The 57,671-nt window shown below is 62.9% G+C and carries 49 protein-coding genes and 1 pseudogene (2 of these 50 running past the window's edge); 12 read left to right on the top strand and 38 right to left on the bottom strand.

Translation table 11 applies throughout. The annotated features are described in order from the left end of the window. Window positions 1-90, top strand: partial view of an ATP-binding protein gene (locus D7S89_RS19640; protein ID WP_245983091.1) — the end only. Its footprint begins 1,191 nt before the window's first position; the window shows 90 of its 1,281 coding nt (coding positions 1,192-1,281); the start codon falls outside the window, past its left edge; its stop codon occupies window positions 88-90. A gap of 120 nt (window positions 91-210) precedes the next feature. Here the strand turns inward: D7S89_RS19640 and D7S89_RS19635 are convergent, their stop codons facing one another. The 7 genes from D7S89_RS19635 to D7S89_RS19605 all read right to left on the bottom strand — a co-directional run bounded on the left by D7S89_RS19635 (window position 211) and on the right by D7S89_RS19605 (window position 7,473). Further along, window positions 211-2,550 carry a putative bifunctional diguanylate cyclase/phosphodiesterase gene (locus D7S89_RS19635; protein WP_121280135.1) on the bottom strand — a complete coding sequence of 780 codons (2,340 nt, stop codon included), beginning with the start codon at window positions 2,548-2,550 and terminating at the stop codon, window positions 211-213. 9 nt (window positions 2,551-2,559) lie between these two features. Continuing rightward, the gene (locus tag D7S89_RS19630; RefSeq protein ID WP_183085275.1) at window positions 2,560-3,186 is read right to left on the bottom strand and encodes a methylamine utilization protein; all 627 of its coding nucleotides are present in this window, start codon (window positions 3,184-3,186) and stop codon (window positions 2,560-2,562) included. Between the two features lie 46 nt (window positions 3,187-3,232). Then, window positions 3,233-3,757 carry a group I truncated hemoglobin gene (locus tag D7S89_RS19625; RefSeq protein WP_245983089.1) on the bottom strand — a complete coding sequence of 175 codons (525 nt, stop codon included), beginning with the start codon at window positions 3,755-3,757 and terminating at the stop codon, window positions 3,233-3,235. Between the two features lie 262 nt (window positions 3,758-4,019). Next, a complete protein-coding gene (locus D7S89_RS19620; protein ID WP_121280131.1) occupies window positions 4,020-5,885 on the bottom strand; it encodes a hypothetical protein in 1,866 nt (621 codons plus the stop codon). A 188-nt stretch (window positions 5,886-6,073) separates the two neighbouring features. Continuing rightward, window positions 6,074-6,934: a class I SAM-dependent methyltransferase gene (locus D7S89_RS19615; RefSeq protein ID WP_121280128.1), complete on the bottom strand. Its 861-nt coding sequence runs from the start codon at window positions 6,932-6,934 to the stop codon at window positions 6,074-6,076. A gap of 13 nt (window positions 6,935-6,947) precedes the next feature. Then, entirely contained in the window at window positions 6,948-7,295 is a 348-nt protein-coding gene (locus tag D7S89_RS19610) for a VOC family protein (protein WP_121280126.1), read from the bottom strand. Window positions 7,296-7,299: 4 nt separating this feature from the next. Continuing rightward, window positions 7,300-7,473 (bottom strand): ribbon-helix-helix protein, CopG family, encoded by a 174-nt coding sequence (locus tag D7S89_RS19605; RefSeq protein WP_121280123.1) that lies wholly within the window; start codon window positions 7,471-7,473, stop codon window positions 7,300-7,302. Window positions 7,474-7,700: 227 nt separating this feature from the next. Between D7S89_RS19605 and D7S89_RS19600 the strand changes: the two are divergent. Then, window positions 7,701-8,846: pseudogene (locus tag D7S89_RS19600) on the top strand (cysteine desulfurase family protein); the annotation flags it as partial. 150 nt (window positions 8,847-8,996) lie between these two features. Here D7S89_RS19600 and gyrB read toward each other — a convergent pair. The 3 genes from gyrB to dnaA all read right to left on the bottom strand — a co-directional run bounded on the left by gyrB (window position 8,997) and on the right by dnaA (window position 14,585). Further along, the gene (gene gyrB / locus D7S89_RS19595) at window positions 8,997-11,468 is read right to left on the bottom strand and encodes a DNA topoisomerase (ATP-hydrolyzing) subunit B (protein WP_121280121.1); all 2,472 of its coding nucleotides are present in this window, start codon (window positions 11,466-11,468) and stop codon (window positions 8,997-8,999) included. A gap of 218 nt (window positions 11,469-11,686) precedes the next feature. Beyond that, window positions 11,687-12,790 carry a DNA polymerase III subunit beta gene (gene dnaN, locus D7S89_RS19590; protein WP_121280118.1) on the bottom strand — a complete coding sequence of 368 codons (1,104 nt, stop codon included), beginning with the start codon at window positions 12,788-12,790 and terminating at the stop codon, window positions 11,687-11,689. Between the two features lie 223 nt (window positions 12,791-13,013). Further along, the gene (dnaA, locus tag D7S89_RS19585; RefSeq protein WP_220702185.1) at window positions 13,014-14,585 is read right to left on the bottom strand and encodes a chromosomal replication initiator protein DnaA; all 1,572 of its coding nucleotides are present in this window, start codon (window positions 14,583-14,585) and stop codon (window positions 13,014-13,016) included. A gap of 408 nt (window positions 14,586-14,993) precedes the next feature. On the opposite strand from dnaA, the gene rpmH reads away from it, so the two are divergent. From rpmH to yidC, 4 genes are read left to right on the top strand one after another with little or no spacing between them, the layout of a single operon-like run. After that, complete coding sequence (rpmH, locus tag D7S89_RS19580; protein WP_004198824.1) at window positions 14,994-15,128, top strand: 50S ribosomal protein L34; 135 nt, start codon at window positions 14,994-14,996, stop codon at window positions 15,126-15,128. A 16-nt stretch (window positions 15,129-15,144) separates the two neighbouring features. Beyond that, complete coding sequence (gene rnpA / locus D7S89_RS19575) at window positions 15,145-15,627, top strand: ribonuclease P protein component (protein ID WP_121280116.1); 483 nt, start codon at window positions 15,145-15,147, stop codon at window positions 15,625-15,627. Between the two features lie 37 nt (window positions 15,628-15,664). Then, entirely contained in the window at window positions 15,665-15,895 is a 231-nt protein-coding gene (gene yidD, locus D7S89_RS19570; RefSeq protein ID WP_121280113.1) for a membrane protein insertion efficiency factor YidD, read from the top strand. 30 nt (window positions 15,896-15,925) lie between these two features. Beyond that, window positions 15,926-17,587: a membrane protein insertase YidC gene (gene yidC, locus D7S89_RS19565; protein ID WP_121280110.1), complete on the top strand. Its 1,662-nt coding sequence runs from the start codon at window positions 15,926-15,928 to the stop codon at window positions 17,585-17,587. A 119-nt stretch (window positions 17,588-17,706) separates the two neighbouring features. Here the strand turns inward: yidC and D7S89_RS19560 are convergent, their stop codons facing one another. Continuing rightward, entirely contained in the window at window positions 17,707-18,129 is a 423-nt protein-coding gene (locus D7S89_RS19560; RefSeq protein WP_121280371.1) for a transcriptional regulator, read from the bottom strand. 369 nt (window positions 18,130-18,498) lie between these two features. On the opposite strand from D7S89_RS19560, the gene mnmE reads away from it, so the two are divergent. The 3 genes from mnmE to D7S89_RS19545 all read left to right on the top strand — a co-directional run bounded on the left by mnmE (window position 18,499) and on the right by D7S89_RS19545 (window position 21,045). After that, entirely contained in the window at window positions 18,499-19,899 is a 1,401-nt protein-coding gene (gene mnmE, locus D7S89_RS19555; protein WP_121280107.1) for a tRNA uridine-5-carboxymethylaminomethyl(34) synthesis GTPase MnmE, read from the top strand. A 73-nt stretch (window positions 19,900-19,972) separates the two neighbouring features. Then, the gene (locus D7S89_RS19550; protein ID WP_121280104.1) at window positions 19,973-20,638 is read left to right on the top strand and encodes a DUF433 domain-containing protein; all 666 of its coding nucleotides are present in this window, start codon (window positions 19,973-19,975) and stop codon (window positions 20,636-20,638) included. After that, window positions 20,635-21,045: a PIN-like domain-containing protein gene (locus D7S89_RS19545; protein WP_121280101.1), complete on the top strand. Its 411-nt coding sequence runs from the start codon at window positions 20,635-20,637 to the stop codon at window positions 21,043-21,045. Before D7S89_RS19550 ends, D7S89_RS19545 begins: the two co-directional genes overlap by 4 nt. Before the next feature lie 189 nt (window positions 21,046-21,234). Here the strand turns inward: D7S89_RS19545 and D7S89_RS19540 are convergent, their stop codons facing one another. The 3 genes from D7S89_RS19540 to D7S89_RS19530 form a co-directional block, all read right to left on the bottom strand. Beyond that, the gene (locus D7S89_RS19540; protein ID WP_220702184.1) at window positions 21,235-22,395 is read right to left on the bottom strand and encodes a hypothetical protein; all 1,161 of its coding nucleotides are present in this window, start codon (window positions 22,393-22,395) and stop codon (window positions 21,235-21,237) included. A 222-nt stretch (window positions 22,396-22,617) separates the two neighbouring features. Continuing rightward, complete coding sequence (locus D7S89_RS19535) at window positions 22,618-22,980, bottom strand: VOC family protein (RefSeq protein ID WP_121280098.1); 363 nt, start codon at window positions 22,978-22,980, stop codon at window positions 22,618-22,620. A gap of 81 nt (window positions 22,981-23,061) precedes the next feature. After that, the gene (locus tag D7S89_RS19530; protein ID WP_121280096.1) at window positions 23,062-25,572 is read right to left on the bottom strand and encodes a heavy metal translocating P-type ATPase; all 2,511 of its coding nucleotides are present in this window, start codon (window positions 25,570-25,572) and stop codon (window positions 23,062-23,064) included. Between the two features lie 85 nt (window positions 25,573-25,657). Between D7S89_RS19530 and cadR the strand changes: the two genes are divergently transcribed. Continuing rightward, complete coding sequence (gene cadR, locus D7S89_RS19525) at window positions 25,658-26,089, top strand: Cd(II)/Pb(II)-responsive transcriptional regulator (protein WP_121280093.1); 432 nt, start codon at window positions 25,658-25,660, stop codon at window positions 26,087-26,089. A 134-nt stretch (window positions 26,090-26,223) separates the two neighbouring features. Here cadR and D7S89_RS19520 read toward each other — a convergent pair whose 3' ends face one another. Further along, entirely contained in the window at window positions 26,224-27,372 is a 1,149-nt protein-coding gene (locus D7S89_RS19520; RefSeq protein ID WP_121280090.1) for a branched-chain amino acid ABC transporter substrate-binding protein, read from the bottom strand. Window positions 27,373-27,457: 85 nt separating this feature from the next. Continuing rightward, complete coding sequence (putA, locus tag D7S89_RS19515) at window positions 27,458-31,393, bottom strand: trifunctional transcriptional regulator/proline dehydrogenase/L-glutamate gamma-semialdehyde dehydrogenase (protein WP_121280367.1); 3,936 nt, start codon at window positions 31,391-31,393, stop codon at window positions 27,458-27,460. Between the two features lie 285 nt (window positions 31,394-31,678). Here putA and D7S89_RS19510 point away from each other — a divergent pair, with 285 nt between their 5' ends. Beyond that, the gene (locus tag D7S89_RS19510) at window positions 31,679-31,861 is read left to right on the top strand and encodes a hypothetical protein (protein ID WP_121280088.1); all 183 of its coding nucleotides are present in this window, start codon (window positions 31,679-31,681) and stop codon (window positions 31,859-31,861) included. Between the two features lie 461 nt (window positions 31,862-32,322). On the opposite strand, the gene D7S89_RS19500 is transcribed toward D7S89_RS19510, so the two are convergent. Beyond that, a complete protein-coding gene (locus tag D7S89_RS19500; protein WP_121280082.1) occupies window positions 32,323-34,644 on the bottom strand; it encodes a primosomal protein N' in 2,322 nt (773 codons plus the stop codon). A 430-nt stretch (window positions 34,645-35,074) separates the two neighbouring features. Further along, window positions 35,075-36,175, bottom strand: a complete 1,101-nt coding sequence (hemE, locus tag D7S89_RS19495; protein ID WP_121280365.1) for a uroporphyrinogen decarboxylase — start codon at window positions 36,173-36,175, stop codon at window positions 35,075-35,077. Between the two features lie 138 nt (window positions 36,176-36,313). Here hemE and D7S89_RS19490 point away from each other — a divergent pair, with 138 nt between their 5' ends. After that, the gene (locus D7S89_RS19490; protein WP_121280363.1) at window positions 36,314-37,108 is read left to right on the top strand and encodes a transporter substrate-binding domain-containing protein; all 795 of its coding nucleotides are present in this window, start codon (window positions 36,314-36,316) and stop codon (window positions 37,106-37,108) included. A gap of 15 nt (window positions 37,109-37,123) precedes the next feature. Here the strand turns inward: D7S89_RS19490 and D7S89_RS19485 are convergent, their stop codons facing one another. From D7S89_RS19485 to D7S89_RS19390, 20 genes are all read right to left on the bottom strand, one after another. Beyond that, a complete protein-coding gene (locus tag D7S89_RS19485; protein WP_121280361.1) occupies window positions 37,124-37,603 on the bottom strand; it encodes a CoA-binding protein in 480 nt (159 codons plus the stop codon). Between the two features lie 537 nt (window positions 37,604-38,140). After that, entirely contained in the window at window positions 38,141-39,871 is a 1,731-nt protein-coding gene (locus D7S89_RS19480; protein WP_121280079.1) for an AMP-binding protein, read from the bottom strand. 205 nt (window positions 39,872-40,076) lie between these two features. Next, window positions 40,077-40,502 (bottom strand): F0F1 ATP synthase subunit epsilon, encoded by a 426-nt coding sequence (locus D7S89_RS19475; RefSeq protein ID WP_121280075.1) that lies wholly within the window; start codon window positions 40,500-40,502, stop codon window positions 40,077-40,079. Between the two features lie 121 nt (window positions 40,503-40,623). Then, complete coding sequence (gene atpD, locus D7S89_RS19470; RefSeq protein WP_121280072.1) at window positions 40,624-42,018, bottom strand: F0F1 ATP synthase subunit beta; 1,395 nt, start codon at window positions 42,016-42,018, stop codon at window positions 40,624-40,626. 73 nt (window positions 42,019-42,091) lie between these two features. Continuing rightward, complete coding sequence (atpG, locus tag D7S89_RS19465) at window positions 42,092-42,967, bottom strand: F0F1 ATP synthase subunit gamma (RefSeq protein WP_121280069.1); 876 nt, start codon at window positions 42,965-42,967, stop codon at window positions 42,092-42,094. A 157-nt stretch (window positions 42,968-43,124) separates the two neighbouring features. Further along, a complete protein-coding gene (gene atpA, locus D7S89_RS19460; RefSeq protein WP_121280066.1) occupies window positions 43,125-44,666 on the bottom strand; it encodes a F0F1 ATP synthase subunit alpha in 1,542 nt (513 codons plus the stop codon). A 51-nt stretch (window positions 44,667-44,717) separates the two neighbouring features. After that, complete coding sequence (locus tag D7S89_RS19455; RefSeq protein ID WP_121280063.1) at window positions 44,718-45,257, bottom strand: F0F1 ATP synthase subunit delta; 540 nt, start codon at window positions 45,255-45,257, stop codon at window positions 44,718-44,720. A 2-nt stretch (window positions 45,258-45,259) separates the two neighbouring features. After that, entirely contained in the window at window positions 45,260-45,730 is a 471-nt protein-coding gene (locus D7S89_RS19450; protein ID WP_121280060.1) for a F0F1 ATP synthase subunit B, read from the bottom strand. A gap of 136 nt (window positions 45,731-45,866) precedes the next feature. Next, on the bottom strand, window positions 45,867-46,136 hold the full coding sequence (gene atpE / locus D7S89_RS19445) for a F0F1 ATP synthase subunit C (RefSeq protein ID WP_007180033.1): 270 nt from the start codon (window positions 46,134-46,136) through the stop codon (window positions 45,867-45,869). Between the two features lie 75 nt (window positions 46,137-46,211). Continuing rightward, window positions 46,212-47,060, bottom strand: a complete 849-nt coding sequence (atpB, locus tag D7S89_RS19440) for a F0F1 ATP synthase subunit A (RefSeq protein WP_121280057.1) — start codon at window positions 47,058-47,060, stop codon at window positions 46,212-46,214. 125 nt (window positions 47,061-47,185) lie between these two features. Further along, complete coding sequence (locus tag D7S89_RS19435) at window positions 47,186-47,716, bottom strand: ATP synthase subunit I (RefSeq protein WP_121280054.1); 531 nt, start codon at window positions 47,714-47,716, stop codon at window positions 47,186-47,188. 256 nt (window positions 47,717-47,972) lie between these two features. Then, window positions 47,973-49,121: an SLC13 family permease gene (locus tag D7S89_RS19430; protein WP_121280359.1), complete on the bottom strand. Its 1,149-nt coding sequence runs from the start codon at window positions 49,119-49,121 to the stop codon at window positions 47,973-47,975. A 40-nt stretch (window positions 49,122-49,161) separates the two neighbouring features. Continuing rightward, a complete protein-coding gene (locus D7S89_RS19425; RefSeq protein WP_121280357.1) occupies window positions 49,162-50,052 on the bottom strand; it encodes a ParB/RepB/Spo0J family partition protein in 891 nt (296 codons plus the stop codon). A 38-nt stretch (window positions 50,053-50,090) separates the two neighbouring features. Then, window positions 50,091-50,861 carry a ParA family protein gene (locus tag D7S89_RS19420; protein ID WP_121280355.1) on the bottom strand — a complete coding sequence of 257 codons (771 nt, stop codon included), beginning with the start codon at window positions 50,859-50,861 and terminating at the stop codon, window positions 50,091-50,093. A gap of 16 nt (window positions 50,862-50,877) precedes the next feature. Next, window positions 50,878-51,591 carry a 16S rRNA (guanine(527)-N(7))-methyltransferase RsmG gene (gene rsmG, locus D7S89_RS19415; protein ID WP_121280051.1) on the bottom strand — a complete coding sequence of 238 codons (714 nt, stop codon included), beginning with the start codon at window positions 51,589-51,591 and terminating at the stop codon, window positions 50,878-50,880. Continuing rightward, window positions 51,588-53,549, bottom strand: coding sequence for a tRNA uridine-5-carboxymethylaminomethyl(34) synthesis enzyme MnmG (mnmG, locus tag D7S89_RS19410; RefSeq protein ID WP_121280048.1), 1,962 nt, complete (start codon window positions 53,547-53,549; stop codon window positions 51,588-51,590). The genes rsmG and mnmG overlap by 4 nt, the downstream gene beginning before the upstream one ends. Before the next feature lie 202 nt (window positions 53,550-53,751). Beyond that, the gene (locus D7S89_RS19405) at window positions 53,752-54,522 is read right to left on the bottom strand and encodes an ABC transporter ATP-binding protein (protein ID WP_121280046.1); all 771 of its coding nucleotides are present in this window, start codon (window positions 54,520-54,522) and stop codon (window positions 53,752-53,754) included. A 2-nt stretch (window positions 54,523-54,524) separates the two neighbouring features. After that, window positions 54,525-56,309, bottom strand: coding sequence for a branched-chain amino acid ABC transporter ATP-binding protein/permease (locus D7S89_RS19400; protein ID WP_121280353.1), 1,785 nt, complete (start codon window positions 56,307-56,309; stop codon window positions 54,525-54,527). A 7-nt stretch (window positions 56,310-56,316) separates the two neighbouring features. Next, entirely contained in the window at window positions 56,317-57,372 is a 1,056-nt protein-coding gene (locus D7S89_RS19395) for a branched-chain amino acid ABC transporter permease (protein WP_121280043.1), read from the bottom strand. A 142-nt stretch (window positions 57,373-57,514) separates the two neighbouring features. Continuing rightward, window positions 57,515-57,671, bottom strand: partial view of an ABC transporter substrate-binding protein gene (locus tag D7S89_RS19390; protein WP_121280040.1) — the 3' end only. It continues 1,004 nt past the right edge of the window; 157 of the gene's 1,161 nt are visible here — the last part of the coding sequence; its start codon lies off the right edge, out of view; the stop codon is at window positions 57,515-57,517.

Raw genomic sequence — 57,671 nt, 5'->3', positions numbered from 1 at the left:
CGCATTGCGCGTCAGCATGGCGGAAGGCTCGATCTGGCGCTGCGCAGTGGCGGGGGGCTGTCTGCTACGGTGCGGTTGCCGGTTTCCTGATTGCGGATATTGCAGTGCGAGGATGGTGCGAGGACGTCACAATCAATCCGTGATGCTTGGGTGACGGCCATGGCGAAGCGGTGGAGTAGAACACCAGCTACCCTCCACCTCCATGAGCGGCTATGAGCTCCGATCGACGCCAAAGCAAGAAACCCCATTCACGCAGCGCCATTCCCGCAGCCAATCCTCGAGCTTGGACGGCGGCAGTGGCCGGCTCAAATGAAACCCTTGCGCGAGGTCGCAGCGAAGCTCCGCCAGCCGCCGCATGACAAACTCCGACTCCACGCCTTCCGCCACGACCTTCAACCCCATGTTGTGCGCAAGATCGATCGTGGAGCGCACGATCGTCTCATCGTCCCTGTGCAGCACCATGCCCATCACGAACGACTTGTCGATCTTCAGTTCGTCGACCGGCATCCGCTTCAGGTACGACAACGACGAATAACCGGTTCCGAAGTCGTCGATGGCGAGACGAATGCCGAGCGCATGCAGCCGATCGAGCGTCTGGATCGCGTGATTCGGATCGTCCATGATCGCGCTCTCCGTGATCTCGATCCACAGCATCTCGGCGGGCACGCCGTATTTCTTCAGCAATGCCGAAAACGTATCGGGCAGCGACGACTGAATGAGCTCCCGCGCAGACACGTTGACGGACACCGCCAGCTCGATACCTTCGGCCCGCCAAGCCGCGCATTGCCGGATCGCCTGCTCGGCGACCCAATGCGAGATCGCCTTGATATACCCCGTTTGCTCGGCAAACGGAATGAACTGATCGGGCGACACGTAGCCCCGCGTGGGATGGTCCCACCGGACCAGCGCTTCGACGAATTTGACGGTGTGCGTCGCGAGGTCGACCTTCGGCTGGTAGTAGAGCATCAGTTGATCGTGCTCGACCGCCTGACGCAGCTCGCTCATCAAAGACAGACGCTCTGCGCCGTTGTCGTCATGCCGCTCGTCGTATAGCGCCAAGCCCGAATTGGCCCGCTTCGCCACATACATCGCGATGTCCGCGCGACGCAGCAGAACGTTCATGTCGGTCCCGTTGTGCGGAAACATGACGATGCCGATGCTCGCACCCACATCGACGGGCTGCTCCTCGATCATGATCGGCAGTTCCAATGCCTTCAGGATCCGAGCGGCGATACGCTCCGCGCCGGCCGCATCGTGGCTCGGCAGCAGCACGGCGAACTCGTCGCCGCCGAGACGGGCCACCAGATCCGAGTCGCCGGGTAACGTCGTACGCAGCCGCTCCGCGACTTGCCGCAACAGCAAGTCGCCAATAGGGTGACCGAGTGTGTCGTTGACGTACTTGAATCGATCGAGGTCCATCATCATGACGCTGAACGGACGCTGGTCCGGCAACGCCTCGACGATCGTCTGCTGCAGCCTGTCACTGAACAGTGCGCGGTTCGGCAGCCCCGTCAGCCGGTCCGTGTACGCCAGCTCCGTGATCCGATGCTCGCGCCGGGAGATGCCCTCCTGCATATGATTGAACGCCTGGGCGAGTTCGCCGATTTCGTCGTGATGCTCGACCTTGATCGGTTCGGCGTAATCGCCCGATCCGACTCGCCGCGCGAAACGTATCAGCGCCGCAATCGGCTGCGTCACGCTTCGCGCTGTGAAGATACTGCCCGCAATCGACAGCAACACGCCCGACAAGGTGATGACGAGCAGCGCCGATTGCAGTCGATGAAACGGCGCCATCGCCGCCTTCAACGACCGCTGGAGCACGACATCCACAGGCTCGCCCGTGGACGGCAACGACATCACTCGCATCGCATAGCTGTCGTCGGCCACTTCCGTCGGGCTGGCATACAGGGCTCGTTTTTGTGCGAGGGTGCTGGCCAGCGAAACCCAGCGCCCGTCCGGCCGCCGGTCGAGAAACGACACGTCGAGCGACATGAGGCTCGCCATTTCGCGGGCCATCCTGTCGTCGATCAGAAAGCCCATCGCTACCCACGCGACAGGCAGCGGCGCTTTGACGGGCACCGCGACGAGTTGGTAAAGCCGCCCATCGATCACGCCGATCGCCGATGGGTTGCCTCTGTTCGCCGCGGTTCGCATGAGCCCTGGAAACGGAAACGGCTCGCCGTCGTGCAGGTATCCGCGACTATCGGCAATCAGCTTGCCGTCGAGATCGGCCAGCATCACGAGGTCCGCGCGGATGCGGCTGCCGTGGTTCCTCAGTGCGGACACGACGGTGCGCTCATCGTGTGTCGCCACCGCCTCGCGAAAGCCAAAGTCCGCCGCGACGACGGTCGCCGCCTGCGTCAGCTTTTCGCTGTTGGAGCGCACGACCTGCCTGAAGACGCGCTCGGCCACGCCAAGCTGCTCCTGGGCGTTGCTGACGGCATTGCTCTGAATCACCGAGCTGATCACGACGTAAGCCGCCGCTTGCGCCACCAGCATCAGCAACACGACGACGAACGCGATTCTCGCGCGCAAGCTATGAAATCGCATGGCGCTCACTCATTCGCTCTTCAATTGAAGCGTGAACCGTGCAGGCCCCCCGGAGCCGGCCGCGACATTGCGTGACGGCAGGCGATCGGGATCGAGCATCCGGTAATGCCAGACAGTCAGCTTGTACGTGTGTGGGGGCACGTCGTCGATCGAGGCCTCGCCATGCGCGTCGGTCTTCGCGAACCACGGCGTATCGACGACGAGCAGATACGCGATCATCTGGTCATGGATGTTGCAGCCCATCACCACCAATCCCGGCTTGTCGAACATCACGGGCTTGGCGGGCACACCGTGATACAGGTGCAATTCGAATCGCTTGGCCGGCGAAAACGAATAAACGTCGTGCTCGATGTTGTCCTTATTGGGGAAGGTGACGGCAGTACCCGTTCGCACCACGGACACGAGCGGCACGAATCGACGCTTGATCTGATCGATGACGGCTTGCGGGCGTTTGGGAGGCGGGAGCTTGCCATCGACAGGCTCGGCATAGACGACGGCATCGGGTATCGGCGTGCCACGCTGATCGACGACCAACGCGCGCAGCGGAGCAGCACGCGCGGCTACGAATGGCAGACACAGCGGCAGACACAGCGCGCCGACAAGACACCTGAGCCAGGTCCGGGTGACTGTTCGCATGGCGACCCACTCCTGCACGCGATGCCGCGCGCTTCACGGCGCCCCGTCAGGGGCGTTCCTGAATATCGCGCGCCATCGGCGTGAGCTTTGCCAACAGCTTCTTCTGGGCGTCGACCGGCACGTGGTTCTTGTCCATCGCCTTGCGCAGATCGTCGATCGCCGCGCTGAACGCGGCATGATCGATGTCCAGGCCCTCATGGGCACGCTTCATCGATCTGCCCGTATAGACGCAGGGGCCGCCCAGCAGCACGCAGAACTGCTCGTTGAGCTTCTTTTCGATGCGCGCAATCGGGGCGCCGTCGAAATACGACTTCGTGCGCGGATCGTCGAGCATGCTGTCGTAGAAATCATCGATGACGTGCTCGATACCGGCTTTGCCACCGAATTGGCGGTAGAGCGAGTCGTCGGCAAACGCGGGAGACGAGGCAGCCCCAGTCAGTGCAAGAAGTGCAATGACACCCCGGAGCGGGGATTGAGAGAAATTGAGCATCGGATCCTCTCGCTGCGAATGTAAGCCGCCATGCGGATTACAGCGCGTTGAAATGTCGTCCGGCCAAATTCCTGATTGCATCGGCACAGGCCTGCCGGCGGCCTGGTACTACGAATTATCGGCGGCAAACACGTGTGTTTGAGAGGAGAGAACCCTTAGCCGATATTGCTCGATATCCGGGCGTTTGATCGGATTATTGCTGCGAAGGGGCAAGCGCTTTGGCCCTCGCAGGCTGTGCACCGGGGCTGTGGCGGGGCGGCCTGGGCACCATGAGAAACACCCCAAAGGTTGGATCGGTGTCCAACTTTTGGGGTGCAGTTCAGATGACTGGCTTTTCACCACTTCATGGGCAATTCTGTGTCCCGCTCACGCAGCTGAGGTAGTTGCTCGCGAAGCCGACATCGTCTCGATCACGCCCATAGAGGGACAATTGCTTGTAGCCGTTGGCGGCGACCGAGATGCCGGACAGATTCATCGTCGTACTGGTTTGAAGGCTCGTGCCGGGAAGATTGGTGTGCACCTTCGCGTTGCACGCGCTATCGCCACAGAACGTCACGTCGTGCGGCACGACAACGGGATTGCTGGCCCAGCTCAGCGCGAGCGTACTCGCGATGCTGCTGTCATAAGCGGCCAACGCCGATTGGCTCGCGGCATCGAGATTCAGCCACGCCACGTTCGGCAAGTCGATCGATTTGGGCGGCACGCCATTGATGCGAACGTAGACCGTGGCGATGAAAGCCGTTCCGGCCGTGTCGGAGTACAGGTCGATACGAAGATCCCGGCCGCGGCGATACAAGGCGTCGATGAGCGCGTCGCCGTTGCTCAGGTTCGAGCTGTTGAAGCTGTCGAGCGACAGCCATTCCGCGCCGCATTGCGAACCGGCAATCGTGAGATTAGGCTGCCCCGGACAGCCACTATCGCTAAGGGTGGCGATGGGCGTCGAGAGATCCCACGCCCCCGTGCCGGACGTGTCATGTGCGTAGACCTTGGCAGCGTGGGGCGCCGTGGCACCTGCCAGAACCGAGGTGGGGATGTCGATCGAGATCGCGCGGGTGTAGCTCGGCTGCGCGTTGGTCACGCCTACGCGCAGCGTGCGCTGCACGGCGGCGCCGACAGTGATCCCGTAGGGGTTCTCCGCCCCGAGCAACGTCCACGTCGACGAGCCCTGACGCAGCACGATGGCCAATTCGGCGCCTTCCATGGTGAGCGTGCCGTTCGTCAGGTCGAAGCCGACCGTGCAAATTTTGTCCGGGCCGCTGAAATCGCAGCTCCGCAGGGCCGGGTTTTCGACCTTGCCGCCCAGCAGGCCGCCGGAGGATGCGAACGAGCAGAGCGTCGCGGCCACATTCGACGCCGTGACGCTCTGGCCGTTCATGTTCATCGCGAAGGCCGGATCGAGCGGCACTTGCGTGCTGAGTGCCGATGTACAGGCACCCACGCTGCCGCTGCCGATAGCGCTGTTCAGGCCTTGGAAGATCGTTGAAATTCCGCTGAGATTGACACTCATGCCGCTCACGAGCGAGCTGCCGTTCAGACTGCCGGTTTGATTGCCCTGGCTGTCGATATAGGCGTTGCCATAGCCCACGACGCCTTCCAGTTGAACGAACGTCGCGCCGTTATTGTGACCGCTCGTGATCTTCACTGCGTCGAGCACCTTGTCCATGCCCGAGTGGTTGGCCGTGAAGGATGTCGTGCCGAAGTCGCTGCTCGAACCAAGGCCGGCAGCCGCCATCAGCGCGCCGAGGTAGTGTTGCAGAGTGCTCTGGCTGCTGCTCAGCGCTGCGGCCGAAGGCGCGGCGCCCGTGAACATCGTCGAGGAATCTGCGCCCAACGCGAGCGCGATGGTGGCGTCGGTCAGCGGTGTGACGTTCGCGACGCCACCGGCCTGGACGACCGAGTAAAAGCACTGGTACTGGCCGTCGGCGAGACCACACGCCTGAATGCGGTACGGCGCGGTGAGCTGGGAGATGTTCAGGTTCGAATAGCTGCCGCTATCGTCGACCGGCGTGCTCACGGTCTGGCCATTAGCCCCCATTACCGTCAGCGTCGCGTTCAACATCGGCGCGCCGACGGCCACCGTGCCCGAGAGCGAGCCGCTGGCGTTGGTGCTGGTGGTGGACGACGTGCTGCTGCTGCCGCCTCCACAGCCGTTCAGCGTGATGAAGGCGCAGGTCGCCAGGACCTTCCAGATGAGCGTGTGTTTGTTCATACCGTTCGAGCGTGAGAGCAGGCGGCGTCACGCTGACGCCACCAGACACCCGCGATTACGGCAGACAGTCCGCACTCTTAAGGGTCGGCAAATTACCTACGCGTACAGGAACGTTCTATGCCGTCGGTAAGCTGAATCGCACGGTAAAGTCGCCATCGCCCACAGCCCAATCGCTGCCTGGGAGGGGACTACGTGGTCGCGATCAGCAGCTCTTCAGCGTTGCTCGGTGGTCGAAGGCCGTCCGTTCGGCCCGCGAAGTAGCGCTCCGTCAGGTCCGCGGCAGACACGTGCCGGGCGTTTCGAAAGCCCGTTTCATTCGCGAATGTCAGCATCTCCGGTGGCGTGAAGAAGGTGATGAACGGCGTACCGCTGGCACGCGCGCCCTTGGCAGCCATCTCGAGCCCCGGCCGCACGGCGGGGTCCGCCAATTCCAACGGCAGCAGGAACGTCATCGCCAGCGTCGACCCCGGCGCGAGCGCTGCTGCCTCGCACATCGTGGCCGCATTCGCTTCCTTCGTCAGATACATGCTGACACCCGTCGACACGACGACGGCCGGCTTGCCGGCATCGAAGCCCGCTGCCGCGAGCCCATCCCGCCATGAGCCGCCCGCCTCGAAATCGACCGGCACGAAACGCAGCCAGTCCGGCGTGCCGAAGCCGAGCTCGGTCAAGCGCTGACGCTTCCACGCCTGCGGCCCCGGTTGGTCGACCTCGAACACCGTCAAGCGCGATGCGATTTCCGGCCGGCGCTGCGCAAAGCTATCGAGGCCGGCGCCGAGAATCACGTACTGGGTCAGTCCGCGCGCAGCCTGCTCGACGACCAGATCCTCGATGAAGCGGGCGCGCGCGACGATCGAAGCACGGAACGGACGCGTGAATTCAGGATCCATGTCGCCGCGTTGCTGCCAACTTGGGTCCAGCGCGAGCAATTGGAGGCCGATCCCATCGTCGAGCACGTGCGGCGGCGCGTCGATCGCAACGTGTAGCGCGCGCCACAGCGCGACCCGCGCGGCGGTGCTGTCCGGGCCGATGCTTCGTTCGTCGCTCATGGCCGCCTCCTTATCAAGCGGCCTTGCCCGGCGCCTGAAGCCGCCAGATGCGCCCGTCCGGATCACGCACGGTCATCTCGCGCGTCCCCCAGTGGGTGTCCTCGAACGGCGTAACCACGTCGACGATCGCCTCGGGCGTGAGCGCCTGCTCGTTGGGTACCTTGAGGACGATTTGCGCGTCGGGCGGCTCGCTCGCTGGCACTTCCGCGATGAACAGGTATGGGCCGTCGCCGTTGCGCAGCTGGCCCGAATGATGGTCGGTTTCGAACTCGAGCGTGAACCCCAGTGCCTGGAAGAACTTCGCCGTCTTGCCCCAGTTGTGAGTTGTCAGGAACACTGCCTCGATTCCGTCGGTTTTCATGTCGCTACGCCTGTGTGGGCGGTCGCCGTTTGGGGTCGCGCGCGTCGAGATACGCACGCAGCGCTTCGGCGACCAGGGCTGAGAGAGACTGCTCTGATTCGATCGCGTGATGCTTGACCGCCCGGATCAAACTGATCGGGAGGTACACGTTGAATTGCTTGACTTCTTCGTCGTTCATGGACGCTAGTATGCTAGCAATCTAGCAAATGTCAATAAGAGGGATGCACAGAAGGGGACTGATCCAGTTGGCCGCCTGTCGTCGGCAACATAGAATTTTATTCCCCACATCAAATTAAAAAGGGAAATTTAACCCAGTCGACTGGTTAAGTTCGCCATATTTTGGAAGCACTTTTTAGGGGGCAGCACGTACGATCGTGCCCATTCCTGAAGCACGAGAAAAGCATGATGAGCGAAACGAACGACCTGCGTTATTTCGACTACGCCGCGACGACACCGGCAGACCCGAGAGTCATCGAATCGATGGTTGGGTGCCTCGGTGCGGAGGGCGCCTTTGGCAATCCGGCGTCCAGCTCCCATGCCATCGGTCTGCGGGCACGCCAATTGGTCGAGCAAGGACGCAAACAGGTCGCGGCGCTCATTGGTGCCCACGCCGACGAGATCATCTGGACTTCGGGCGCCACCGAGTCCAACAACCTGGCGCTGAAAGGCTATGCCGATGCGGCATCGACGCGACGGCATCTCGTTACGAGTGTGCTGGAGCATAAGGCGGTGCTCGACACGATGGGAAGTCTCGAGAAACGCGGCATGTCCGTCACTTATCTGCGTCCCTCTGCGGAGGGTGAGATAACCGCGGACGCGGTTGCTGCGGCATTGACCGCGGAAACGGGCATGGTCTCGCTGATGCTCGTCAACAACGAGCTTGGAACGCTCACCGACATCGCTGCGATTTCGCAGATCGTCCATGCCGCCGGCGCGCTGTTGCACGTCGACGCGGCACAGGCACTGGGCAAGACGCCTATAGACGTCAACGCACTTGGGATCGACCTCATGTCGATGTCCGCGCACAAGGTGTATGGACCGAAGGGAATTGGGGCGCTGTACGTCAGTCGTGCAGCGGCGGCACGCATTGCGCCGCAGATGCATGGGGGCGGGCATGAGCGAGGCCTTCGCTCGGGCACGCTCGCCACGCATCAGATCGTCGGGATGGGGACTGCGTGCGAATTGGCCGCGGCCGAGATGAACGCCGACAACGAGCGGATTGCGCGACTGAGTGAGCGGCTCCTCGAGGGTGTCCTTGGCCTCGAAGGCCTCAAGCAAAATGCTCGTACCGCTCGACGGATTCCGCACACCGTGAGTTTGACCATCGATCTGCCCGGCTTTTTCGAGTTCATGCTGACCGGTGATCTGGCGGTCTCATCGACGTCGGCTTGCAATTCCGCGGCCGGCAAACCCTCGCATGTGCTGAGCGCAATCGGGCTCGACGACGCAGCAGCCGGTCGAACCATCCGCTTGAGCCTTGGGCGCTACACGACGCAAGAAGACGTCGATTACGCGGTGGCGTGCTTGCAACGCGTAGTGGGGCAGTGCCAGCCGATGGTGATGGGCGAGCTTCCAGCAAAGGTTTGATTTTCGGCTCTCTGCGGCGCTGCTTCGGCCGACAGGGAGGCGAGAAAAAGGCCCATAAATTTCGCAATTTATGGGCCTCACTTTCTCAGCTTGGGCGGTTACCGATAACCACCCTCAAACATCAATATTCCCCGCCCTGAGCGCATTACTCTCGATAAACGCCCGACGCGGCTCGACCTCATCACCCATGAGCGTAGTGAAGATCCCATCCGCCGCGATCGCATCCTCGATCTGCACGCGCAGCAACCGGCGCACATTGGGGTCCATCGTCGTTTCCCACAGTTGCCCGGGGTTCATCTCGCCCAACCCCTTATAGCGCTGCTTCGACACGTTACGTTCGGCATCCGCGATGAGCCAGCGCATCGCGCTCTTGAAGTCCGCGACAGCCAGACTGCGCTCGCCGCGCTTGATCAACGCACCCGCGCCGATCAAGCCCTTGAACGTGTTCGCCGTATTCAAGAGCTGCTGATAATCGGCCGTCAGCAAGAACTCCTCATCGATCACCGACACCTTCACGTTGCCGTGATGACGACGCTCGACGCGCAGTGACCGCAATTCACGCACCGCGTCATACATCGGGTACACGCTGACTTCGGGCTTGAGCGGATCATTGCGCAGCGCCGCTTCGATCGCCTGCGCGGCTGCTTGCGCCGATGCCTCGCTCGTCAAATCGATCGCCACGCCGTCCATCACCGCTTCGAGCGCATTCGCATCGTAAAGCCGGCTCAACCGCTCGACCACACCCTGCGCGAGCAGATACGAACGCGCGAGCTCACCCAACGCATCGCCGGCGATCGGTGTGGCGCCCTCGCTCGGCACCAGCTCCGAGCCCTGCAACGCGAGCCGCAGCATGTGCGCGTTGAGCTCGGCCGAGTCCTTCAGATAACGCTCGTCCTTGCCGGCCTTCACCTTGTACAGCGGCGGTTGCGCGATGTAGATATAGCCGCGCTCGATCATCTCGGGCATCTGACGATAGAAGAACGTCAGCAACAGCGTACGGATGTGCGCGCCGTCGACGTCCGCGTCGGTCATGATGATGATGCGGTGATAGCGCAGCTTGTCGAGGTTGTAGTCCTCCTTGCCGATGCCGCAGCCGAGCGCCGTGATCAGCGTGACGATCTGCTCCGACGACAGCAGCTTGTCGTAACGCGCCTTCTCGACGTTGAGCACCTTGCCGCGCAGCGGCAGGATCGCCTGGAACTTGCGGTCGCGGCCCTGCTTGGCCGAGCCGCCTGCCGAGTCACCCTCGACGATGTAGATCTCCGACTTCGCCGGATCCTTCTCCTGGCAATCCGCGAGCTTGCCGGGCAAACCCACGCCGTCGAGCACGCCCTTGCGTCGCGTCATCTCGCGCGCCTTGCGCGCTGCGTCGCGCGCACGCGCGGCATCGATGATCTTGCCGCAAATGATCTTCGCGTCGTTCGGCGTCTCGAGCAGGAACTCTTCGAGCGCCTTCGCCACCACTTCTTCCACGGGCGCACGCACTTCCGACGACACGAGCTTGTCCTTCGTCTGCGAGCTGAACTTCGGCTCGGGCACCTTCACCGACAGCACGCACGAGAGCCCTTCGCGCATATCGTCGCCCGACGTCTCAACCTTCGCCTTCTTCGCGATCTCGTGGTCGGCGATGTACTTGTTGATCACGCGTGTCATCGCCGCGCGCAGGCCCGTCAAGTGCGAGCCGCCGTCGCGCTGCGGAATGTTGTTCGTGAAGCAGAGGACGTTCTCGTTGTAGCTGTCGTTCCACTGCATCGACACTTCGACGCCCACACCGTCTTTCTCGCCAATGATGTGGAAAATCGTCGGATGCAGCACCGTCTTCGTCTTGTTGATGTACTCGACGAAGCCCTTCACGCCGCCCGCGAACGCGAAATCGTCTTCCTTGCCCGAGCGCTGGTCGGTCAGGCGGATGCGCACGCCGTTATTGAGGAACGACAGCTCACGAATGCGCTTGGCCAGAATGTCGTAGTGATATTCGACCTTGCCGAAGATCGTCTCGTCGGCGAGGAAGTGGACTTCGGTACCGCGATTTTCGGTTTCGCCCAGGTATTGCATCGGCGAAACCTGCTCGCCGCCCACCTCTTCGATCACGCGGTTCTGCGCGATGCCGCGGTGAAACTCCATGAAGTGCTTCCTGCCGTCGCGGCGCACCGTCAGGCGCAGCCAGCTCGACAGCGCGTTCACGCACGAGACGCCCACGCCGTGCAGACCGCCCGACACCTTGTAGCTGTTCTGGTCGAACTTGCCGCCCGCATGCAGCTCCGTCATCACGATTTCAGCGGCGCTGCGCTTCGGATCGTGCTTGTCGTCGAGCTTGACGTCGGTCGGGATACCGCGGCCGTTGTCGGTCACGGAGATCGAGTTGTCCGCGTGGATGATCACGTGGATGTCGTTGCAATGCCCGGCCAACGCTTCGTCGATCGAATTGTCGAGCACTTCGAATACGAGGTGATGCAGGCCGGTGCCGTCCGACGTGTCGCCGATGTACATCCCGGGGCGCTTGCGCACCGCCTCCAGACCCTCGAGGATCTGAATCGACGAGGCGCCGTAGCTGTTGTCGGGTTGCGTATTGTGCTGTTCACTCATGGATATGTTCCGGTTCTGCATTCACTGCTGGGTGGCCGCTCTGATACTTCCTTCGCATGCCGAAAAACGCCGCGTTGCCCCTCGTTTTTCCGCTCCCCGCCGCGAAAATCGCCCCCTCTTTCGAGGGGGTTTCACGCCTTGCGCACCGTTCGCCGGTGCGCTTTAAAAACGCCAAAGGGGCGCTGCGCCCCTTGGTCTCGTTCTTGTCTTGGCGCGCCTCAAATGCGCATCGGCATCACGACGTATTTGAAATCGTCGTTCTCGGGAATCGTGATGAGCGCGCTCGAGCTCGCGTCGCCGACGCTCACTTGCAGCATGTCCACCTTCAGATTCGCGAGTACGTCGAGCAGATACGTCACGTTGAAGCCCATGTCGACGGTGTCGCCTTGATACGCGATTTCGAGTTCTTCCTGCGCCTCTTCCTGATCGGCGTTCGTCGACATGATCTTCAGCTGGCCCGGCTCCATCACGCAGCGCACGCCCTTGAACTTGTCGGACGTCAGAATCGCCGCACGGGCAAGCGAGCGTTGCAGCTCCTCACGGCCGATCGCGAAGGTGTTCTTGTGACCCTTCGGAATCACGCGCTGGAAGTCGGGGAACTTGCCTTCGACGAGCTTCGAGACGAGCTCGACCTGGCCGAACGTGAACTTCGCCTGCGTGGACGCGATATCGATCTTCACGACGTCGTCGATGTCCTCGAGCAGACGCTGCAATTCGAGGATCGTCTTGCGCGGGATGATCACTTCCTGGCGCGGAAACTCGCCGTCGATCCGCATCGACGAATACGCGAGCCGGTGCCCGTCCGTCGCCACCGCCATCAGCTGGTTGCCGTCGACGACGAGCAGCATGCCATTCAGGTAGTAACGGATGTCCTGCTGCGCCATCGCGAAGTGAACCATGCCGAGCAGCTGACGGAACGTCTTTTGCGGCACCGACAGGCTTGCGCCGTAGTCCTTCGCTTGCGCGACGGTCGGGAATTCATCGGCGGCCAGCGTCTGCAGCGCGAAGCGGCTCTTGCCCGACTGCACGGTCAGGCGCTTGTCTGCCAGCGTCAAGCTGACCTGGCCACCGGGCATCGCGCGCAGGATGTCGAGCAGCTTGCGCGCCGCCACGGTGGTCGCGACCGATTCGCCACCGACGCCGAAATCGGCCCGAGTCGTAATCTGCAATTCGAGGTCCGTCGACAGAAACGACACATCCGGACCATTCTTGGTAATCAGCAGATTCGCGAGGATCGGCAACGTGTGGCGGCGTTCGACGATGCCGCTCACCGTTTGCAGCGGCCTGAGGAGGTTATCTCGTTCGGTCTTGACCAGTTGCATAGGGTTCCTTCGTTGATATGACGGCTCTTGGCCGCCTCGCCCGGCTGTTTCGTCGGCAAATGCGGGCGCCCCGCATTTTTCCCGCACTTATCCGCTTCCGTCCTGCGCATTTGTCCCCGCCCGCGCAGTCAGGGCGGCTAAACCGATATTGTGCCTGAAAACGGACGCGATCCCGCCAAATCGGGGGGAGGAGGAGCCGGCAAACGCGCGGGCGTGCGCCCGCTCATCCCTTCAGCGTCTGCTCGAGCACGTGCAGCTCGTGATTGAGCTGCGCGTCCTTGCTGCGCTCGTCGGCGATCTTGCGCACTGCGTGCAGCACCGTCGTGTGATCGCGCCCGCCGAACAGCTCGCCGATTTCGGGCAGGCTCTTCTGCGTCAGCTCCTTGGCCAGGTACATCGCAATCTGGCGCGGCCGCGCGATGTTGGCGGGACGCTTCTTCGAATACATGTCGGCGACTTTGATGTTGTAAAAATCGGCGACCGTCTTCTGGATGTTCTCGACGGAGATCTGGCGGTTCTGCACCGTCAGCAGATCCTTCAGTGCTTCCTTGGTGAGCTCGATCGAGATCTCGCGACCGTGGAACTTCGAGTACGCGAGGATCTTGCGCAGCGCGCCCTCGAGCTCGCGCACGTTCGAGCGCAGATGCTTGGCGACGAAGAACGCGACGTCCTCCGACAGGCTCACGCCCTCCGACTGCGCCTTGCGCATCAGGATCGCCACGCGCATCTCGAGCTCCGGCGGCTCGATCGCCACGGTCAGGCCCGAGTCGAAGCGCGAGATGAGGCGATCGTCGATGCCCGAGATTTCCTTCGGATAGGTATCGCTCGTGATGATGACCTGCGCCTTGTTCGCCACGAGCGCTTCGAACGCATAGAAGAACTCTTCCTGCGTACGCGACTTGCCCGAGAAGAACTGGATGTCGTCGATCAGCAGCAGGTCGAGCGAATGGTAGTAGCGCTTGAAATCGTCGAACGCCTTGCGTTGGTAGGCCTTCACGACGTCCGACACATACTGTTCGGCGTGGATGTAGCGAATGCGCGCACCGGCCTTGTCCTGCAGCAGCTGGTTGCCGATCGCATGGATCAGGTGCGTCTTGCCGAGACCCACGCCGCCATACAGAAACAGCGGGTTGTACGAGATGCCGGGATTGTCGGCAACCTGGATCGCCGCGGCGCGCGCGAGCTGGTTCGCCTTACCGGTCACGAAGTTGTCGAACGTGAGCACCGGGTTCAGCTTCGAGCGCTCGTACATGGAATCGGATTCGGGCGTGCCCGTCGTGGCCGCCGCGGCAGGACGCCACGTGCGGCGCGCGGCAGCGGCCTCGTGGGCATCGACGCTCGGCAGATCGAGGTCGACGTCAGCGGGCGTGGGCACGCCTTGTCGGGACGCCTCGGCCTGGGCCGCCTGCGCTGTCTGCATCGGCTGGGCCTGGGCCATGCTCCCGGCAGGCTCGATCGGCAGACCGGCCGCGCTCATCGCGGCGGCGGCCGACGCGGGCACGCGCGGCATCGGCACCGACGATCCGCCGAGCGGCGCGCGCATGCCCGCCTTCGGATCGAGCACGAACTGCACTTCAATGGGGGCCTGCCAGAAATCGCGGGCGAGATCGGAAATACGACCCGAAAACTGGCTCTTGACCCAATCGAGCTTGAAGCGGTTCGGTGCGGCGATCGACAGCGTGTTCGCGGCGGCATCGAAGGCGACCGGGGCCAACGGTTTGATCCACGTCACGTACTGTTGGGGCGTCAGCTCACGCTCCAACAGCGCGGAACAGTGTTGCCAGAATTCGTTCATCAAGGTGATGTGATTTTTTGGTGCACGACGACTCGCCGTCGCCTTCGTCGCCAGTTCGCGCGAAGCACCCGGTCCGACAAAGCGAGTCCGCCCCGAAAGCCTTGCGCAGCAACGGATTGCGGCGCACAGACACAAGCGGGGCGGCGTGCAGGATTCTTACGGTAAGGCGAGATTCTACCGCCAAACGCTTCCTGCCAGGAAGTTATCCACAGGGCCGGATCATGCATGCGAAGCGCATCGTCCTAGCCAAAAGTGTCCGGGCAATACCTAGACTGTCCGTCGTAACGTATTGACGGCCAAGAGAAAACCAGTTTAAATAGCGGGTTCCCGCGAAAGCGAAAACCATTTTCGGACCCGACCTTAGCGTCAAGCCGATGCATTCGCGGTCCATTCTCCAGTGAGAACGACATGAAACGTACCTACCAACCTTCCGTGACGCGCCGCAAGCGCACCCATGGCTTCCGCGTGCGCATGAAGACCGCCGGCGGCCGCAAAGTGATCAACGCCCGCCGCGCGAAGGGTCGTAAGCGCCTGGCCATTTAACGCCTGGACGCGCGTCGTGTTCGACGCCCGCGGTGACGCGGGGGCCGCTTGCACGCCGCCATCTGGCTCGGTTCCGTTGCAAGCGCCAGCCGCCTTTCCCAAAGCCGCGAGGCTTCTTAAAACGGATGAGTTTTCATCCGTTTTTCGTTTGCGCCCGTGGCGCCGTTCCGCGCACTTCGTCGTCTATGCGCGACCTACCGGCAACGATGCGCGTCTTGGCCTCGTCACCGGCAAGAAATTCGCGGCTCGCGCGACCACGCGCAACCTGATCCGGCGCCTTGCGCGCGAAGCGTTTCGTCTCCGGCGCGCCGATTTCGGCGGCTGGGACGTGCTGCTGCGCTTGTCCGCGCGCTTTGACAAAACGGCGCTGCCGAGCGCCTCGTCGCCGCCCTTGAAGGCGCTGTGCCGCGCCGAGATCGACGAGCTGTTCGGCAAAGTGGCGCGGGAAATTGCCCGCCGCCAGGCACAGCCATCCGTGCGCGGGGCAGCGCAGGATTGAAACCGGCGAGGCCGAGAGCCTGCGCTGCTCCATCGCCATGCAGACGGTACTGATCGCATTGCTGCGTTTTTACAAAGTTGCCGTGAGCCCCCTGCTCGGCAACCGGTGCCGCTTTTACCCTTCCTGCTCTGATTACGCGCGCGAGGCAATCCAGTATCATGGCGCCGCGCGCGGTAGTTACCTCGCCGTCCGGCGCCTTTGCCGCTGTCATCCGTTTTCTGCGGGCGGGATCGATCTCGTTCCGCCGCCTACCTCGAAAAAGCGCTGAGGCGCCGCTCCATCGACTCTGAGACCACGCATGGATATCAAACGCACCGTCCTATGGGCGATCTTCTTCGTATCAGCGATCATGCTGTTCGACAATTGGCAGCGCGATCACGGACGCCCGTCGATGTTCTTCCCGAACCCGACGCAAACGCACGTTGCCGCCGGCTCCGCACCGGGCGCATCCGCTCCTGGCCTTGACGCCGCCACACCCACGCAGGCGACGGCGGCTGCAGCGAATGGCGCCTCGGCGCAACCGCAAGCGGCTGCCGAGCTGATTCATTTCAGCACCGACGTCTATGACGGCGAGATCGACACGCGCGGCGGCACGCTCTCCAAGCTCACGCTGACGAAAAGCAACGACCCGAGCAGGGCCAATCTGAACGTCACGCTGTTCGACCGCACCGCGAGCCACACGTACCTCGCGCGCACGGGCCTCGAAGGCGGCGCATTCCCGAATCACACCGACGTGTTCACGCCGGTGCCGGGCTCGCGCACGCTGGCGGATGGTCAGAATTCGCTGCAGATCAGCTTCGAGTCGCCGGTCAAAGGCGGCGTGAAGGTCATCAAGACCTACACGTTCACGCGCGGCAGCTTCGTGATCGGCGTCGATACGAAGATCGAGAACGTCGGCACGGCACCGGTCGCCCCGCGCGCCTACATGGAGCTCGTGCGCGACAGCCAGCCCGTTGAAACGCCGCGCTTCTCGCACACGTTCATCGGCCCGGCCGTCTACACGAACGAGCATCACTTCCAGAAGATCACGTTCAGCGACATCGACAAGAACAAGCAGGACTACGCGACCACGGCCGACAACGGCTGGATCGGGATGGTGCAGCACTACTTCGCGTCGGCATGGATTCCGCAGCAAGGCACCAAGCGCGACATCTACGTGCAGAAGGTCGACCCGACGCTCTACCGCGTCGGCCTCGAGCAGCCCGTCGGCACGATCGCACCGGGTCAATCGACGACGGTCACGGCGCGCCTGTTCGCGGGTCCCGAGGAAGAGCACATGCTCGAAGGCATCGCGCCGGGCCTCGAACTCGTGAAGGACTATGGCTGGGTCACGATCATCGCCAAGCCGCTGTTCTGGCTGCTCGAGAAGATCCACGGCTTCGTCGGCAACTGGGGCTGGGCGATCGTGCTGCTGACGGTGCTGATCAAGGCCGTGTTCTTCCCGCTGTCGGCGGCCAGCTACAAGTCGATGGCGCGCATGAAGGAAATCACGCCGCGCATGCAGGCGCTGCGCGAGCGCTTCAAGAACGATCCGCAGAAGATGAACGCGGCGCTCATGGAGCTCTACAAGACCGAGAAGGTCAACCCGTTCGGCGGCTGCCTGCCGATCGTCGTGCAGATCCCGGTGTTCATCTCGCTGTATTGGGTGCTGCTGTCGTCGGTCGAAATGCGCGGCGCACCGTGGGTCCTATGGATTCACGACCTGTCGCAGCAGGATCCGTTCTTCATCCTGCCCGTGCTGATGGCCGTGTCGATGTTCCTGCAGACGCGTCTGAACCCGACGCCGCCCGATCCCGTGCAAGCCAAGATGATGATGTTCATGCCGATCGCATTCTCGGTCATGTTCTTCTTCTTCCCGGCCGGTCTCGTGCTGTACTACGTCGTGAACAACGTGCTGTCGATCGCACAGCAGTACTACATCACGCGCATGATGGGCGGTCAGAAGAAGAAAGCGGCTTGACCGCCTGAAGCAGGCTCTCGCGATGTCCGCCGGTGCTATGGCGGGCATCGCAGCAAAAAAATCGCCCGGTTCGTGCCGGGCGATTTTTTTTGTCCTCGAGGCGGGCTTCCGATGCGCCGTCAGCGCTCGGAGCCGTCGCCGTAAAACTGCGCGATCAGCTCCTGCACGAGGTAGCGGTGATGCGGCGACAACGCTTCGATCTTCGAGGCGAGCTCGATCGTCTCCGGGGTCAGTGGATATTTTTCGTCGCGCGGCAGCGGCTTGGGCGTCGTTCGCGCCTGCGCGTTCGGCGGCGGGCCGTAGTGGAGCCAGTGCAAGTCGACGCGCAGCCAGTCGGCCAGCGTCTTCAGCTTGTCGTCGGTCGGGATCGTGCGGCCGGTCAGCCACTTGTGCGCCGTTTGCGGCGAGATCGGCTGGTCGCCGTGATGGCGCAGGTTGAAATGCAGCGCGAGCTGCGTCCCGCCCGTCACCTTTTCGGGACTGCGCTGCAAGGCGAACTTCAGGCGTTCGGAGAACGCTGCTTTTTCTTCGGCGGTTGGCATCGCAAAATTGTGCAATTCAGCCAACGCGAAGGAGACAACCGCGCACGACAGCTTTAGCCTGAACAGGCACGAATTTAGCCGACACGCGTCGCGAATGTGTGATCGAGGCGCAGGCGACGTCGTGACGCTGAACCGCGCCCGTTGCGGCAGATAGCCTGGCACGCAGGCTTTTGCCCTTCCCGTCGTCCTAAGAATACACTATCTCGATTGAGATAAATTTTTGAATGTGCTAGGTGCGGGTTGTGTCGCCGTCTCGGTCGCCACTAGCCAGACGGGCCGGGTGAGCCGGCACGCTACAATGCCGGGCGCGCCGCCGGGCCGCGCTCCGTTTTACCGTTTCCACTGCCCAGCGCACTTTCGACCACCGCCATGCTTGCCACCGACTCCGATCCGATCGTCGCCATCGCCACCGCTCCAGGCCGCGGAGGCATCGGGGTCGTGCGCATCTCGTGCGGGCGGGCCGGCGACGGCGCGGCAACCGCATTGATGCAGGCGCTGTGCGGCCAGATGCTGGTTGCGCGCCATGCGAGCTACGTACCGTTTCTCGATGCCGGCGGCAATGCGCTCGATCGCGGCATTGCGCTGAACTTCCCGGCACCGCATTCGTACACGGGCGAACACGTGCTCGAACTGCAAGGGCATGGCGGCCCGATCGTCCTGCAACTCGTGCTGCAACGTTGCCTCGAGGCCGGCAAGCCATTCGGGCTGCGGCTTGCCGAGCCCGGCGAGTTCACGCGGCGCGCGTTCCTCAACGACAAGCTCGACCTCGCGCAGGCCGAAGCCGTCGCCGACCTCATCGAAGCCAGCACCGAAGCCGCTGCGCGCTCGGCCGGGCGTTCGCTCGAGGGCGCGTTCTCGCGCGCCATCCATGCGCTCGTCGACGATGTCATCGGGCTGCGCATGCTCGTCGAGGCGACGCTCGATTTTCCGGAGGAGGAAATCGACTTTCTCGAAGCGGCCGATGCGCGCGGCAAGCTCGCCCATATCCGCGAGCGGCTGGCCGATGTGCTCGGCGATGCGCGACAGGGCGCGCTGCTGCGCGAGGGTTTGTCGGTCGTGCTGGCCGGGCAGCCGAACGTCGGCAAGTCGTCGCTGCTCAATGCGCTGGCAGGCGCGGAGCTCGCGATCGTCACGCCGATCGCCGGCACGACGCGCGACAAAGTCACCCAGACGATTCAGATCGAAGGCATTCCACTGCACATCATCGACACCGCTGGCTTGCGCGAGACGGAAGACGAGGTCGAGCGCATTGGCATTGCGCGCACGTGGGGCGAGATCGAACGGGCCGATGTCGTGCTGCATTTGCTCGATGCGCGTGCTGGTGTGACGGGTGAAGACACGGCTATCGCGGCGCGCTTTCCGGGGGGCGTGCCGGTGGTGCGTGTGCTGAACAAGACCGATTTGACGGAGATGGCGCCTTCGGTGAACCGGCTCAGCATCAACGGCGACGCCGACGTCTGCGAAGTACGGCTCTCCGCGAAGAAAAGCGAGGGTATCGATCTGTTGCGCGCGGAGCTGCTACGCATCGCGGGCTGGCAGGCCGGCACCGAGAGCGTGTATCTGGCGCGCGAGCGGCATTTGATCGCGCTGCGCGCGGCACAGGAGCATTTGGCGCTTGCCGCCGGGCATGCCGAGCAAGGCAATCACGCGCTCGATCTGTTCGCCGAGGAACTGCGGCTTGCGCAGGAGGCGCTCAATTCCATCACTGGCGAGTTCACGTCCGATGATTTGCTTGGGGTGATTTTTAGTCGGTTTTGTATTGGAAAATGATCGATCGCGAGCCTACCAGCCCCTTGAGTGCTGTCTGGGTTCGGCCATCATCGACATTGCTGGAATACCGCTCATGAACCTCACGGGAATCGGCCTCTATACGCTCCAGGAAGCAGAAAAGCTCACCGGCGCCAAAGCGCGTGAAGTGAGCCGATGGCTGTTCGGCTATTCGTTCAAGGATGGGCACAGCCTCCCACTGTGGACGACGCAGCTTGCGGAGCTCGACGAGAAAGTAATCGGCTTCCGGGATCTTCTTGAGTTGCGGGTCGTGAAAGCCTTTCGCAGCCATAACGTGCCGCTGCGCGTGATTCGTGTGGCAATCGAAAACGCGAAAGCCATGTTTGGAACGGACTATCCGCTCACTGCCAACCGTTTCCTGACTGACGGAAAGACCGTGTTCTACGAAGCGCTGATGGGACACGGGGAGATCGAGCTAACGGATCTGCTGAGGCGGCAGCTCGTGTTCGAGCACATCGTGCGGCCGGAGCTGTACGCCGGCATCGAATTCGCCGCCGATGGTCATGCCAAGCGTTGGTTCCCACTGAGACACAATCATGCGGTCGTTCTTGACCCGGAGATCTCCTTCGGTAAGCCCGTGTTGGCCGAATACGGAGTAAGAACCGATCTCGTTGTTGAAACGTACGAGGTAGAGAAAAGCAGGAAGATGGCCGCGTCGCTGTACGGCATTCCTATCTCCGCAGTCGATGCTGCCATCCGCTACGAGCGGTTGGCAGCATGAAATATTTCTTCGATAACAATCTGTCGCCACACCTTGCGCACGCTTTGAGCGAGCTGAGTCAGGTCGAGGCGGCTGTTGAGGCCGTCGTTCATTTGCGCGACAAATTTTCTCCGAACGCCAAGGATCACGACTGGATCACTAGTCTTGCAGCCGAAGGGCAATGGGCCGTTTTGTCTCAAGACGGACTACGGAAAAACGATCTTGAGCGAAAAGCACTGCGCGAATCGGGGCTGGTCGTATTCGTACTCCATCGCCAATGGGCCGAACGGCGACACTGGGATAAGGCACAAAATCTGGTCAGGTGGTGGCCCGCCCTCATGGAGCAAAGCCGGCGCATCCGGGGCGGCGCTGCGTTCCGGGTTCCATGGCGATTCGGTGCTGGGCAGTTCGAGCAGATCAGGCTGTAGGGCTGTCCGGCGCCGACCGTCGACGAGCGCCCTAGCCATTGCATCCGGCGCTCGCCTCACCCATGTGCCAACGGCACCGTATTCGATCAAGTCGCTGCCGGATCCATTGCAAAGTCAACAGCGAAAATCTACCGGCGGCGACTTAACTTACATCATCGAAATGATGAATGACCGTGTCACAGCGTTCGCTTAGGCAAACGGCTGGGGTTCGACCACATAGCAATCGACACAGTCCGGTGAAATCTGATAATTGGACACGGACGCGCTGTCAGATCGAGGCTGAACGAAACCGCAGCGAACCGACTGCCAGTTTATAAGCAGATTGATATTGCACTTCTGCGCGCGCGCGTCGGTCGTGATTGTATCGATGCAGTAGTTCATCAGAACGGCGTTGCCGCACAGTTCGCCGCCGCAATTGATCGCGCGCGTCGAATCCTGTCCCTCCATCCCCACGGCCCAGAAGTTCTGATTCCACGAAGCCGGGTCGCTGAAATTCTTAACAGGATCCTTGCCCGTACAGTAAATGTCGCGCAGCAGATTGAACGAGCCGCCGTTATCGAACAGCACGAGCTTCTGCCCACTCCAGTTGACCGACGTAATATTCTCGACCGTGCAGTATTGCGCGACATGCAAGTGAATGCCGACACAGCAGTTGCCGGTGAACTGGAGCCCGCGGAAGATCGCGTTCCGAATCGGCTTGACGATGGACGCCGTAGCATTGAGCGGGTGTCCGATCTTCAGGGCGCGATCGAGGATCAACGAGTATGCGGTCTTATATAGAACTTGGCGCACCTCCATCGGCCCGTCCTTAGCGATAAGGCTCACACTCGGGTTCGTCGATTCGTTCGAAATGAAGATCCAGTCGCCGGCGTTGTACTTCGAAGGATCGGCGACGAACACCTCGACATCGTTGATGTTCGATGCTTTCGTGAGGTAACTGGCGGGTCGCTCATAGAGCTCGTAGCTGAACGCCGCATAGCTAGGATCGTACGGCGCGTTGCGATTGCGGCCGATACCAGGACGCGGAACGGGGCCTAGCGGATCGCCCACGTCAATCAGCACCGAAGGCACGCCCGGAGCCGGCTCGATAATGACCCCGTTATACGGGTCGCCTGTGGTCGTATTGTGCAAATCGATCCGCGACAGAATCGGGCAAGCCGTGCCGTTGATCTGAATCCATCGATAGCCGGCCTGCAAAAGGCTTTTGATCGCAGGACCGTTGTCGCCTCGGCTATTCGGCGTGTAGATATACGGGCTTGCCGGATAGATGCCGGTAGCGTTCGAACGTTCCGAGACGATAGCGGCAGCGGCCAGTGTGGCAGTAGCAGTGAGGAAGTGACGCCTCTTCATCTTATGGGTACCTTTCTTGTTTTATCGTTTCGCTAATGAGCTATCCCGCATGCACGGGCAGCACAGCGTAGCAGATACGCTTATCGGCAATAAGAAAAGAGCGGATTCTTCATCTCGATCTCAGTCTGCTGCCCCTCCGGGCCGTCAATTCTCGAGGCCCACGATGCGACTGATTGTCCAGCTGCGTGAAGGGCTGGCAATAAGCACGCCCCTCGCCGCGCCTCACCTATGCGCAAGCAAATTGACAAGCTTGCCGAACGGATCGCGCACATAGAACCGTCGCACGCCCCAAGGCTCATCGATGGGGCCGTATTCGATCGGCACACCCGCCCGTACGACACGCTCGTATGCGGCTTCGATATCGTCCACTTCGATCGACAGATCAGGCACGGGCGTATCCGAGCCGCCCTGTGAAGCGACGCTGATCTGCACCTGCATCGGCACCGGTTCGCGCAAGCCGAACGTGACGATCCAGCCGTGATCCATCAGCACATCGAGGCCAAGTATGTCCCGATAAAACGCGGCGTCCCTATCCTTGTCGACATCGGGCGTCGCCACGTTCGCGACGATTCGTTTGACCTGCATGGCGCATCCCCTCGCAAAATGTCGGCGTGCCCACAGCATGCCACCCGCGCCCGATGTGTGACGCGAACCGCGCAACCGCCCTTATTTACGCAGCAACCGCAAACCGTTGCCCACCACGAGCAAGCTCGCCCCCGCATCGGCAAACACAGCCATCCACATCGTGCCGTAACCGGCCAGCGTCAGGCCGAAGAACACCGCCTTGATCGCCAGCGCAAACGTGATGTTCTGCACGAGCACCGCGTAGGTCGCGCGCGACAGACGCACGAACGTCGGAATCTTGCGCAAGTCGTCATCCATCAGCGCCACATCGGCCGTCTCGATCGCCGCATCGGTGCCCATCGCGCCCATTGCAAAGCCGATGCCGGCTCGCGCAAGCGCGGGGGCATCATTGATGCCGTCACCAACCATGCCCACGACCGCCCCGCCCGCCGACAACTCCTCGACGGCCCGCAGCTTGTCCTCGGGCATCTGATCGCCGCGCGCATCGTCGATGCCGACCAGCAGCGCGATCGCCTGCGCCGTATGCGCGTTGTCGCCCGTCAGCATGGCCGTGCGGATGCCGAGGCGATGCAGGTCCACCACCGCGGCGCGGCTCGTGTCCTTGACCGTATCAGCCACCGCAAACAGCGCCAGCACGCGCGTTTCGTCGAGCAGCATGACGACGGTCTTGCCGTCGCGCTCGAGACCGTCGAGCCGCGCTTCGAGTGCCTCGGAACAGCGTGCGAGTTCCTCGACGAGCCGGTGATTGCCGAGCCAGTAGCGCGCGCCCTCGACGACGCCCGTGACGCCCCGCCCCGGCAGCGCTTCGAAGTCGCTCACGGCATGCGGCGCCTCGGCGTCAGGCGTGAGCACGGCGGCCGCGATCGCGCGTGAAACCGGATGATCCGAACGGACGACGAGGCTTGCGGCGAGACGTCGGCATTGCGCAGCATCGAGATCGGCACGCAATTCGAAGTCGGTCTGCGAAGGCGTGCCGCGCGTGATCGTGCCGGTCTTGTCCAGCGCGAGCCAGGCGAGCTTGCGCCCTTGTTCCAGATACACGCCGCCCTTGATCAGGATGCCGCGCCGCGCGGCCGCCGCGAGCCCGCTCACGATCGTGACAGGTGTCGAGATCACGAGCGCGCACGGACAAGCAATCACGAGCATCACCAGCGCACGATAGATCCAGTCTCGCCACGAAGCACCTTCCAGCACGAGTGGCGGCACGACTGCCGTGGCGAACGCAAACACGAACACGATCGGCGTATAGACGTTCGCGAAACGGTCGACGAAGCGTTGCGTCGGCGCACGCTTGCCTTGCGCCTCTTCGACGGCGTGAATGATGCGGGCCAGCGTCGTATTGCCGGCAACGGCGCTCACGCGATAGTCGAACGATCCGGCTTCGTTGATCGTGCCCGCGAACACGTTGTCGCCCGGGGCCTTCTCGACCGGCAGGCTTTCACCGGTAATCGGCGCCTGGTTCACGGTCGAGCGTCCCTCGACAATTGCACCATCAAGTGCAATGCGCTCGCCGGGCTGCACGCGAACGAGTGCGCCCAGCGCCACGGTGCCTGCCTCGACGCTGGCCCAGCTGCCGTCAGGCTGTTGCACAGTGGCCGTTTCGGGCGCGAGCTGCATGAGCCCCTCGATGGCATGACGCGCGCGATCGAGCGATTTGGCCTCGATGAGCTCGGCGAGCGTGAACAGCACCATCACCATCGCCGCCTCGGGCCACTGCCCCAACGCCATGGCGCCTGTCACGGCGATGCTCATCAACGCGTTGATGTTCAGCTTGCCGTTGCGAATCGCGATCCAGCCCTTCTTGTAGGTGCCCACGCCGCTCAGGGCGATCGCGAAGCCCGCAAAGGCGGCCGCGAGCCAGGCCGGCCCGGCGAGCCACGTGGTCCCTTCCGAGATGAGTGCGCTGAGCGCCGCCGCCGCGAGCAGCCAGCCTTTGCGACGGGAATCGGCGCTCGTGTCGACCGACGCGGGAGCCGCCTCCCCCGCCAGCTCGGGGACAAAACCGAGCGAGCGCAGTGCGTCGAGCACGCGCGGCAACGCGTCGGGCGCGTGCACGACGGTCAGCGTGCGCTGCATCAGATTGAAATCGAGGCTCGTCACCGACGACATGCCGCCCAGCTTCCCGCGAATCAGTGCCTCTTCGGTCGGGCAGTCCATCTGCATGATGCGCATCGACGTCTTGATGCCACCGCCTTCCGCCGTCGCAGTGGGCAGCGGCGCGAACGTGGCGGCGGGCGCTGCACAGCAGGCATCGCCATCGGCATGGGCATGGGCGTGTTCGTGACGATCGCCGTGGGCATGGTCGTGGCCATGAGCGGCATGGTCGTGGCCGTGATCGTGCCCGTGGTGGTCGTGACCGTGCTCGTCATGCTCATGAGCGTGATCGCAGGCGTGGCCATGGTGCTTGGCCGTAGCATTCGACGCCCCATGGTCATGACCATGATCGTGATCGTGGTGTTCGTGGCCGTGTTCGGCGCCGTGATCGTGCTCCTCATGCCCATGGGCGTGCCCGCAGGCATGCGCATGAGGTTTGGCGGTGACGTTGGGCGGCGAAGGTTCGCGGCGCGCGAGCACCTGATCGGATTCGGTCATGACTGCTTCCTCGGGTCTGCAATGGAGTACAGTAAACACCTTGGAGTCACTCCAAGGTCAACCCGATTGTCGACGAGGACGCAACATGAAGATTGGCGAATTGGCCAAAGCGGCGCAATGCACGACGGATACGATCCGCTTCTATGAGAAAGAGGGTCTGATGCCCGACGCGCAGCGCACCGATGCCAATTATCGGAACTACACGGCTGCGCATATCGAGCGGCTGCGTTTCATCCGCAACTGCCGCGCGCTCGACATGACGCATGACGAGATCCGCGCGCTGCTGCGCCTGACCGATCATCCGGCGGACGACTGCGAGTCGATCAACACGCTGCTCGACGACCACATCGGCCACGTCGATGCGCGGCTCGCCGAATTGCAGCACCTGAGGTCGCAATTGAGCGCGCTGCGCGAGCAATGCACGGGCAGGCACACCGTCGACACCTGCGGCATCGTGCACGGCCTCACGGCCATGGAGACGGTGTCGACGCCAAGCAAGCGTTCACACGTCGGATAAAGCGCCCGCCAAAAACAAAACCCCGTGGGCACGTTGTCCCACGGGGTTCATCCGGTCCATCTGCGCGCCTGCTCCGTTTTGCCGTACGCGCTCGGCGCACGGCAAATACCGGAGATCAGGCTAAGCGCGACGCATTACTTCGCGCCGACGCTTTGCAGCGGCTTCCACTGACCGTTCTCGACCTTGTAGATCGTGATGCCGCCGTTCTTGAGGTCGCCCTTGTCGTCATAAGCAAGGTGCGACGTCGTGACAGCCGGCATTTCGGTCTTGGCCAGCACCGGCAGGTACTTCGCCGGATCCGTCGAGTTGGCCTTCTGCATCGCCTTGAACAGCGCCATCGCGCCGTCGTACGCGTACGGCGAGTACGTTTCGACGTCCGAGCCGAAGCGCTTCTTGTACTTGGCGACGTAGTCCTTGCCACCGGGCATGTCGTCGAGCGGCAGGCCCGCCAGCGAAGCGATCGTGCCGTTAGCCGCGTCGCCGGCGATCTTCAGGAAGTCGGGCGTGTGGACCATTTCGCCGCCCATCAGCGGGGCCTTCATGCCCAGCGACTTCATCTGCTTGACCATCGGCGCAGCTTGCGAATCGGCGCCACCGTAGTAGACGAGGTCCGGGTTCGCCGACTTCAGCTTGGTCAGAATTGCCTTGAAGTCGACAGCCTTGTCGTTCGTGAACTCACGATCGACGATCGTCGCACCCGCAGCCTTCGCGGCCTTCTGGAACTGGTCGGCGAGACCTTGGCCGTAAGCCGTGCGGTCGTCGACGATCGCGATCTTCTTCATGCCGAGGTTCTTGACCGCGAACGTGCCTGCCACCGAACCTTGCTGCGTGTCCGAGGTCATCATGCGGAACGTGGTCTTGAAGCCTTGCTGCGTGTACTCGGGCGCCGTTGCCATCGCGATTTCGGGAATGCCCGCGTTCGCGTAGATGCGCGAAGCCGGGATCGTCGTGCCCGAGTTGAAGTGGCCGAGCATGCCCTTGATGCCGTCGTCGACGAGCTTCTGAGCAACCGTCGTACCCGTGCGCGGGTCGGCCTGATCGTCAGCCGAATCGAGCACGAACGTCACCTGCTTGCCGCCGATGACGGGCTTCGTCGAGTTCATCTCTTCGATAGCCAGCGTCACGCCGTTCTGGAAGTCAGCGCCGTAGTGCGCTTGCGCGCCCGTCATCGGCCCCGCGAAACCGATCTTCACGGTTTCCGTTTGTTGCGCGTGTGCAGTCCCCACCAGCGACATTGCTGCCACGAGCGTTGCGCCCGCCAGCTGTTTCATCTTGTGTTGCATAGCTTCTCCTTGATACCAGGGTAGGTGTGGAGCGGCATCGGGGTCACCGTGCCGCTTCCTTTTTGAATCCATCGACGAGGATTGCTCAGCCGATCGTCATCAAATTCGCATTGCCGCCTGCTGCGGCCGTGTTCACGCTGACCGAGCGCTCGGTCAACAAGCGCTCGAGCACATAGTCTTCGTCACCGTTCACGAGCGCATGCGTCGCCACGCCTTGCACCGAGACGATCGGGCCCGGACGCTTGGCCACTTCCTTCACGAGCGCGAGCAACTCGTCGCTGTCGCCCTCGAACAGCACGGCATCGAATGCGGCATCGCCCTGCTTCTGCACGCTCGCATAGGCCTTCAGCGAGGCTGGCAGTGCCGCGACCAGCGCTTCGCCCGCCGCGCCCGAGAACAACGCGCGGTTGCCCGTCGCCAGCACGGCCGCGAACTGCGCACGCGCGCCGCTCGACGTCGACGGCACGCAGGATACCGTGCCGCGCGCGCCCAGGGTATAGGTGTTGCGCTCGCCCGTCGGCCCCGCCAGAACGGCCGTGGCACCGGCCGGCATATGCGACAGGTAGCCGTCGCAGCGCGCCGCCAACACCGGCTCGCGCTCGGCGATGAGCCAGTCGCGCAGCGCCGTCAGCGCGCCACGCGGCGTCGATACGTCGCCGGCTTTGGCCTCGGCCGGCGCATCGACCGTCAGCGAGGCCGCGAGCGACTTCGGCAAACCGGCCGGACGCGTGGCGAGCAGGCGCTGCAGGTACAGCGCGCCACCCGCCTTCGGGCCCGTGCCCGAGAGGCCTTCGCCGCCGAACGGCTGCACACCGACCACGGCGCCGATCACGTTGCGGTTCACATAGATGTTGCCCACATGCGCACGGCTGATCACATGCGCGATGGTTTCGTCGATACGCGTGTGGATACCCAGCGTCAGACCGTAGCCGGTTGCCTTGATCCGCTCGAGCAGCTGATCGAGCGCGCTGCGGCTATAGCGCACGACGTGCAGCACGGGGCCGAACACTTCGCGCTTGAGCTCGTCGATGCTGTCGATCTCGATCAGCGTCGGCGGCACGAACGTGCCGTGCGCGCAGCCTTCCGGCAACGGCAGCTGCGTGACCGGACGGCCCTTCTCACGCATCGACGCAACGTGCGTGTCGATCGTGCGCTTGGCGTCGCCGTCGATGACGGGGCCGACATCGGTCGACAGACGATCGGGATTGCCGGCGGCGAGCTCGCGCATCGCGCCCTTGAGCATCGTGAGCGTGCGCTCGGCAACGTCGTCCTGCAGGCACAGCACCCGCAGCGCGGAGCAGCGCTGGCCGGCCGAGTCGAACGACGATTGCAGCACGTCGGCGACCACTTGCTCGGCCAGTGCCGACGAGTCGACGATCATCGCGTTCTGGCCGCCCGTCTCGGCGATCAGCGGAATCGGCTTGCCATCCGGATCGAGTCGTTCGGACAACGTCTTGTTGATGAGACGCGCGACTTCGGTCGAACCCGTGAACATGACCGCACGCGTACGCGGATCGGCAACGAGCGCGGCGCCGACGGTTTCGCCGTCGCCGGGCAGCAGCTGCACGGCACCGGCCGGCACGCCTGCCTCACGCAGGATACGTACGGCTTGCGCGGCGATCAGCGGCGTTTGTTCGGCCGGCTTCGCGAGCACCGTGTTGCCCGCGGCAAGCGCGGCGGCCACTTGGCCCATGAAGATCGCGAGCGGGAAGTTCCACGGGCTGATACAGACGACCGGACCCAGCGGACGATGCGTGTCGTTCGAGAACTCGGCACGGATCTGCTCCGAGTAGTAGCGCAGGAAGTCGACCGCTTCGCGGATTTCGGCAATCGCGTTCGGCAGCGACTTGCCCGCTTCGCGCACGATCAGGCCCATCAGCGTATGCATTTGCGCTTCGAGCAAATCGGCGGCGCGCGCGAGGCAATCGGCCCGTTCGTCGACCTGCGTCGCTTGCCAGATCGGCGCGGCTGCCACGGCGTTCGCAAGCGCTGCGTTCACCTGGTCGCGCGAGGCTTCGAGCACCGTGCCGACCACATCGCGCAGATCGGCCGGGTTGCGGACGTCGCGCGGCGTACCGCCGGCCACTTCGTCGTGCTCGAGCATCGGCGCCGCACGCCACGGATGATGGGCGCTTGCGAGCAGTGCCGAGGACAGCGACGCGAGGCGGTGCTCGTTGGACAGATCGAGGCCCATCGAATTGAGCCGTTCGCTGCCGTACAGATCACGCGGCAGCGGAATCTTCGCGTGCGGCGCGCCGAGCGGCACGACCTTCGACGCTTCTTCGACGGGGTCCGCCACGAGCGCGGCCACGGGCACGGTCTCGTCGGCGATGCGGTTCACGAACGATGTGTTCGCGCCGTTTTCGAGCAGACGGCGCACGAGATACGCGAGCAGCGTCTCATGCGTGCCGACCGGCGCGTAGATACGGCACGGACGATTGAGCTTGTCGCGGCCCGTCACTTCTTCGTACAGCGGCTCGCCCATGCCGTGCAGGCATTGGAATTCGTATTGGCCGGGGTAGTAGTTCTGCCCCGCGAGCTGATAGATGGCCGACAGCGTATGCGCGTTGTGCGTCGCGAACTGCGGATAGACGGCATCGGGCGCGCCGAGCAGCTTCTTCGCGCAGGCGAGGTACGAGACGTCCGTGTAGACCTTGCGCGTGTAGACCGGGTAGCCTTCGAGACCCTCGAGCTGGGCACGCTTGATTTCGCTGTCCCAGTAAGCGCCCTTCACGAGACGCACCATCACGCGATGGCGGCTGCGGCGCGCCAAGTCGATCACATAGTCGATCACGAACGGGCAGCGCTTCTGATACGCCTGGATGACGAAGCCGATACCGTTCCAGCCCGCAAGCTCGGGATCGAAGCACAGCGCCTCCAACAGGTCGAGCGACAGTTCGAGACGGTCCGCTTCCTCTGCGTCGATATTGAGGCCGATGTCATAGCGGCGTGCGAGGATCGCGAGCGAACGCACGCGCGGCAGCAGCTCGCTCATCGTGCGCTCTTGCTGCGCCCGCGAGTAACGCGGATGCAGCGCCGAGAGCTTGATCGAAATGCCAGGGCCTTCGTAGATGCCGCGGCCCCCCGCGGCCTTGCCGATCGCATGAATCGCCTGCTCGTAGGAGGCGTAGTAGCGTTGCGCATCCTCTTCGGTCGTCGCCGCCTCGCCGAGCATGTCGTACGAGTAGCGGAAGCCCCGCGCTTCGTATTTGCGGCTGTTCGCGAGCGCTTCGGAGATCGTCTCGCCGGTCACGAACTGCTCGCCCATCAGGCGCATCGCCATATCGACGCCCTTGCGGATCAACGGCTCGCCGCCCTTGCCGATCAGACGTGTCAGCGCCGACGACAGGCCCGCTTCGCTGTTGGTCGTCACGAGCTTGCCCGTGATCATGAGGCCCCAGGTCGCCGCGTTCACGAACAGCGAGGGCGCATGGCCGACGTGCGACCTCCAGTCGCCCTTGCTGATCTTGTCGCGAATCAGCGCATCGCGTGTCGCGCGGTCGGGGATGCGCAGCAGCGCCTCGGCCAGACACATCAGCGCGACGCCTTCCTGGCTCGACAGCGAGAACTCGTGGATGAGCCCTTCGACGCCGCCGCCCGTGCTCTTGGCCCGCAGTGTCTCGACGAGCTTGGTCGCCATCTTGCGCACATCGCCCGCGAGGGACTCGGGCAGACGCGCCTCGCCGATCAGGAACGGCACGCATTCCGTCTCGGGGCGACGGTACGCAGCCGTAATGGCCGCGCGCAGCACCGATTGCGGCTGCACGTTCTGCGCGAAATCGAGGAACGGATGCGGCGCGCCGTCTTCATCGTGATCGCCGGCGTGCGGGTCGGAGAAATCGGCCACGCCCGCGGCGCCCGACAACTCGGGCGGCACCTGGCCGTGCTCGATTTTCTCGAGGTACGCGAAGATCGCCTGCTTGATGAGCCAATGAGGAGTGCGCTCGAGGCGCGCAGCGGCCTCTTTGAGGCGCGAGCGGAGGAGGTCGTCAACTTTGACGCCAAGCGTGGTACTGGCCATGATCCCTTCGACCGCCGGCTCAAGGCCGGCCAATGACTGAAATTGGGCGAATCGTACGCCTCCCAATAAAAAGGTGCAACCAAATTTGAAGATTGGTTGCACCCCAATGAAAGCCTTGTGCGGCAAGGGTTTCCAGTCGATCGAGGTGTGCCGGTGCACCACGGTTGCGCTCGGTATTTTCCCTGACACGAAATCGTTCTCTCTCCCCTGTTGGTGCGCCAACGTTTGCCGTAAACACAGGAAAGCGCTCCAGCGCACGGAACGCAGCCCATCAGGAGAGGCGAAATGGAAAAGTGGATCGTAATCGGCGGCATCTGGACGATGACCGTGCTCTGCCTCACGTTTTTCGTGCGCGGCGCGTCACCTGCGCATAGCCGAGCGGTCTCGATGGCGCGTGCGCGTAATGCGCGCCTGGCCGCCGAAGCCGAAGGACGTGCCAAGGACGCCGGCGCAGCCGAGCACGCCTGACCGACAGAACGACCGGCGGCGAGACGGATCGCTCGCATAGGGCGAACCGCTTGCACACACCGCCGGCAAGTGCGGGCCAAGCCGCTACCTTCCGATCCGAGGCTTGCCCCACCCCGCAACGAACACCAGCGAGGCCCATCATGCTTTGCTCACACGAATCGCGGTCGTCGGCACGTTTCACCCGCACCGCCCAACGCCGCCGCCCGAGAGCGGCAGCCGCCACGCGGCCGTTGACGGCGCCCGCCCCGAGCTATTCGAACCGCGTGCGGACGCGCGCCCGTTCGGCACGCAGCCGGCTGCGGTATTGGATGGCTGCAGTGTGAATACCTGAAGACGCGCAGACGTTCATAACAGGCCCCCGTCTTTTGCGAGCGGCATTCCGCCAGGCGCCGCTCGCCCCCTGGCGACTCCGCACGAACGCGGAGCACATTTTATTGACGAGAATCTGCTGGCAGAGCGTTTCAAATATCGAGCGGATCGACTTCGAGACTCCACCGCAATGCGCCTTTGAGCGCACGCAGCGAGGGCTGCCAGGCACGCAGCGTCGCCAACAACGCAGCCCGCGACGCACTCTCGACGAGTAGTTGCGCACGGTGCACGTTCGCTACCTTGACGATCGTCATCGGTACGGCGTCGTAGACCGTGACACGCGCAGCCGCCTCGATCCCTGCGAGCGCGGCAGCACCTTGTGCGAGGAAGCCGAGCGCCCCCTCGAGCGTGCGCGCCTCCGCGCGCAACAGTGCCTGATAAACGAACGGCGGCAGATGCGCATCGCGACGTTCGGCGAGCGTCGCCTCGGCAAAACCCACATAGTCGTGACGCGCAAGCGCCTGATAAAGCGCATGGCGCGGATAACGCGTCTGCACGAGCACTTCGCCGGGCAGCCCGGCCCGTCCGGCGCGGCCGCTCACTTGCATGAGCTGCGCAAACAACCGTTCACCCGCTCGAAAATCGTGCGAAAACAGCGCCGTATCGGCATTGAGCACGCCGACGAGCGAGACGCGCTGAAAATCGTGCCCCTTCGCAATCATCTGCGTGCCGACGAGGATGTCCACCTCGCCCGCGTGCACGTCGGAAAACAGCGCCTCGGCGCTGCCCTTGCGGCGCGTGCTGTCGGCATCGATGCGCAATACGCGTGCGCCGGGCACGAGCTCGGCAAGCGTCTCCTCGACGCGCTGTGTGCCGCGCCCGAGCGGCGCAATGTCGACGTTGCCGCAATCGGGACACGAACGCGGAATACGCGCTTCCCAGCCGCAGTGGTGACAGCGCAGCGCGCGCTCCGGCTTGTGCAGCACGACGTACGCGGTGCAGCGCGGGCAGCCGGCGAGCCAGCCGCATGAGTCACACGAAAGCACCGGCGCATAACCGCGCCGGTTCAAGAATACGAGGCTTTGCTCGCCGCGCTCCAGCCGCGCTTTCAGCGCACTGGCGAGCGGCCCCGAGATGCCGTCGACGCTGCTTCTGCCGCGCCGCCGCTCGTCCTCGAGATCGACGAGCCGCACCGTCGGCAGCGCTGCGTCGGCCACCGCCCGCCGCGCGAGCGTGAGCCGGCGATAGCGCCCTTGCTCGGCTTGCCACCAGCTTTCGAGCGACGGCGTGGCCGAGCCCAGCACCACCGGAATGCCGAGCTGCTTACCGCGCCAGATGGCCAGGTCGCGTGCCGAATAGCGCAACCCTTCCTGTTGTTTGTAGGCCGGGTCGTGCTCCTCATCGACGATGACGAGCGCCAGCCGCGGCAATGAGGCAAGCACCGCGAGCCGGGTGCCCAGCACGATGCGTGCGCGACCGGTATGGGCGGCGAGCCAAGCACGCGCGCGTTCGCCGTCGGCCATGCCGCTGTGCAGCGTGACGATCGGCGTGTCGCCGCCGAGCGCGGCGAACCGTGCACGAAACACCGCCTCGAACTGCGGCGTCAGGTTGATCTCGGGAACCAGCACGAGCGCTTGCGCGTCGGGCCGCGCCGTGAACAGCGCATCGAGCGCGTGTAGATAGACCTCGGTCTTGCCGCTGCCGGTCACGCCGTGCAGCAGGAACGGGACAAAATCGCGCGCCGCAGCAATGGCCTCGACGGCCTGGGCTTGCTCGGCGGTCAGCGTGGGGCGTTCGGGTGCGGCGCTCGCTTCGGCGGCGATGCCCGGTGTGAGCGGCACCGGCCCCGGCGCAGGAGACGCCGCACCGACCGCGACGCGTTCGAGCACGACCCAGCCAGCGTCCTGCCAGGCAGCAAGCGTCGCGCTCGCCTTCGGATGCAGCGCGCGCGCATCAGCGGCGTCGAGACCGCACGAGCCGTCCGCACCTGCCGGGTCGTCGGCGCCCGGCGGCGCATCGCTGGCCGCGAGTGCTGCAGCCAGCCGCCGCAGCGCGCTGGCCCGGGCCGGCAGCGCCTCGGGCAACGCCGTCCGGCCAGTGGCCGTCAGACGGTAACGCTCCTGTGGCGCAAAAAGACGGGGCCAGCGCTCCGGATCGCGCAGCGCCTGCGGCAGTGCCGGCAATGCCACCTCGCCCAGCGAGCGCTGATAGTAGTCACCCGCGAATTTTACTAGCGCGAGCCATTCTTCCGAGAGCGGTTCGCATGCGGCACATAGCGCCTCGACCCCGCGCAGCCGCTCGTTCGGCACATCGCTGTGAGTAGTCACTTCGCAGATCACGCCGACCGCTCGGCGCTTGCCGAACGGTACGCAGGCGAGCATGCCCGGCACCGGCGCCAGCGCCGCATCGCACCGGTAATCGAACAGCGTAGGCACGGGGTGATCGAGCGCCACGCGCACGAACACCCCGCTCATGCGTTGCCCGAGGCAGCGTTTGCGGCTTTCATCGAAGAGCGCTGTGCGCTGCCGAACTTAAAGTGAAACATCACATTCGCCGCTAAGTTTTGGATTCGTCTGCTATTGCGGCGCGAAACGCGTCGCCTGTGGATAACTTTGTTGAGAAGTGCGCCCGCAAATGCAAGAAAAGGCCGTCGCATCGGCCTTCCGTGGGCAAACGCACATAAGCGCCGCCGCCCGCAAACCCTTGTCAAGCAAGGCCTGACGCGATCCGCTACATCGTTTATGGGACAACGTCAACCTCTCGACGTTCTACCTCGCCGCACTGTAAGGAATGTGTATAAGTCAAGTCTTGACAACGTCGGGAGGGCCGACGCACGGCCCTCCGTCGAGGGTTACCCCTTAGCGCGAGCTGCCACGCCATGCCCTGGCAGCAAAACGGCGCTTGTCATTGCGCAACGCCGCCTGCCGCCCGCATCGCGCGGCTGTGGCGATGCACTTCGTCGACGAGCTCGGCCACGTGCTCGGGCGGCGTGAACTGCGAAATGCCGTGCCCCAGATTGAAGACGTGGCCCGGGTGATTGCCGAAGCTCTCCAGTACGGCGCGTGCTTGTTCGCGAATCGTCGCGCCCGGGGCGAACAGCACCGAGGGGTCGAGATTGCCCTGCAAGGCGACGCGCCCGCCCACGCGCTCGCGCGCCTGGCCCAGATTGACGGTCCAATCGACGCCGACCGCATCGACGCCCGATTGCGCGATACGTTCGAGCCACAGCCCCCCGCCCTTCGTGAACGTGATGACGGGCACGCGCGCACCGTCGTGCTCACGCTTCAGGCGTTGCACGACCGCTTCGGTGTAATGCAGCGAGAACTGCTGGAACATGCCGTCGGCCAGCGCGCCACCCCACGTGTCGAAAATCATCACGGCTTGGGCGCCCGCCTCGATCTGGGCGTTCAGATAAGCGGCAACGGCTTGCGCATTGATGTCGAGAATCCGGTGCATCAGATCGGGCCGTGCGTACATCATCGACTTCACGGTGCGGAAATCGTCCGAGCCACTGCCCTCGACCATGTAGCACGCGAGCGTCCACGGGCTGCCCGAAAAGCCGATCAGCGGCACGCGCTGACGGCCTTGGCCGTCGGTCAGCGCTCGGCGAATCTCGCGCACGGCGTCAGTGACGTAACCGAGCGTCGCGTCGATGTCGGGTACCGCCAGCCGCGCGACGTCGGCCTCGCTGCGCACGGGATGCGCGAAGCGCGGCCCCTCACCGACAGCAAATGACAGACCGAGACCCATCGCATCGGGAACGGTCAGAATGTCAGAAAACAGGATCGCCGCGTCGAGCGGATAGCGCTCGAGCGGCTGCAGCGTGACCTCGGTCGCGTAGTCCGGATTTTTCGCGAGGCCGAGAAAACTGCCGGCGCGCGCGCGCGTGGCGTTGTACTCGGGCAGATAGCGGCCCGCCTGGCGCATGAGCCAGATCGGCGTGTAGTCGGTCGGTTCGCGCAACAAAGCGCGCAGGAAGGTGTCGTTCAGAAGGGTCGAGGCCACGTTCGATTGCAAGGGAGCGGCAAGATGCAGGAATCGGCCATTCTACCGGACGCCGGGCGCGTCGCTTTTGCTAGACCTGCGGCATTTTGGTACGGCTATCATCGTCGGTCCGACTTGCTCGACAACGAGGGAATTCCGATGAGAAGCACGATCACGTCCCTATGGCTCGCTGGCCTCGTCTGCGCCGGCACGGCCTGCGCGCAAACCGGCGATGCGCCCTCCGCCGCCCCTGCCTCGCATCTCGATGCCGTCCTCGCGCGCGGCACGCTGCGCGTCTGCACGACAGGCGACTACAAGCCCTATTCGTTCTACCGCGAAGACGGACGCTTCGAGGGCATCGACATCGACATGGCCGAATCGCTCGCGAAATCGCTCGGCGTGAAGACGGCGTACGTGAAAACGACGTGGCCGACGCTCACGAACGATTTCGTCGCCAAGTGCGACATCGCGGTGGGCGGCATCTCAACGACGCTCGAGCGCCAGAAGCGCGTGTTCTTCACCGCGCCGTACATGATCGATGGCAAGACCCCGATCACGCGCTGCGCCGACGTCGACAAATTCCAGAGCATCGAGCAGATCGATCGGCCGTCGACGCGCGCGATCGTCAATCCCGGCGGCACCAACGAGCGCTTCGCGAAGCAGTATTTCCCGCACGCGAACCTGACCGTTTATCCGGACAACGTAACGATCTTCAAACAAATCCTCACCGGCAAGGCCGACGTGATGGTCACCGACGCGTCGGAGACGCTGCTACAGCAAAAGCTGAACCCTGGCCTGTGCTCGGTGCATCCCGACAAGCCGTTCCAATATGGCGAGAAGGCCTACATGGTGCCGCGCGACGATCTGGCGTTTCAGCAGTACGTCGACCAATGGCTCCATCTTTCGCGCGCGACAGGCGAGTTCCAGACGATCTCGGACAAATGGCTCAAGTGAGCCTGGCGGTGCGCTTCATTCGGGCATGCGCGGTGCCGGCGCATTGGCGCGGTGCGTCGCGCCGAGCAGCCTCGCGTGCTCGATCTTCACGCACACATCCATGGCGACATCCAGCCCTGCGGCTTCCGCGCGCGCCGCGGCTTCCTCGTTGTGAACGCCAAGTTGCAGCCACAGCGATTTGGCGCCGATGCGAATGGCCTCCTCGGCCACCGGCAGAACTTCTTCGGGACGCCGAAATACATTGACCATGTCGATGGCCACGCCTTCCTCGGCCAGCACGTGCGCGGCATCGAGCAGCGTCGCGTAGCAACGCTCGCCGAGCACGCCGGCGGTGTCGTTCGCATACGCGGGGTTGATCGGCACGATCCGGTAGCCGTGCGATTGCATATAGGCCGATACCGAGTGACTCGGACGGTGCGGCCGACTGGACAAACCCACGACGGCGATCACGCGGTCACGCTTGAGAATGCGCTCCAAAACGGCGGGCTCGTTCATGGTGTCGAACTGAGAAGGCGGAAAAAGTGCGTCGGCGCGCATGGTGCGGCGGTAGAAATACGAAGAGTGAATGTGTTCAGCGCGCTATCTTAAGTGCGGCGAGCGCGAGGAGGTATTCGAAAGCGCATTTCGCGATCATTTGATATGCGCATTATGTGCGTCCGATGCAAGGCCTTGTGAAGTCGGAAACATTGACTCGAAACTATCGGTAAAGACTGGAAAAAAATCCCGCAAAGCCTTATCTGGCGGGCGTTACAACCTGAAACACTTTGTTACCGCGTCCCTACTCCAATTCGCCCACAATGCCTTTCAACGGTTTCAACACGGATGTGGTTCGACGTGCCAAGTGTGAGCGGACACGAAGCATCGAGAGCCGGTCGGCTTTGCCGAATCCCTTCGGGGGCATCTTTGTTGGAGCCGTTGCCAACGGGAGTACTACGTTGGTCGGTTCCTTCATTGGTCTCCTCGCGCTAACCCCGTAGCGTGTGGTTTTTAGCGGGCCGCTGGCCCGCTTTTTTTTTGCCTGCCCGTCACCGCTCACGGCGTCTTCGGCTCAGCAATCTTCAGCTCTTCGATCATGCGTTCTCGCATGACGAACTTCTGCACTTTCCCTGTCACGGTCATCGGCATTTCGTCGACGAAGCGCACATAGCGCGGCACCTTGTAGTGCGCGATCTGACTACGGCAGAACGCCTTCACCTCGTCTTCGGTCATTTGCTCGCCAGGGCGCAGCACGATCCACGCGCAGACCTCCTCCCCGTATTTCGCATCGGGTACGCCGAACACCTGCACGCTCTGAATCTTCGGATGCCGAAATAAAAACTCCTCGAGCTCGCGCGGGTAGATATTCTCGCCGCCGCGAATCAGCATATCCTTCAGACGGCCAACGATGTTGCAGTAGCCTTCTTCATCGATCGTCGCGAGGTCGCCCGTGCGCATCCATCCGTCGACGATGGCCTCGCGCGTACGCGCCTCATCGTCCCAGTATCCGCGCATGACCGAGTAACCCTTGGTCCATAGCTCGCCGGTCTGGCCGACCGATACCGTCTGTCCGGTCTCATCGACGATCTTCGCCTCGAGGTGCGGCTGGATGCGGCCGACCGTCGACGTGCGCTTGTCGAGCGGGTCATTCGTCGAGCTCTGGAACGACACGGGGCTGGTCTCGGTCATGCCGTACGCGATCGTGATCTCGCCCAGATGCATACGCGCAACCACGCGCTTCATCGTCTCGATCGGACACGGCGAGCCCGCCATGATGCCCGTACGCAGCGAGCCGAGGTCGTGCGAGGCGAAGTCGGGATGATCGAGCTCGGCGATGAACATCGTCGGCACGCCGTGCAGCGCAGTACAGCGCTCCTCGGCCACGGCCGCGAGCGTCACGCCGGGGTCGAATGCCTCTCCCGGAAACACCATCTTCCCGCCCACCGACACGCAGGCGAGCACTGCCAGCACCATGCCGAAGCAGTGATACAGCGGCACCGGGATGCAGAGTGCATCGGCTTCGGTGAGCCGCATCGCCATCGCGATGTACCGCGCATTGTTGACGACGTTGCGATGCGTGAGCGTGGCGCCCTTCGGGTTGCCGGTCGTGCCGCTCGTGAACTGGATGTTGATCGGGTCGTTGGCCGACAGCGTCGCGCCGATTGCGTCGAGGGCCGCCGCGTCGAGCGACGTCCGCCCCATCTCGATCAGATCGGAAAACGTCAGCATGCCCTCGGTGGGCGTATCGCACATGCGCACGATCGTACGCAGGTGCGGCAGCCGCTCGGCTCGCAACTCCCCGGGCGCGCACTGGGCAAGCTCCGGCGCGAGCGTTTGCAGCATCTGGACGTACATCGACGTCTTGAAGTGCTCCGCTGTAACGAGCGCGGTGCAACCCGATTTGTTCAGTGCATATTCGAGCTCGGCGAGCCGGTAGGCCGGATTGACGTTGACGAGCACCGCGCCGATGCGCGCGGTCGCAAATTGCGTCATCAGCCACTCGACGCGATTGGGCGACCAGATGCCGACGCGGTCGCCAGGCTTGATGCCGATCGCGAGCAGGCCCGCGGCCAGCACGTCGACTTCCAAGGCGAACTCGCGCCAACTCCAGCTAATGCCCTGCTCCTTGAACACCACGGCTGGGCGGTCAGGAAAACGGGCCACCGTATCGAGCAGGAACTGACCGATCGTCGCTTCGCTGAGCGGGATGTCGGTCGCACCGCGGACGTACGAAAGACCGTCTTTAGGCGCAATCAGGGCGCCCGTCTCGGGAATCTGCGTTGCCATCGCTGTGCCTCCATGCCTCGAATCTTTTTTGCGATTGATTCTGCCACCAGCGCACGACAGCCTACATCAAGTGTTACCCGCAGCGCATGGCCTGCCCGCGCCATCGGCGCAGCATACGGAAGCGAACCAGGGAGGGAGATAGATAAGAAAAATGCCGCTTAGCGGTATTCGCCAAGCGGCATCGGCGCACGCAAGTGCGCGAACTTCAGTGCTGCCCGCGCAGCTTGCGCAGACGCTGAATCGCAGCGAGCTGAGCCGTCGCGTAGGCGAGTTCGGCTTGCGCCGTCGCGTATTCGAGGTTCGAACCCGAGTTTTGCAGCGCCTCTTCAGCGCGCTGACGAGCCTGAGCGGCCTTCGCTTCGTCGAGGTCCTTGCCGCGGATCGCCGTATCGGCCAGCACCGTCACCGCACCCGGCTGAACTTCGAGGATGCCGCCCGCGACGAACACGAACTCTTCCTCGCCGTTCTCGGCCTCGATGCGCACAGCACCGGGACGAATGCGCGTGATGAGCGGCGTGTGGCCCGGCAGAATGCCGAGCTCGCCCGCCTCGCCCGGCAGCGCGACGAATTTCGCCTGGCCCGAGAAGATCTGCTCTTCCGCGCTGACGACGTCTACTTTGATGGTTGCCATATCGACTCCGGTCCCATGTACGGCTGGTTGAGCGTATTACGTGGGCGCCGTCCGTCCGCGAATTGCTACCAGAACGATAGTATTCGCGGGCGTACGGACGCCCGCTGCGTTACACCCGACCTTATTGGATCTTCTTGGCCTTTTCGAAGGCTTCGTCGATCGTGCCGACCATGTAGAACGCCTGTTCCGGCAGGTGGTCGCACTCGCCGTCGACGATCATCTTGAAGCCACGGATCGTTTCCTTCAGCGGCACGTACTTGCCCGGCGAGCCCGTGAACACTTCTGCGACGTGGAACGGCTGCGACAGGAAACGCTGGATCTTACGCGCACGTGCGACCGACAGCTTGTCTTCCGGCGACAGTTCGTCCATGCCCAGAATCGCGATGATGTCGCGCAGTTCCTTGTAGCGCTGCAGCGTCTGCTGAACGCGACGCGTGATCGAGTAGTGCTCTTCGCCGATCACGTTCGGGTCGATCTGGCGCGACGTCGAGTCGAGCGGGTCGACTGCCGGGTAGATACCCAGCGAGGCGATGTCACGCGACAGCACGACTGTTGCGTCCAAGTGGCCGAACGTCGTAGCCGGCGACGGGTCGGTCAAGTCATCCGCAGGGACGTACACGGCCTGAACCGACGTAATCGAGCCCTTCTTGGTCGACGTGATGCGCTCTTGCAGCTTGCCCATTTCTTCAGCCAGCGTCGGCTGGTAGCCCACTGCCGACGGCATACGGCCGAGCAGTGCCGACACTTCGGTACCGGCCAGCGTGAAACGGTAGATGTTGTCGACGAAGAACAGCACGTCGAGGCCTTCGTCACGGAAGTGCTCGGCCATCGTCAGGCCGGTCAGCGCAACGCGCAGACGGTTGCCCGGCGGCTCGTTCATCTGACCGTACACGAGCGCGACCTTGTCGAGCACGTTCGAGTCCTTCATTTCGTGATAGAAGTCGTTCCCTTCACGGGTACGCTCGCCCACGCCCGCGAACACGGAGTAACCGCCGTGCTCCTTCGCGATGTTGTTGATGAGCTCCATCATGTTGACGGTCTTGCCCACGCCAGCACCGCCGAACAGGCCAACCTTACCGCCCTTCGCGAACGGACAGATCAGGTCGATAACCTTGATACCCGTTTCGAGCAGTTCGGTCGACGGCGACAGTTCGTCGAACGCCGGAGCCTTCTGGTGAATCGAGCGCACGTTCGCGCTTTCGATCGGGCCCGCTTCGTCGATCGGACGGCCGAGCACGTCCATGATGCGGCCGAGCGTCGGCTTGCCGACGGGGACGCTGATCGGCTTGCTCGTGTTCTTGACGGTGACACCGCGGCGCAAGCCGTCCGATGCACCCAGACAGATGGTCCGCACGAGGCCGTCGCCCAGCTGCTGCTGGACTTCGAGCGTCAGTTCCGTGCCTTCGAGCACGAGAGCGTCGTAGACCTTCGGCATGTGCTCACGCGGGAATTCCACGTCGATCACCGCGCCGATGCACTGTACGATCTTGCCTTCTACCAAAGCAGTAGTACTCATCGCATTTCCTTTAAATACTCAATTCTTCACTCGCGCACAGGCGCAGTTTCGAGGCGTCTTCGTACGACGGTCGTCAGACCGCAGCGGCGCCACCGACGATTTCCGACAGTTCTTTCGTAATCGCGGCCTGGCGGCTCTTGTTGTACGACAGCTGCAGCTCGCTGATGACCGTCTTCGCGTTATCGGACGCGGCCTTCATCGCCACCATGCGTGCCGATTGCTCGGACGCCATGTTTTCGGCAACGGCCTGATACACGAGCGCTTCGACGTAGCGCACGAGCAGATCGTCGACAACCGTCTGCGCGTCGGGCTCATAGATGTAGTCCCACGCGGAGTTCGGCGTCGTCTGGTCGCCTTCGAAGTGCTCGGCCGACAGCGGCAGCAGCTGCTCGATCACGGGCTCCTGCTTCATCGTGTTGACGAAGCGCGTGTAGCCCAGATAGACAGCCGAGAGCTTGCCTTCCGAATAGAGATCCAGCTGCACCTTCACGGCGCCGATCAGCTTTTCGAGGTGCGGCGTGTCGCCAAGCTGCACGACCTGCGAGACGACCTTCGCGCCGAAGCGGTTCAGGAAGCCGAGGCCCTTGCTACCGATTGCGGTGGCTTCGACCGTCTGCCCCTTCTGCTCGAGCTCCTTGAACTTGCCCACCGATGCGCGCAGCACGTTCGTGTTCAAGCCGCCGCACAGACCCTTGTCGGTCGTGACGAGAATCATGCCGGCCGTCTTCGCGCCCTCGTTCGCCACCATGAACGGGTGACGGTACTCGGGGTTCGCGCGGCTCATGTGCGCAGCGATATCGCGGACCTTGTCGGCGTACGGACGAGCAGCGCGCATGCGCTCCTGGGCGCGGCGCATCTTCGACGCGGCGACCATCTCCATCGCTTTCGTGATCTTGCGCGTGTTTTGCACGCTCTTGATCTTGCCGCGAATTTCCTTCATTCCAGCCATTGCTTGCTCCTTGATCGAAGCCGCGCGCCTTGCCTACCGAGCCAAGGCGCGCGCTTCAAGGTCTGTTATGCCTGAGTCGCCCCCAAACCTGCCGCTGACGCGTCAGGCCCCCCGAGGGGGTAAAGAAAACTTGGGGCGGCCCGGCGTTTCCTTGGGATCAATAAGCGCCCGACTTCTTGAAGTCCTTCAGAGCGGCGTGGAGCGCGCCCTCGTCGTCCTTCGACAAGTCCTTCGAGTCTTCGATGCGCTTGACGAGCTCAGCATGCTTCGACTTCAGGTATTCGCGCATGCCCTTTTCGAAGGCCAGCACGTCCTTGACGTCGAGGTCGTCGAGGTAGCCGTTGTTCGCCGCGAACAGCGAAACAGCCAGCTCCCACACTTGCAGCGGCTGATATTGCGGCTGCTTCAGCAGTTCCGTCACGCGGCGGCCGCGCTCGAGCTGCTTGCGGGTCGCTTCGTCGAGGTCCGACGCGAATTGCGCGAACGCTGCGAGCTCACGGTACTGTGCGAGGTCGGTACGGATACCGCCCGACAGCTTCTTCACGACCTTCGTCTGAGCCGCACCACCGACGCGCGACACCGACACGCCAGCGTTAATAGCCGGACGGATACCCGCGTTGAAGAGGTCGGTTTCCAGGAAGATCTGGCCGTCGGTAATCGAGATCACGTTCGTCGGAACGAACGCCGTCACGTCGCCGGCTTGCGTTTCGATGACGGGCAGTGCCGTCAGCGAGCCGCTCTTGCCCTTCACTTCGCCGTTCGTGAACTTCTCGACGTACTCTTCCGAGACGCGAGCCGCACGCTCGAGCAGACGCGAGTGCAGGTAGAACACGTCGCCGGGGTAAGCTTCGCGGCCCGGCGGGCGGCGCAGCAGCAGCGAGATCTGACGGTATGCCCAAGCTTGCTTGGTCAAATCGTCATAAATGATCAGCGCGTCTTGGCCGCGGTCGCGGAAGTATTCGCCCATCGTGCAGCCGGCGTACGGCGCGAGGTATTGCATCGCAGCCGATTCCGAAGCCGAAGCGGCCACGACGATCGTGTATTCCATCGCGCCCGTTTCTTCGAGCTTGCGCACCACGTTCATAATCGACGAAGCCTTCTGGCCGATCGCGACGTAGATACAGATGAGGTCCTTGCCCTTCTGGTTGATGATCGTGTCGATCGCCACCGCGGTCTTGCCGCACTGACGGTCGCCGATGATCAGCTCACGCTGGCCACGGCCGATCGGCACCATCGAGTCGATCGACTTCAGACCCGTTTGCACCGGCTGCGACACCGACTTACGCCAGATCACGCCCGGAGCGATCTTCTCGACCGCATCGGTCAGCTTCGCGTTGATCGGGCCCTTGCCGTCGATCGGGTTGCCGAGCGCGTCGACCACACGGCCGATCAGTTCGGGGCCAACCGGCACTTCGAGAATGCGGCCCGTCGTCTTGACGATGTCGCCTTCCGAGATGTGTTCGTATTCACCGAGAATCACGGCGCCGACCGAGTCGCGCTCGAGGTTCAGCGCGAGACCGAACGTGTTGCCCGGGAATTCGAGCATTTCGCCCTGCATCACGTCCGACAGGCCGTGAATGCGCACGATGCCGTCGGTCACGGAGATCACGGTACCTTGGTTGCGAACGTCCGTGCTCGCTTCGAGGCCCTGGATCCGGCTCTTGATCAGCTCGCTGATCTCAGAGGGATTGAGTTGCATTATTCGCTCCTGATAGTCAATTCTGTTGCGTGCCAGCCTGGCGCTTGTCGCTTAGGCAGTCAGCGCCGTGCGCATGCTGGCGAGCCGCGCGCGGACCGAGGTATCGAGCACTTCGTCGCCCACCGTCACTCGCACGCCGCCGATCAGCGACGCGTCGACTTCAACGGTCGGCTTGAGCTTGCGCGTGAACTTGCGCTCGAGGCTTGCGACGAGGTCATTGAGCTGCGCGCCCTCGAGCGGGAATGCGCTGACGATCACCACATCAGCGGCGCCCTCGCGAGCGTTTTTCAATTCGTCGAATTGCGCGGCGATTTCCGGCAGCAGAGCCAGCCGATGATTGTCGGCGAGCATCTGCACGAAATTCTTGGCCTGCGGCGAGTCCTTTTGCGGCGACTTGACTGCGGCGAGCAGCAGGTCGACGACCTGTGCACGGCCCACTTTGGGGCTCGAGGCGACCGACAGCACCTCGGGCAGACGCGCAACCTGTCCCAGCTCCTGCACGAGAGCGGACCAAGCGGCGATGTCACCGCCTTCGGCCACGCGGAACAGCGCTTCTGCGTACGGACGGGCGATGGTTGCTAGTTCGGCCATGATCAGAACTCGGCTTTCAGTTGATTGAGCAGTTCGGCGTGAGCTGCCTGATCGATTTCGCGCTTCAAGATCTGTTCGGCGCCCTTCACGGCAAGCGTGGCCACTTCAGCACGCAGCGATTCGCGCGCCTTCACGACTTGCTGGTCGGCGTCGGCCTTGGCTTGCGCGAGGATGCGGGCGGCTTCGGCTTGAGCGTTAGCCTTGATTTCTTCAGCGACGACGAGCGCACGCTTTTCGGCGTCGGCGATGCGTTGCTGGCCTTCGTTACGCGCCTGAGCGAGTTCCTGATCGACACGCTTGTGCGCGGCTTCGAGTTCCGACTTGCCCTTCTCGGCGGCCGAGAGGCCGTCGGCGATCTTCTTCGCGCGTTCGTCGAGAGCGTTGACCAGCGGCGGCCACACGAACTTCATCGTGAACCACGCGAGGATCAGGAACACGACCATTTGCGCAAACAGGGTTGCGTTGAGATTCACGGTGTTTCCTTAAACGTTGCTATTTCGGAAAGTGAAACGGTAAGGCGCTCATCGACTTCGCGTTCGATCAGCGCCTCAGCATCCGTTTCGTCCCTCGCGCCGACTTACAAGCTGCGGCGCAGACTTCCGAGAAACCTCAGCCTGCCAGCTTCGACAGGAGCGGGTTCGCAAACGCAAACAGCATTGCCACACCAACGCCGATCAGGAACGCCGCGTCGATCAGACCAGCCAAGAGGAACATCTTGGTTTGCAGCGGGTTCATCAGTTCCGGTTGACGGGCGCAGGCTTCGATGTACTTGCCGCCCATCAGGCCGATACCGATACAGGCGCCGATAGCACCCAGGCCGATGATGATGCCGATACCGATGGCGGTCAGACCTTGGATGTTGGCGATGAAAGCTTGCATGATCACTCCTTTGTAAAAGACTTTTTGGAACTGGATTTAAAGAAACGAAAACGAATTCGCAACCGTACGACCCGCTTAGTGCGCGTCGTGCGCCTGGCCGATGTACACGAGCGTCAGCATCATGAAGATGAACGCTTGCAGCAAAACGATCAGGATGTGGAAGATCGCCCACACGCTACCTGCGATCACGTGGCCGATGAAGCCGAGCACCGTCGTGTCCGCGCCGAAGGACCAGATACTGCCGAGCAGTGCGATGAGCAGGAACAGCAGCTCGCCGGCGTACATGTTGCCGAACAGCCGCATGCCGAGCGAAACGGTCTTGGCGACGAACTCGATGATGTTCAGTGCGAGGTTCGGGATCCACAGCAGCGGATGTGCGCCGAACGGAGCGGACAGGAGCTCATGCACGAAGCCGCCTGCGCCCTTGATCTTGAAGTTGTAATAGATCATCAGCACGAACACGCCGAGCGCGATGCCGAGCGTGCCGTTCAGGTCGGCCGTCGGCACGAGGCGGTGGTGCGAGATCACGTTGGCCAGGCCTGCGTGCTTAATGAGGTAGCCGGGCAGGTCGACCGGAATGAAGTCGAGCGCGTTCATCAGCGCGACCCAGACGAAGACCGTCAGCGCGAGCGGAGCGATGAACTTGCGGTTGCCGTGGATCATCGATTTCGATTGATCCTCGACCATTTCGACGAGCATTTCGATCGCGCACTGGAAGCGTCCCGGCACGCCCGGCGTGGCCTTGCGCGCAGCAAGGTGCAGGATGAGGATCGTCACGAGGCCGCAGACGATCGACCAGAACAGCGTATCGAGATTCCAGACGTGGATATCGAAAATCGACGTCTGATGCGCCGTGGAGAAGTTCTGCAAGTGGTGCGCAATGTACTCGGACGGATCCATGCGCGTGCCTTCGCTAGCTGCCATATCGTTAATGCACCCAAATTGTCGAAAATTTTTCGGCGCCAGGCACGAACCGCCTCCCGTGCGCGAGCTCACTCGCACACCGGTTGAGAACTTGCTCGTGCCGGCTTGAACCGGTCTTTACCGTGTCAGTGCCAAGCCAGCGCCACCCAGTACGTCTTCAGTGCGATGAGGTAGGTCACGAGCAGCGGCAGCCACCGTACGTCGTGATACCAGTAGGCGATTGCGACGAACATCGCAACCGTCACCCCCATCTTCAGCGCTTCGCCGATCATCCAGCTCAGGATCGTTTCGGCCCCGCTTCCCTTTTTCAGACGTGCCGCGAACAACGCGCTCGGCACCCAACAAATCGCTCCCCCCAGGAACGCCGACAGCGCAGCGGCGCCCGGCGGCTTGTAAAAAAGCCACCACACCAGCGTTGCAACCAGGGACAAAACCATTTGCGCGATCACGACCTTGAACGGCGTGACGCGCGCTGGACGGCTCACCTTCGGGCCGAACAGCTTCTCTGCTTCAGCCCGCGTGAGCGGAACGATATCTTTATCTTGCGGCTCGGCATCCCATGCGTCGTCGGAGCGATGCAGGTGAGCGGCTGACGCAGCGGAAACATTGCGTGCAGCGCGTGCCTCGTGCCTTACGTTCGGCTCTCGATCCGCCATCGCAATATCCTGCAAAAGCCCTTTTCCCACCCGCAGCTTTCGTCACACTTACGGGGCTGCCTAGCTAATAAATCCGGGCGATTGTAAGCGATAGTTGCAGGTGATTCAAGACTTTAGCCACGCTGAAAAGCTCGCTTGAAAGGAGCGCATGCGTAAGTTCGGCAGTGGCGTTGGAAGCCCGCTAGAAGCAATCGGAAAGGCAGCGGTCGCATACAGCGCCACATGCCGCTTGCAGGGGCGGCCCGCCGGCGACACATCACCGAAGATGCATGAGCAGCCAGGCGCCGAGCGCGCCGGCGACGCAGAAAAACGGCATCGAGATGATGTGGAAACTAAGCCACATGTGGCGCTCTTTCGCGAGACGGACCGCAATGAGGTTGGCGAGCGAACCGATGGCGATGCCGAAGCCGCCGACGCTCACGCCGAATGCCAGCGAGCGCCAGTCCTTCGTAAACTCGGCCAACATGATGGCGGCGGGCACGTTGCTGATGCCCTGGGACAATATCGCCGCTGCCGCATACGTGCGCAACGTCGTGTCGATCCCGATGCCGGCGATCGTTTCGCGAATCCACGGCAGTGCGGCGACGCTGCGCAGCACGATGAACATCAGCGCAAAGATCGCGAGCAGCCCCCAATCGATCTTCAATACCGCATCGCGTCGCCACAGCAGGAAGCCGAGCGTCACGCCGGTCAAAGCGATGCCGACATGATGCGAGTCGGCCAACAGCACGAAGGCGGTGAACAGGAGCGCGCTGACACTCGCGAAAGCCCGATCGACCGGTTGTGTCGTCGCGTCGCGCGACAAGTCCAGCGGCTTGGCCTTGAACGACACGAGCGTGAGCGCGTACAGCATCGCCATCAGCGTGGCGCAAAGCGGCGCAAGCGTCACGACGAATCGGCCGAACGAAACGCCGCTCGTTTGCCAGATGAACAGATTTTGGGGATTGCCGAGCGGCGTCAGGACCGAGCCGGCATTGACGGCGAGCGCCGCAAAGATCGTGAGGCGTTTGACGGGCAACGGCGTCAGCCGATGCAACGACAGCACGAGCGGCACGACAACGAACAGCGCGACATCGTTGGTGACGAGCATCGACAAGCCAGCAGCCAAACCGATCAGCAAGCTGGCGAGCGAGCGCTCCGAATGCACGTGGTGGACGACGCGATGCGCGAGCCACATCAGTACGCCGGACAGCTCGACGGCCTTCGTCAGCATCAACAGGCCCGCGAGCGTCATCACGGTCTGCCAGTCGATGAGCGCGGGCAGCGACAGCCACGCGCGCGGATGCGTCACCTGCAGGACCGTCAGCGCCACGAGCAGGATAGCCAGCACGGGCTCCTTCGCTGCAAGCGACAGCAGCACACGCGACTTCGCCTGCGCGCGTCGCGCGTCGTCGGCGGCATGCATCGTCAGAGTGTCATCGAAAAGACGGTACAGCGATTCGCGCTCAGGCGGCCGAATCGCCACGCAAGCGCACGAGGATACCGTCGAGTGCGTCGAGATCGCCGAACTCAATCTGCAGCTGGCCGCGACCACGGCGACCCAGCTTGATCTTCACGTTCGAGGCCAGCAGATCGGACAGCTCCTCTTCGAGCCGGCGCGTATCGCGGCCGCCATCGTGATTGGCACGCGCCTTCACAGCCGGCTCGGCTTTCGTCGTCGACGTGACGAGGCGCTCCGTCTCGCGGACCGACATGCGCTTGTTGACGACCTGATTTGCAAGCGTGATCTGCGTCGCCGCATCGACAGCCAACAAGGCGCGCGCATGCCCCATGTCGAGATCGCCAGCCATCAGCATCGTCTGCACGGGCGATGCGAGGTTCAGCAAGCGCAGCAGGTTCGACACCGCGCTACGCGAGCGCCCTACCGATTCGGCCGCTTGCTCGTGCGTGAAATTGAATTCGTCGAGCAGGCGCTGAATACCTTGCGCCTCTTCGAGCGGGTTCAGATCTTCGCGCTGAATGTTCTCGATCAGCGCCATCGCCGCAGCGGCCTGGTCCGGCACATTCTTCACGAGCACCGGCACTTCCGCGAGGCCCGCAAGATGCGCCGCACGGAAACGGCGCTCGCCGGCGATGATCTCGTACTTTTCCGCGGAAACGGGCCGCACGAGGATCGGCTGCATCAGACCTTGCGCGCGAATGCTCGCGGCGAGCTCCTGCAAGCTGCCCTCGTCCATGCGCGTGCGCGGCTGGTACTTGCCCGCTTGCAGCTTGCCGAGCGGCAGCACGTGCGGCGCGCCATCGGCAGCTTTGACCTCGGCCGTGATGTCCGCGCTGCCGCCCAGCAATGCCTCGAGGCCGCGCCCCAAGCCCTTTTTCTTCGCTACAGCGTTCATGGTGATTCCTCGATCCGCTTTCTTCGTCGTGCCGCGCGTCATAGTGCCCGCACTCGTTCAATCATCTCTGCACCGAACTGCACATAGGCCTGCGCACCACGCGAGGCACGGTCGAAAACGACGCCAGGCAAACCATAACTGGGCGCCTCGGCCAGCCGCACGTTGCGCGGAATCACCGCATCGAACACCTTGTCGCCGAAATGCTCCTTCAGCTGATCCGAAACTTGCTGCTGCAAGGTGATGCGCGGATCGAACATCACGCGCAGCAGGCCGATCACCTTCAGATCGCGATTGAGGTTCGCATGCACCTGCTTGATCGTGTTGACGAGGTCCGACAACCCCTCGAGCGCGAAGTATTCGCACTGCATCGGAATCACGACGCCGTGTGCGGCGCACAGACCGTTCAGCGTCAGCAGCGACAGCGCCGGCGGGCAATCGATCAGCACGAAGTCATAGTCGTCGGCGACGTGCGACAACGCCTGCTTCAATTGCCGCTCGCGATTTTCCATGCTGACGAGTTCGATCTCGGCGCCGGCCAGCTCGCGATTGGCAGGCAGCACGTCGTACGAGACCGCCTCCGATTTGATACGCGCATCGGCTACCGAGACACCGTCGACGAGGACCTCGTAGACGGTGCTTTCACATTCGGCCTTGTTGATGCCGCTGCCCATCGTCGCGTTGCCTTGCGGATCGAGATCGATCAGCAGCACACGCTGCCCCTGCGATGCGAGACTCGCGGCAAGGTTGACCGTGGTCGTCGTCTTGCCGACGCCGCCTTTTTGGTTCGCCACGCAGAAGATTTTTGCCATCGTCTGTAGATCCTTGTTACTGCTTTGAGCCGCTTGACGCGTCGCCGTCGACGACGACTTCAACGAGGTGGCGCTCGGCGTCGAGTGCCGGCACCGTCAATCGAATGACCTGTGCGACCTGCGATCCGCCAGGCAACCGTGCAATTTCACCGTCGGGGCGCACGCCCTTCATCGCCCAGATCGCCCCTCGCTCGCTCACCAAATGCCGCGCAAGTGTAACGAAATCGGCGAGCTCTGCGAATGCTCGCGACACGATTGCATCGAATTTTCCGGGGACTTCGACACCAGGCCGCAACGTTTCGACCCGCCCCGTCACCACCGACAGGTTATCGAGCTTCAGTTGAGCTTTGACTTGCGACTGAAACGCCGTCTTCTTTTGAACGATGTCGTTCAGCGTGACGGATCGGTCGGGCAACACGATTGCGAGCACGATGCCCGGCAAACCGCCGCCGGAACCGACATCGAGAATCGATTTGGCTTCACTCGCGGCAAGATGCGGCACGACCGACAGCGAGTCGAGAATGTGCTGGATCAGCATCTGCCGCGGATCGCGAATCGCAGTCAGGTTGTAGACCGTGTTCCACTTCGCCAACAGTGCCACGTAGTCGAGCAGACGCGCCACCTGGTCTTCGGTCAACGCCACACCAAGCTCGGCCGCGCCCGAGTCCAGCAACTCACGCAGCGATGCCCTATCGTCGGTGCGGCCCCCGTTCGTACGCGGCGCCGTCATTGGGCCGCCGGAGCAGCATCCGCCCCGCTTTCATCAGCCGCGCTCGTCTTGCGACGCCCCAGGCCTTTCTTCAGATGGACCATCAGCAACGAGATCGTCGCAGGCGTGATGCCCGAAATGCGCGACGCCTGTCCGATCGTTTCCGGGCGGAATTGATTGAGCTTCTGGCTGGCCTCGAACGACAAGCCACGCACCGTCGTGTAATCCAGGTCGGTCGGCAAACGCGTATTTTCGTTGGCCTCGTTACGTTGAATCTCGTCCGCCTGACGGTCGATATAGCCCTGATATTTGATGCCGATCTCGATCTGCTCCTTGATCTGATCAAGCAGCACCGGATCGTCAGCTAACACCTCTGCCGAGCCGCAGGTCCCTTCGAGCAGTCCGCACACGCCGTCATAAGTCACACCAGGGCGACGCAGCAGGTCCGCGAGACTGTATTCGTGATCGATCGGTTTGCCGAGCAGCATCGTGGCCTCTTCGGCTGACAACGTCTTGGGGTTCACCCACGTCGTACGCAGACGTTCTGTTTCACGTGAAACAGCGTCGCGCTTGCGGCAGAAGGCATCCCAACGAACATCGTCCACGACGCCGAGCTCGCGGCCGATCTCGGTCAGACGCATGTCGGCGTTGTCTTCGCGCAGGCTCAGTCGGTACTCGGCCCGGCTCGTGAACATACGATATGGCTCGGAGACACCTCGGGTGACGAGATCGTCGACGAGCACGCCGAGGTAAGCCTGATCGCGGCGCGGCGACCAAGCCTCTTTCTCCTGCACAAAACGGCCCGCATTGATACCGGCGAGCAGCCCTTGGGCCGCCGCTTCTTCATAGCCGGTCGTCCCGTTGATCTGGCCCGCGAAAAACAAACCGCGAATCGCCTTCGTCTCCAGCGACGCTTTCAGGCCACGCGGATCGAAGTAGTCGTATTCGATTGCGTAACCAGGTCGCAGGATATGGGCATTCTCGAGACCGCGCATCGAATGCACGAGCTCGAGTTGCACGTCGAACGGCAGGCTGGTCGAGATACCGTTCGGATAGAACTCGTTCGTTGTCAGCCCTTCCGGTTCGAGGAAGATTTGATGCGAGGCCTTCGAGGCGAAGCGGTGAATCTTGTCCTCGATCGACGGACAGTAGCGCGGCCCCACTCCTTCGATGAGACCCGTGTACATCGGCGAGCGATCGAGGCCACCACGGATGATGTCGTGCGTGCGCTCGTTCGTATGCGTCACCCAGCACGGCATTTGACGCGGATGCTGTTCGGCGCGACCGAGGAACGAGAACACCGGAATCGGGTCGAGATCGCCGGGTTGCTCCTCGAGCACCGAGAAGTCGATCGTGCGACCGTCGATGCGCGGCGGCGTACCCGTCTTGAGCCGGCCTTGCGGCAGCTTGAGCTCTTTCAGACGCGCAGACAGCGACACCGCAGCGGGATCGCCTGCACGACCACCCGTATAGTGGTTGAGCCCGACGTGAATCTTTCCGTCCAGGAACGTGCCTGCCGTCAGCACAACAGCGCGCGCTCGAAAACGCACCCCTACCTGCGTGACGGCACCGACCACGCGGTCGCCCTCGACGATCAAATCCTCGACCGCCTGTTGGAACAGCGACAAATTCGGCTGATTCTCCAGACGATGACGAATCGCCTGCTTATAGAGCAAGCGGTCGGCTTGCGCGCGCGTGGCACGCACAGCTGGCCCCTTCGACGAATTCAGGATACGGAACTGAATGCCGCCTTCATCGGTGGCTGCGGCCATCGCGCCGCCTAGCGCGTCGACTTCCTTGACCAGATGTCCTTTGCCAATGCCGCCGATCGACGGATTGCAGCTCATCTGGCCGAGCGTCTCGATGTTGTGCGTAAGCAGCAGCGTCTTGGCGCCCATGCGCGCGGACGCCAAAGCAGCCTCCGTGCCGGCATGGCCACCGCCGACGACGATAACGTCAAATTCTGTGGGATAAAGCATTGCAGACCCCGCGCGGAGAAGTTGCGCGAGCCTTTCGGAGAAATGGGTATGCGCGGAATTATAGCGTGTCGGCCGGAGTTGGCGCTTTAGCGCCTTACTCCGGCCCCATGCAGAGCAAGCCTCTTCCCGGTCCCTCCCCTAAGTAGCTAACGGCATGTTTCACGTGAAACACGCCGCAGCAAACGCCATACGATCAGCCGATTCAGGCGCTCTTCTTGGCCAATCCGAGGTAGGTTTCAATCACGCGCGGATTCTTCGCGAGCTCGCCCGCTGGGCCCTGCATCGCGAGTTCGCCAGTTTCGAGCACGTATCCGTAATCAGACACTTGCAACGCGGCGCGCGCATTCTGCTCGATCAGCAACGTTGCGACGCCAGTACCGCGCAACGCACTGATGATATGGAAGATCTCTTTGACGATCAGCGGCGCCAATCCGAGGCTCGGCTCATCGAGCATGAGCAGATTCGGTTTGCCCATCAAGGCCCGCCCCAACGCCAACATCTGCCGTTCGCCACCCGACAACGTCCCTGCCGCTTGCTTGCGCCGTTCCTTCAACCGCGGAAACAGGCCGAACACCGGCTCTAACTGATCAAGGTAATTGCGCTCGCCAGCCCGCTTGCGTCGATAAGCGCCAAGCAACAAGTTATCCTCGACGCTCATCGACGCGAACAGTTCGCGCTTCTCGGGCACCAGGCACATACCGAGCGCCACCCGCCTTTCGACGGGCAGCAAACTCACCTCCTCGTCGCGATACCGGACACTGCCCTTCGCATGCCCCGTGGTCGGTAATGCCCCCATGACCGCGTTGAGCAGCGTCGATTTCCCGGCGCCGTTCGGCCCGATCACGCTGACGATCTGACCAGGCCCTACCTCGATCGACAGATCGTGCAACGCCTCCACTTTCCCGTAGCGCACCGACAGCCCGGAGACGGAAAGAATCGGCTTCATCGTCGATTTCGATTCACTCGTCGCCATGGTCACTCCACTCCGCCAAGGTAGGCTTCCACTACCGCTGGATCGTTCTGCACGTCCTGCGGCAATCCGTGTGCGATGCGCGTACCGAACTCCATTACGACAAGTTGATCGGCGAGATTCATCACAAAGTCCATATCGTGTTCGACGAGCAGTACGCTCATGCCCTCCGCTTTCAGCTTGCGCAACAGTTCGGCTAACCGCTGCTTCTCCTGATATCGCAGCCCTGCCGCCGGCTCGTCGAGCAGCAGCAACGTCGGATCGCAGCACAGCGCACGCGCGATTTCGAGAATCCGTTGCTGACCCAACGCGAGGCTGCCGGCTTCGTCGTACATGTGCTGTTCGAGGCCGACGCGCCGAATCTGCTGCGCCGCTTCCGCCATCAGGCGCCCTTCCTCCGTTGCATTGAGACGCGCGATGCTGCGCCAGACACCGGCTGAGCCACGCAGATGAGCGCCCAACGCTACGTTCTCGAGTACCGTCATGCCCGGCAGCAACTTCACGTGCTGGAACGTTCGTCCTATGCCTCGCTTGACGATTTCCCGTGAACTGAGCGCATCGATGCGCTCGCCATGGAAGTGGATCTGCCCGCGCGTCACCTGCAACACGCCGGTGACGAGATTGAACGTCGTCGACTTGCCAGCGCCGTTCGGCCCAATGAGCCCGACGATTTGCCCCGCCTTCACTTCGAAGCTGACGTCGTTGACGGCCACGAGCCCGCCAAACTCCTTGCGGGCACGGTCGACAGCCAGCAACAGCTCGCCTGCAGCTGGCTTGGCCCGGCGCGCGAGCGGCTCGGCGTGCTCGGGGACATGAGCACGCGGGCCACGCGGGAACCAGCGCGCCACGAACGGCCACACGCCTTGCCGAGCGTATTGCAACAGCAGGACCATCAGCACACCGAACACGATGATTTCGAAATTGCCGCTTTGGCCGAGCAGCATCGGCAACAGCGTTTGCAAATAATCCTGCACGACGGTGAGAATGGCCGCCCCGAGGATCGCCCCCCAGACATGCGACACCCCGCCTACGACGGCCATGAACAGATATTCGATGCCGTGATTGAGGCCGAACGGCGTCGGATTGACGGCGCGCTGCAGATGCGCGTACAGAAAGCCCGAGATGGCCGCCAGCACCGCTGAGTAGACGAAAATCACGACGCGCATCCAGGTCGTGTTGACGCCCATCGCCTCAGCCATCAGGCCGGCGCCTCGCAGCGAGCGGATTGCGCGGCCAGGCCGGCTGTTCAGCAGATTCTGCATCGATACGACGGCGCCGAACACGACGAGCCAGATCAGGTAGTAGATGCTGCGCCCAGATTCGAGCGACACGCCGAGCACGCGAAGGGCAGGAATGCCGTTGATGCCATCGTATTTGCCGAGCGCTTCGAGATTGCCGAACAGGTAGTACAGCGACAGCCCCCAGGCGATCGTGCCAAGCGGCAAAAAATGCCCCGACAGCCGCATCGTGATCGCGCCGATCACCAACGCGACGAACACGGTCAGCACAATGCCCGCCACGAGCGCGAGCCACGGTGAAACAGCGTACTGGGTCGTCAGATACGCGGTCGCATAGGCGCCGACACCGACGAAAGCCGCCTGCCCGAAACTCGTCATCCCCCCGATACCTGTCAGCAAAACGAGCCCGACCGCGACGATCGAGTACAGGCCGATATAGTTGAGCAGCGTAATCCAGTACTCGGGCACGTGAACTGGATGCGGCAGCACCGGCAACGCGAAGACGACAACGAGAAAGAGCCCGAAAAACTTGTGGTGCCAAAGCTTGCGCATCATCGTCTCACTCCTCTTCTTCTTCGACATGCGGGCTCGCGAGGCTGCGCCACAGCAGTACCGGAACGATCAGCGTGAAAACGATGACTTCCTTGTACGAGCTGGCCCAGAACGACGAATACGACTCGAGCAGGCCGACCAGCACTGAGCCCGCTGCCGCAAGTGGATAACTGACGAGACCGCCGATGATCGCGCCGACGAATCCCTTCAGCCCCATCAGGAAACCGGAGTCGTAATAGATCGTCGTCAGCGGCGCGACCAGAATGCCGCTCAGCGCACCGAGCGCGGCCGCCAGCGTGAACGCGAGCCGACCGGCCTGGGCGGTGCCGATGCCGACGAGCCGCGCACCCAGACGATTGACCGATGTCGCGCGCAACGCCTTGCCCGAGATCGAACGATCGAAATACAGGTAAAGCGCAGCGATCATCACGACGACGGTGACGACGACCCATAGGCTCTGCCCTGACACCGACAAGCTGCCAAGGGTGAGCGTCGCATCCGAAAACGGCGTCGTGCGCGAACCTTCGGCGCCGAACATCAGGAGTCCGAGCCCGACCATCACGAAGTGCACGGCGACGGCGACGATCAGCAGCAGCAGCGTCGTGGCCTCGGCGATGGGCTCATAAGCGAGCCGATAGACGAACGGCCCCATCGGCACGACGATGGACAGCGTCAGCGCGATCTGCACGATCATGGGCAACGATTGCACTGATAAGTGCAAGGCCAACGCGTAAACGGCCACTGGAAACAGCAAATATTTGCCGGCCAGCACGGCCAGCGTGCGCGGCAGTCGATGACGACGCTCGGCGTGCCGCGCAAGCCCGATCAGCTCGACAACGAAGCATGCGGCTCCGAGCACCATCAACAGCAGCGACGTCGGCGGCACCTTTTGCGTCTGCAAGGCCGCGAGCGTGAGCGCGCCGTATGAAACGAATTCCCCTTGCGGGATGAAGATGACGCGCGTCACCGAGAACACGAGCACGAGTGCGAGTGCAAGCAGCGCGTAGATCGCGCCCGTCGTGATGCCGTCTTGCGCGAGAATCGCCGCGATCGATAGATCCATACTGGGTGTGGTCCTACGCTTCGAAACGGAAAACGGGAGTCGAAAGAATCGAAATCGACATCGACAGACGCAACGCGGCGCTCGCATTGGCCGAACGGCCAACGTTGGCCACCCGCCCAAACGAGCGCTGCGTATGACGCCGTTACTCGCTATCGACGAGCTTCCACTTGCCGTCGACGATCTGCACCATCACGCGGGCGCGCTTATCGAGGCCATTGTGATTGCTGGCAGTGATATTCATGACGCCGTGAGAGATCGCCAGATCCTTGACGTTCTCGAGCTGATCGCGCAACGCGGCA

The organism is Trinickia fusca (assembly GCF_003628145.1).
GTDB classification, from domain to species: Bacteria; Pseudomonadota; Gammaproteobacteria; order Burkholderiales; family Burkholderiaceae; genus Trinickia; species Trinickia fusca.
The sequence above is the reverse complement of the archived record's forward strand: the minus strand, read 5'-3'. Positions and strand labels throughout refer to the sequence as shown.

What these genes read in the sequence shown, in the direction of transcription:
- atpB (WP_121280057.1), bottom strand. Translation starts at nt 47,060, where the DNA reads ATGGCAGCTAGCGAAGGCACGCGCATGGATCCGTCCGAGTACATTGCG.
- D7S89_RS19490 (WP_121280363.1), top strand. Translation starts at nt 36,314, where the DNA reads ATGAGAAGCACGATCACGTCCCTATGGCTCGCTGGCCTCGTCTGCGCC.
- rpmH (WP_004198824.1), top strand. Translation starts at nt 14,994, where the DNA reads ATGAAACGTACCTACCAACCTTCCGTGACGCGCCGCAAGCGCACCCAT.
- cadR (WP_121280093.1), top strand. Translation starts at nt 25,658, where the DNA reads ATGAAGATTGGCGAATTGGCCAAAGCGGCGCAATGCACGACGGATACG.
- mnmE (WP_121280107.1), top strand. Translation starts at nt 18,499, where the DNA reads ATGCTTGCCACCGACTCCGATCCGATCGTCGCCATCGCCACCGCTCCA.
- D7S89_RS19545 (WP_121280101.1), top strand. Translation starts at nt 20,635, where the DNA reads ATGAAATATTTCTTCGATAACAATCTGTCGCCACACCTTGCGCACGCT.
- D7S89_RS19535 (WP_121280098.1), bottom strand. Translation starts at nt 22,980, where the DNA reads ATGCAGGTCAAACGAATCGTCGCGAACGTGGCGACGCCCGATGTCGAC.
- rsmG (WP_121280051.1), bottom strand. Translation starts at nt 51,591, where the DNA reads ATGACGGCGCCGCGTACGAACGGGGGCCGCACCGACGATAGGGCATCG.
- D7S89_RS19615 (WP_121280128.1), bottom strand. Translation starts at nt 6,934, where the DNA reads ATGAGCGACGAACGAAGCATCGGCCCGGACAGCACCGCCGCGCGGGTC.
- D7S89_RS19455 (WP_121280063.1), bottom strand. Translation starts at nt 45,257, where the DNA reads ATGGCCGAACTAGCAACCATCGCCCGTCCGTACGCAGAAGCGCTGTTC.
- D7S89_RS19635 (WP_121280135.1), bottom strand. Translation starts at nt 2,550, where the DNA reads ATGCGATTTCATAGCTTGCGCGCGAGAATCGCGTTCGTCGTCGTGTTG.
- D7S89_RS19405 (WP_121280046.1), bottom strand. Translation starts at nt 54,522, where the DNA reads ATGGCGACGAGTGAATCGAAATCGACGATGAAGCCGATTCTTTCCGTC.
- D7S89_RS19560 (WP_121280371.1), bottom strand. Translation starts at nt 18,129, where the DNA reads ATGCCAACCGCCGAAGAAAAAGCAGCGTTCTCCGAACGCCTGAAGTTC.
- dnaN (WP_121280118.1), bottom strand. Translation starts at nt 12,790, where the DNA reads ATGCAACTGGTCAAGACCGAACGAGATAACCTCCTCAGGCCGCTGCAA.
- D7S89_RS19420 (WP_121280355.1), bottom strand. Translation starts at nt 50,861, where the DNA reads ATGGCAAAAATCTTCTGCGTGGCGAACCAAAAAGGCGGCGTCGGCAAG.
- yidD (WP_121280113.1), top strand. Translation starts at nt 15,665, where the DNA reads ATGCAGACGGTACTGATCGCATTGCTGCGTTTTTACAAAGTTGCCGTG.
- D7S89_RS19430 (WP_121280359.1), bottom strand. Translation starts at nt 49,121, where the DNA reads ATGCATGCCGCCGACGACGCGCGACGCGCGCAGGCGAAGTCGCGTGTG.
- D7S89_RS19435 (WP_121280054.1), bottom strand. Translation starts at nt 47,716, where the DNA reads ATGGCGGATCGAGAGCCGAACGTAAGGCACGAGGCACGCGCTGCACGC.
- D7S89_RS19510 (WP_121280088.1), top strand. Translation starts at nt 31,679, where the DNA reads ATGGAAAAGTGGATCGTAATCGGCGGCATCTGGACGATGACCGTGCTC.
- dnaA (WP_220702185.1), bottom strand. Translation starts at nt 14,585, where the DNA reads ATGAACGAATTCTGGCAACACTGTTCCGCGCTGTTGGAGCGTGAGCTG.
- D7S89_RS19540 (WP_220702184.1), bottom strand. Translation starts at nt 22,395, where the DNA reads ATGAAGAGGCGTCACTTCCTCACTGCTACTGCCACACTGGCCGCTGCC.
- yidC (WP_121280110.1), top strand. Translation starts at nt 15,926, where the DNA reads ATGGATATCAAACGCACCGTCCTATGGGCGATCTTCTTCGTATCAGCG.
- atpA (WP_121280066.1), bottom strand. Translation starts at nt 44,666, where the DNA reads ATGCAACTCAATCCCTCTGAGATCAGCGAGCTGATCAAGAGCCGGATC.
- gyrB (WP_121280121.1), bottom strand. Translation starts at nt 11,468, where the DNA reads ATGAGTGAACAGCACAATACGCAACCCGACAACAGCTACGGCGCCTCG.
- D7S89_RS19400 (WP_121280353.1), bottom strand. Translation starts at nt 56,309, where the DNA reads ATGCGCAAGCTTTGGCACCACAAGTTTTTCGGGCTCTTTCTCGTTGTC.
- D7S89_RS19550 (WP_121280104.1), top strand. Translation starts at nt 19,973, where the DNA reads ATGAACCTCACGGGAATCGGCCTCTATACGCTCCAGGAAGCAGAAAAG.
- putA (WP_121280367.1), bottom strand. Translation starts at nt 31,393, where the DNA reads ATGGCCAGTACCACGCTTGGCGTCAAAGTTGACGACCTCCTCCGCTCG.
- atpG (WP_121280069.1), bottom strand. Translation starts at nt 42,967, where the DNA reads ATGGCTGGAATGAAGGAAATTCGCGGCAAGATCAAGAGCGTGCAAAAC.
- D7S89_RS19625 (WP_245983089.1), bottom strand. Translation starts at nt 3,757, where the DNA reads ATGCAATCAGGAATTTGGCCGGACGACATTTCAACGCGCTGTAATCCG.
- D7S89_RS19630 (WP_183085275.1), bottom strand. Translation starts at nt 3,186, where the DNA reads ATGCGAACAGTCACCCGGACCTGGCTCAGGTGTCTTGTCGGCGCGCTG.
- D7S89_RS19475 (WP_121280075.1), bottom strand. Translation starts at nt 40,502, where the DNA reads ATGGCAACCATCAAAGTAGACGTCGTCAGCGCGGAAGAGCAGATCTTC.
- atpD (WP_121280072.1), bottom strand. Translation starts at nt 42,018, where the DNA reads ATGAGTACTACTGCTTTGGTAGAAGGCAAGATCGTACAGTGCATCGGC.
- atpE (WP_007180033.1), bottom strand. Translation starts at nt 46,136, where the DNA reads ATGCAAGCTTTCATCGCCAACATCCAAGGTCTGACCGCCATCGGTATC.
- D7S89_RS19480 (WP_121280079.1), bottom strand. Translation starts at nt 39,871, where the DNA reads ATGGCAACGCAGATTCCCGAGACGGGCGCCCTGATTGCGCCTAAAGAC.
- D7S89_RS19425 (WP_121280357.1), bottom strand. Translation starts at nt 50,052, where the DNA reads ATGAACGCTGTAGCGAAGAAAAAGGGCTTGGGGCGCGGCCTCGAGGCA.
- D7S89_RS19610 (WP_121280126.1), bottom strand. Translation starts at nt 7,295, where the DNA reads ATGAAAACCGACGGAATCGAGGCAGTGTTCCTGACAACTCACAACTGG.
- D7S89_RS19605 (WP_121280123.1), bottom strand. Translation starts at nt 7,473, where the DNA reads ATGAACGACGAAGAAGTCAAGCAATTCAACGTGTACCTCCCGATCAGT.
- D7S89_RS19620 (WP_121280131.1), bottom strand. Translation starts at nt 5,885, where the DNA reads ATGAACAAACACACGCTCATCTGGAAGGTCCTGGCGACCTGCGCCTTC.
- D7S89_RS19395 (WP_121280043.1), bottom strand. Translation starts at nt 57,372, where the DNA reads ATGGATCTATCGATCGCGGCGATTCTCGCGCAAGACGGCATCACGACG.
- D7S89_RS19520 (WP_121280090.1), bottom strand. Translation starts at nt 27,372, where the DNA reads ATGCAACACAAGATGAAACAGCTGGCGGGCGCAACGCTCGTGGCAGCA.
- D7S89_RS19485 (WP_121280361.1), bottom strand. Translation starts at nt 37,603, where the DNA reads ATGAACGAGCCCGCCGTTTTGGAGCGCATTCTCAAGCGTGACCGCGTG.
- D7S89_RS19530 (WP_121280096.1), bottom strand. Translation starts at nt 25,572, where the DNA reads ATGACCGAATCCGATCAGGTGCTCGCGCGCCGCGAACCTTCGCCGCCC.
- mnmG (WP_121280048.1), bottom strand. Translation starts at nt 53,549, where the DNA reads ATGCTTTATCCCACAGAATTTGACGTTATCGTCGTCGGCGGTGGCCAT.
- D7S89_RS19500 (WP_121280082.1), bottom strand. Translation starts at nt 34,644, where the DNA reads ATGAGCGGGGTGTTCGTGCGCGTGGCGCTCGATCACCCCGTGCCTACG.